Here is a 51,641-nt window from a genome sequence, read left to right as displayed (position 1 = left end):
GAGCAGAGCCCGCCATCAGCCGCTCTCCGCTGCGATGGTCGACATCAGAGTCCTCCGGAGAGTGCACAGCTGAACGCCTGCAGCGGGATTCGGACGAAGCCGCCGATCGCGACGTCGGCGTGCGCCTTCACGCAGACGAGGTCTCCGGATGAGCTGCTCGACATTCCGGCGCCAGGAACCGCGGTCGACACTGCATGTGAGGCCCGGCCCGCGTCCTCCCCTCGGCCGAGGAGGCGCGCGGCGTCGGCCGATGCGTCCTGGAGCGCGACCTGACGAGCGGCCGCGCCCAGCGCACCGGCCCCGAGCAGAAGAGTGAGGACCACCGCGGGCAGCGCGAGTGCGAGCTCGGCGGCCACCGACCCCCGCTCGCCGTCACGACCGGCGCTCATCACGACACCGTGAGCGCCCGACGCACCAGGTCGGTGAGGATGCCGCGCACCTCATCCGACCTCATGATGACGACGAGCAGCCCGGCGAAGGCCACAGCGGCCATCGTCGTGATCGCGTACTCGGCGGTGGCGGCGCCGCTGTCGTCTCCGAACAGCGTCGCGGAACGGCGCCGAGTGAGCGGAGGGAGTGTGTTCATGGGTTCCTTCTTTCTGTGTGCGGATGCGCGTGCATCCTGTGGTCGGCGGCCGTCAGAGCGGCAGCGGGGTCGAGAGGAGCACGCTCAGCAGCAGCGGGGCGACTCCCAGCAGAAGAAATGCCGGCAGCGTGCAGACTCCGAGCGGGATCAGCAGCGTCGTCGAGAGCTTCGCCGCGCGGAGGCGGCCGTCGATGCGGGATGCGTGCCGCTCCTGCCCGGCGGAGGCGCGGAGGAGTTCGCCGGCCGGCACCCCCGCGGCGTGCGACAGCTCGAGCACCGCGCGGACTCGCGCGTCATCTCCGCGATGAGACGCGGGACTCTCCGCGACGAGGCGCAGGGCCCGATCGATGGAGGCGCCGCCGGAGAGAGCGACGGCGATGAGCTCCGCCTGCATCCCCGGAGTGCCCGGCTCGGGTCGCGCGTTCCGAAGCAGTCGGTTCGTCCAGCCTCGGGCAGCGAGCACGAGGAGAAGCCCGGCCACGACGCAGGCCGCTCCCGCAGGCGTCCCGAAGATGACACCGAGAGTGTCGAAGCCGAGGGCGAAACCGAGCAGCAGACCGGCGAACGGCATCCACAGGAGCAGCCGCGCGGTTCCCGCCGGTTCAGCGAGAGCGATGCGCACATCATCGGCGGCGGACGCGGCGTCGCGAAGCGTCTCCGCGATCATGCGCAGCACATCGGCCAGAGGCGCCCCGACGGTGGTCGCCACCTCCCACGCCGCAGCGAGGTCTCGCCACGGGCCGCCCTCGGCCTCGATCGCGGCGATGAGCGAGACGCCGCCGTCGACTCGCTCCACAACCGATGCGGCGTGCGCGTCGCCGATCGAGGCGAGGTGCCTCCAGGCGACCAACGGCACCGCTCCGGCCTGCAGCAGCACGGCGAGCGTCTGCACCGCGGTCGCCGCGTCTGTTCCGGCGTCGGGGGCGCTTCTCCGTCGAGCGCTCACCACGGTCGCACCTCCTCGATGCCCAGCCGGCCTCCAGTGAGCGCGAGCACCCCCGCCTGCGCGATGCGTCGCCGCCCTCCGGGCGCCCTGTCGAGGTGCAGAACGATCGTGAACGCGCTCACCGCCTGGCGCGCGAGCGCCGTGGCGTCCATGGATGCGAGCGCGCCGAGTGCCTCGAGCCGGGCCGGCACATCGCTCAGACCGCTCGCGTGGAGGGTTCCGGCGCCGCCATCGTGTCCGGTGTTCAGAGCTGTCAGCAGCTCCCTCACCTCCTCGCCTCGGCACTCACCGACCACGAGACGGTCGGGGCGCATGCGCAGCGACTCGCGGACCAGCCGTGCGAGACTGATGCCGCCGGCGCCCTCGAGGTTCGGCTGTCGCGCCTCGAGAGCGACATGGTGGGGGTGCTGCGGGCGCAGCTCGGCGACGTCCTCGATCGTGACGATGCGCTCGGAGGTCGGCGCGGCCGACAGCAGCGCCGACAGCAGAGTCGTCTTGCCTGTGCCGGTGCCGCCGGTGATGAGGATGTTGGCGCGCTCAGCCACCAGACCGAGGAGCCAGCTGTGCTGCCTGGCGTCGAAGGCGCCGAGCTCCGCCAACGCATCGAGATCCGCGGCGCGCACTCTGGGCACACGGATCGATAGAGCCGTCCCCGAGGTCGAGATGGGCGCGAGGATGGCATGCACCCGGATGCCGGACTCGAGCCTCACATCGACGCACGGTGCCTGATCGTCGAGATGGCGACCGCCGAGACCGACGAGCGCGACCGCGAGATCGCGAACCTCCCGCTCGGACGCGCTCCACCCGTGCACCGCCTCGGCGCCGCGCCCCCGGTCGATGAACAGCCCTGAGGCGCCGTTGACGAAGATGTCGGTGACCTCGTCGTCAGCGCAGTGCTCTGCGAGCGGACCGAAGACGGGATCGACCTGCAGCGGCGTGCGACCACCCCGTTCGGCGCCGTCGACGAGAGGCGACGTGCCGCGCGGCTGGATGACGAAGGGATCGGGCATCCCCCGAAGCTAGGCGCCGCGCTCAGCGCGCGACCCCCGCGTCGAGCGGCTCGGACGGCGTCTGTGGGCAACCCCGCCCGGGCGTTCAGCGTGCAGAGCAGGTCGCGAAGACGGACATGAGGAGTGAGCCCGACGTGGGAGCGCTCCCGAAAAAGAGAGGGCGGCATCTCACGGGGGGAATGAGATGCCGCCCACGGCGTCCCTCATGGGGGAATCGGGCACGCCAAGGCCAGAATGATAATTCGGCTGTCGTCGAGTGTACGCAAGGCGACCGTCCTGACAAAACCGGCCGGACTACCTACTTTCGGCAGTATGCGATGTCCCTGCCCGAGGCTAGATTCGCCCTGACCTGATCGCGTGCAGACGCGTTCATGCCCGCACGACCTGCCACGCCGCAAAGGAGCGCCCGCCGATGAGCAGCCAGATCGATCATCTTCTCGATGAGACCCGCCAGTTCCCGCCCTCCGAGGAGTTCGTCGCGCAGTCGGTCTCGTCCCCTGCGCTGTACGAGAGCGCTGCTGCAGACCGCGAGGCCTTCTGGGCCGCGCAGTCCGCCGAACTGCTCGAATGGCACAAGCCGTTCACCCGTGTGCTCGACTGGTCGACCCCTCCGTTCGCGAAGTGGTTCGACGACGGCGAGCTGAACGTGGCCTACAACTGCCTCGACCGCCATGTCGAAGCGGGCAACGGCGATCGCGTCGCCCTGCACTGGGAAGGCGAACCGGGCGACTCACGCACCATCACCTACGCAGAGCTCACCGACGAGGTCAAGCGCGTCGCCAACGTGCTCGAGGGCCTCGGCGTCGGCCACGGAGACCGCGTCGCGATCTACCTGCCGATGATCCCCGAGGCGGTCGCGTCGATGCTCGCCGTCGCTCGCGTCGGAGCCATCCACTCGGTCGTGTTCGGCGGTTTCAGCGCCGACAGCCTGCGGTCGCGCATCGACGACGCGGGCGCCAAGCTCGTCATCACCGCCGACGGCGGATACCGCAAGGGCCGCGTCTCGGCGCTGAAGCCGGCCGTCGACCAGGCCCTCGCGGACCGCGGAGACGGCGAGCAGCAGACCGTCGAGCACGTGCTCGTCGTCAAGCGCGGCGAGAACGAGGTCGACTGGCAGGACGGCCGCGACCTCTGGTGGCACGAGGTTGTTCCTGCCGCGTCGCCCGAGCACACCGCCGAGGCCTTCCCCGCCGAGAACCCGCTGTTCATCCTCTACACCTCGGGTACGACGGGAAAGCCCAAGGGCATCCTGCACACGTCGGGCGGATACCTCACCCAGGCCGCGTACTCGCACAAATACGTGTTCGACCTGCACCCCGAGACCGACGTCTACTGGTGCACGGCCGACATCGGATGGATCACCGGGCACAGCTACGTCACCTACGGCCCGCTCGCGAACGGCGCGACCCAGGTGATATACGAGGGCACACCCGACGCCCCGCACCCCGGCCGCTGGTGGGAGATCATCGAGAAGTACAAGGTCTCGATCTTCTACACGGCACCGACCGCGATCCGCTCGTTCATGAAGATCGGCCGCAGCGTCCCCGCGAAGTTCGACCTGTCGTCGCTGCGTCTGCTCGGCTCGGTCGGCGAGCCCATCAACCCCGAGGCCTGGATCTGGTACCGCGACGTGATCGGTGCGGGCACGACCCCCATCGTCGACACCTGGTGGCAGACCGAGACGGGCGCGATCATGGTCTCGGCGCTCCCCGGCGTCACCGCGACCAAGCCGGGCTCCGCGCAGGTTCCGCTGCCCGGCATCTCGATCGACGTCGTCGATGAGACCGGCGCCGAGGTGGGCAACGGCAACGGCGGCCTCCTGGTGGTCACCGAACCGTGGCCGAGCATGCTGCGCGGCATCTGGGGCGACCCGGAGCGCTACAAGGAGACGTATTGGGAGAAGTTCGAGGAGCAGGGCTACTACTTCGCGGGCGACGGCGCTCGCCTCGACGATGACGGCGACCTGTGGCTGCTCGGGCGGGTGGACGACGTGATGAACGTCTCGGGCCACCGCCTCTCGACGGCCGAGATCGAGTCGTCGCTCGTCGCTCACGAGGCGACGGCAGAGGCCGCCGTCGTGGGCGCCGCCGACGAGACCACGGGCCAGGCGGTCGTCGCATTCGTGATCATCAAGGAGAGCTACCTCTCGGCCCATGACCCTGCCGGTCTCGCTCAGCAGCTGCGCCTCTGGGTCGGCGAGCAGATCGGTGCGATCGCACGCCCCCGCGACGTGTACATCGTCGGCGAGCTGCCGAAGACCCGCTCGGGCAAGATCATGCGGCGCCTGCTGCGCGACGTCGCTGAGGGCCGCGAAGTCGGCGACACCACGACCCTCGCAGACACCGCCGTGATGAGCATCATCTCGGCTCAGGTCAAATAGGGCGGATGCAGAAACGCCCCCTCCCGATCCGGGAGGGGGCGTTCTTCATATTCGGGTCAGGCGAGGATGAACGTGACCTCGACCTCGACCGGGCTGTCGAGCGGCAGCACCGGCACGCCGACAGCCGCGCGCGCATGACGACCGGCGTCGCCGAAGATCTCGCCGAGCACGAGGCTCGCACCGTTGATGACGCCGGGCTGGCCGGTGAAGTCGGGCGTGGACGCCACGAACCCGCCGAGCCGCAGCACTCCGCCGATCCTGTCGACCCCGCCGGCGGCGTCGGCGGCCGCAGCGAGGGCGTTCAGCGCGCAGGTGCGGGCGTAGTCGTTCGCGTCTTCAGCGCTGACCTCGGCGCCGACCTTGCCCGTCGCAGGAAGCTGACCTGCGGTGAACGGCAGCTGACCGGAGGTGTAGACGAGCCCGGCATGGACGACCGCCGGAACGTAGGCGGCGACGGGTGCCGCCACCGCCGGAAGCTCGATGCCGAGCTCGGTCAGACGCTGAGAGAGGCTCACGCGGCGCCCCCTTCGAACTGGCGCGACGCCTCGGCAGCGGCCGCGAGACCGGCGTTGCCTGCGGCATCCGCCGACACCGGACGCTTGAAGTAGGCCACGAGCCCGCCCTCGGGCCCCTGGATGACCTGCACGAGCTCCCAGCCCTGCTTGCCCCAGTTGTTGAGGATCGCAGCGGTGTTGTGGATCAGCAGCGGGGTGGTGAGGTACTCCCACGTGGTCATGGCTCTCCTGTCTGGCGGCATCCGCGATGGCGGCTGCGTCAAAGGCGGTATTCAGGGAACTCCCCTACGATCTAGCGTATGCCTCAAAAGAATCGCACGGTGAAAGGTGCGCTCGGCGGAGTCCTCGGACTCGTCGGGCTGAGCACCGTCGCCGGTCTCCTCGTCGCGGCCAGCGTCACCCCTGTGCTCGCCATGACCGGTATCGCCGGGTCGCAGGCCCTCACCATCTTCGAGGACCTCCCCGAGAACCTCCAGGTCGGCGCTCCGATGCAGCAGTCCACCATCTACGCGACCGGTCTCGACGGCAACCCCGTCGCTCTGGCGTCGTTCTACGAGCAGAAGCGCATCCCGGTCGCCTACGACCAGGTGGCACCCGTGATGTACGACGCGATCCTCTCGAGCGAGGACAAGAACTTCTACACGCACGGCGGGATCAACCTCGGCGCGACGATCAAGGCCGCAGTCGGGAACGTCGCGGGCACGACCGATCGAGGCGCCTCCACGATCACGCAGCAGTACGTGAAGAACGTCCAGGTTCAGGAGTGCGAACAGGACGTCGACCCCGGAGCCGAGGACTACTCGACGCAGATCGAGCAGTGCTTCCTCGATGCGGCAGTCGCGAAGGGCGGCGAGGGCGTCGAGCGCAAGCTGCAGGAGATGCGCTACGCGTTGAAGATCGAGAAGGAGTACTCGAAGAACGAGATCCTTCTCGGCTACCTCAACATCGCCAACTTCGGCGGCACCATCTACGGCATCGAAGCCGCAGCGAACCGCTACTTCTCGACCACGGCGGCGAACCTCACCCTCGCTCAGGCGGCCACGATCGCCGGCATGGTCCAGGAGCCCAACAGGTTCCGCATCGACCGCCCGGGCGGGATCTGGACCGATGACGCCGGAGTGGCGCACAACGGAGATGCCGACGGCTACAAGGACACGAAGGACCGCAGGGACTACGTCCTCGACCGGATGCTGCTCGACGCCAAGATCACGCAGGCCGCGCATGACGAGGCTGTGGCCACGCCGATCACCCCGGTGCTCAGCGAGCCCCAGCAGGGTTGCGGGGCCGCAGGCGACAACGCCTACTTCTGCCAGTACGTGAAGGCCGTCATCGAGAACGACGAGGCCTTCGGCGCCACCGCGGAGGAGCGTCGCGCGAACCTGCGTCGCGGAGGCATGGAGATCTACACCTCGCTCGACATGCGCGTGCAGCAGACCGCGATCGACGCGGTGAGGTCGCAGGTCCCGCAGGCGATGCCCGGGATCCTGGTCGGCGGCACCGGAGTGTCGGTCGAAGCATCCACCGGTCGCATCCTCGCGATGGCCCAGAACACCGTCTTCAACGAGACGACCGAAGCCAACCTCGCCGCCGGCGAGACCTCGCAGGTCTTCGCTGCCGACAAGGCGCACGGCGGCTCGACCTACGGGTTCGAGACCGGATCGACGTACAAGCTCTTCACCCTTCTGAGCTGGCTCGAGTCAGGACACTCGGTGAACCAGGTGCTCGACGGCCGCCTCAAGACCTTCAGCCCCTTCACGAAGTGCGGCGACAGGGTCACGAACAGCGCCAAGATTAACAACTTCGGGAACTCAGGCGGGTCGGTGGGCAGCGTTCGGCAGTTCACTGCGCAGTCGCTGAACACCGGCTTCCTCGCGATGGCGCAGCAGCTCGACCTCTGCGACATCAACGAGGTCGCCAAGAGGCTCGGCGTCCACTACGGCAACGGCGATGACATCACGGTCGGTGGAACCACCTCCAACACCGCCCCGAACGATCCGTTCCCGACGGTCCTCGGCTCGAAGAGCGTGGCCCCGCTGCAGATGGCAGGCGCCTACGCGACTGTCGCCAACAACGGCGTCTACTGCGAGCCGCGCGTGATCGACCGGGTCATCGGTGAGAACGGAGCGGAGATCACGCCTCCTGCGCAGAACTGCTCCCAGCAGCTCACTCCCGAGGTGGCAGCCACCGCGGCGTTCGCGCTGCGCGGCGTGATGGAGGGGAACGGCACGGGAACGCGGGCGAACCCGTTCGACGGCACCCAGCTGATCGGCAAGACCGGTACCGCCGAGAAGGAGCACACGATGCTCGTCGAGTCGAGCACCAAGGTCACCACTGCGGTGTGGGTGGGAAACATCGACGGCCGCGTGCCGCTGAACGACTTCCGCAACGGCGATGGCACCCGACTCGGCGACATCCGCTACGGTCTCGCCAGGGCGATCCAGGGAGCCGCGAATGCCGTCTACCCCGCTGACCAGTTCCCCCGGCCCGACGACAAGCTCGTTCGTCAGGTGCTGACGGACGTTCCCGATGTCGTGGGCAAGTCGGTCGGCGAGGCGAGCTCGCTCATCGAGGCAGCGGGCTTCACCGCAGCCGTCGGCCCGGCCGTCGACGGCCCCGCAGGTGACGTGATCATGGCTCAGGACCCGTCCGGACAGGCCCCCAGCGGCGCGACCATCACGATCTCGCCCAGCAATGGCCAGGGTGCGACCGTGCCGGACATCACCGGGCAGTCGAAGTCCGAAGCGCAGAGCGCGCTGTTCGGCGCAGGGTTCTCGTCGATCGATTTCGACGGATCGTGCAACGGACAGAACGCCTCCGTGACCTCGACAGACCCGGCAGCGAACACCGCGACCACCAAGAGCACCTCCATCAAGGTCAGCTGCAAGTGACGTCGCGCCATGCGGCACACCCGGCCCTCATCGCGCTCGGCGCGGTGGGGGCCGCTGGTGCTGCGGCCGCCGTCTGGGGCATCGGCATCGAGCGCTACCTGTTCACGGTGCGCGAGGCGACGGCATCCGCTCTCGCGCCCGGCTCAGCCCCGCTGCGCGTGCTGCACATCTCGGATGCACACATGGCTCCGTGGCAGCATCGCAAGCAGGACTGGCTCGCCTCGCTCGCGCAGTTGAAGCCCGATCTCATCATCAACACGGGCGACAACCTGGGGCATCGCGATGGCCTCACGGGGATTCGCCGAGCCTTCGAGCCCCTCGCCGGCATCCCCGGCGTCTTCGTGCACGGCTCGAACGACGTGATCGGCCCGTCGCCGCGCAATCCGATCCGGTACTTCGCGGGCCCGTCGGAGCGACCGCGAGAGCTGAACTTCCTCGACACCGATGCGATGGACGCCTACTTCACCGACGAGCTCGGATGGACGAGTCTGAACAACGCCGCTGCGCGGCTCACGGTCGCCGGCAACCCGCTCGACCTCTTCGGCGTGAGCGACGCGCACTGCGACTGGGATCGCCTCGAGGATCTGCCGGGGGCGATCGACTCCCTCGGACCGCGACCCTCCGACACGACCGTGCTCGGGGTCACCCACGCGCCGTATCAGCGCGTACTGAACGGCTTCGTCGACCTCGGTGCCGATGCGGTCTTCGGCGGTCACACGCACGGCGGCCAGGTCTGTCTGCCGGGATTCGGTGCTCTCGTCGCGAACTGCGACATCCCTCTGAAGCAGGCGAAGGGCCTCAGCACGTGGACGCAGGGCGACCGCACGGTTCCGCTCAACGTCAGCGCCGGCTGCGGGCACTCGATCTACGCACCGGTGCGATTCGCATGCCGCCCGGAGGCGACGCTGCTCACGCTGACGGCGCGCGGTTGACGCCTCGATTCGGTGCTGAGAGCTTTTCGCTGTAGACTCGGAGGGTTGCAAAACGGGGTGTGGCGCAGCTTGGTAGCGCGCTTCGTTCGGGACGAAGAGGTCGCAGGTTCAAATCCTGTCACCCCGACCAGTAACACCGGAAGGCCGTCCTCACGGGCGGCCTTCTCTGTATCCGTCCCGAGGTGAAAGGCACCGTGTGAGTCGTCTGCTCCCTCCCCCGCGCCGGCTCACCCGCGGTATCGCGCTCGCTCTCGGCATCCCGTTCTTCGTCGGTCTGGCGCTGCTCACACTCACGCCCGAGCGCGTCGAGAAGTCGATGCCGAACCTGCTCGATCTCGTGCTGTCGGCCGCGCACCGCCTCGGGTGGGAGTCTCTCGATTTCACGCGCCTGGAGATCATCGCCAACGTGCTGGTGTTCGTGCCCATCGGCATCCTCGCCTTCCTCCTCGTGCCGCGCCGCTTGTGGCCTCTGGCGATCGTGCTCGGCCCCGCGCTGTCGCTCTCGATCGAAGTTCTCCAGCGCCTCGTTCTGCCTAATCGTGCAGCCACTCTCACCGATGTGGTCGCGAACTCCGGCGGCGCCCTGATCGGGGTCGCCATCGCGATCGTCGGCACGCTGCTCTTCGCACCGCGTCTCTCTCAGCATCGCCCGTCTACGCTGGAGGCATCATGACCTCGCCTGCACTCGTCGCCTTCGACCTCGACGACACCCTCGCCCCGTCGAAAGAGCCCATCGACGCGAGGATGGTCTCGCTGCTGCTCGCGCTGCTGCAGAAGGTCGATGTCGCGATCATCTCGGGCGGCAACGAGGCGCAGTTCCGCGCACAGGTGGTCGCTCGGCTCGGAGCCATCGATGACGAGTCCGCCGCACGTCTGCATCTGCTGCCGACCTGCGGCACCCGATACCTGCGGCACGACGGCTCGGACTTCTCGCCTCTCTACGCCCACGACCTCACCGCCGAGCAGAAGTCCGACGCCTTCACCGCTCTGCGCGAAGAGGCGGAGCGCCTCGGACTCTGGGAGGCGCAGCCCTGGGGCGAGATCGTCGAAGACCGCGGATCGCAGATCACCTTCTCGGCGCTCGGGCAGAAGGCTCCCCGCGAGGCGAAGCACGACTGGGACCCATCGGGTGCGAAACGTGAGGCGCTTCGAGACGCCGTGGCCGCGCGACTCCCCGACCTCGAGGTGCGATCCGGCGGCTCGACCTCGATCGACATCACCCTCGCCGGCATCGACAAGGCGTTCGGCATGAAGCAGCTCGCCGAGCACACGAGCATCCCGCTCGGCTCGATGCTCTTCTACGGCGACCGGCTCGACGAGGGCGGCAACGACTACCCCGTGCTGGCGATCGGAGTGCCCTCCGTGGCCGTGGAGGGCTGGGAGGACACCGCCGACAAGCTCGACGAGCTTCTGCGGACTCTCTGATCCTCGACGTCAGCATCCGCGCACCCCGCGCGGAGGAGTTCTAGCATGTCGATATGGAACCGCTGCTGATCGTCGTCTGGACCGCAGCCGTCGCGAGCGCGGCATGCTGGCTGCTCTCGCTCGTCACCCGTGACACCTCCTGGGTGGACCGCGCGTGGTCGATCGTGCCCGTGGTCTACCTCTGGATCTTCGCGGGATCGGCCATCGCGAGCGGAGAGGATGCCGGTCGCCTGGTGCTGATGGCATCCCTCGTGACCGCGTGGGGTGTGCGGCTGACGTTCAACTTCGCCCGCAAGGGCGGGTACACGGGCATGGAGGACTACCGATGGGCGATCCTGCGGCGCCGGATGAAGCCCTGGCAGTTCCAGATCTTCAATCTGCTGTTCATCGTCGTCTACCAGATGACGCTGCTCGTGCTGATCACTCTTCCCGCCGAGATCGCGCTGCGGAACCCCGCCCCGCTGAACGCGTGGGACCTCGTCTTCGGCGCCCTCTTCCTCGCGCTGCTGGTCGGCGAGACGCTCGCCGACCGCGAGCAGTGGGAGTTCCACCGGCGAAAGAAGCAGGCCGGTGGCACACTGGCCCCTGGCTTCGCCACGGAGGGACTGTTCCGCTACAGCCGCCACCCCAACTTCTTCTTCGAGCAGAGCCAGTGGTGGGTGCTCTACGCGATCGGGGCGAGCGCCGCCGTGGCATCGGGTGCAGGCTTTCTCGGCGGCGCGATCAACTGGACGATCATCGGCCCGATCCTGCTCAGCGTCCTGTTCGTCGGGTCGACGATCTTCACCGAGTCCATCACTGCAGGAAAGTACCCGGCGTACGCCGACTATCGCCGCAGCACGTCGATGCTCATCCCCTGGCCGCCGCGGGCGCGGCCGGTCACCGAGCCCGCGGCCTGACTCCGAAGGACGTCAGCGCACCACCGCGTCGGAGGCCGTGCGCGTCACCGGCACGAGGCGGGTGAGCTGCGTGACGTGCGAGGGCTCGAGCTCGGCGAGCGAGGCGACGCCCAGAAGCCGCATGGTGCGCTCGATCTCGGTGCGCAGGATCTCGATCGTCCGATCGACACCCGCACGCCCACCCGCCATGAGGCCGTAGAGATAGGCGCGACCGATCAGGGTGAAGTCCGCGCCGAGCGCCACCGCCGCCACGATGTCCGCGCCGTTCATGATCCCGGTGTCGACCATGACGGTGAAGTCGTCGCCCACCGCCCTGCGGACCTCGGGAAGGAGGTGGAACGGGATGGGCGCGCGGTCGAGCTGGCGCCCGCCGTGGTTGGAGAGCACGATGCCGTCGACGCCGGCGTCACGCAGCCGCATCGAGTCCTCGACGTTCTGCACTCCCTTGATCACGATCTTGCCGGGCCAGATGTCGCGGATCACGGCGAGGTCGTCGTAGCTGATGGTCGGGTCCATGGCGGCGTCGAGAAGCTCGCCGACCGTGCCGCCGGTGGTGCTCAGCGAGGCGAACTCGAGCTTGGGCGTCGTGAGGAAGTCGTACCACCACCATGGCCGAGGGATCGCGTTGATGATCGTGCCGAGAGTCAGCTGCGGCGGGATGCTGAAGCCGTTGCGCTTGTCACGCAGCCGCGCGCCGGCGACAGGCGTGTCTACCGTGAACTGCAGGGTGTCGAAGCCCGCTACCGCTGCACGACGGGTGAGCTCGTAAGAGATCTCACGATCGCGCATGACGTAGAGCTGGAACCAGTTGCGGCCGTGCGGGTTGGCGGCCTTCACGCCCTCGATCGACGTCGTGCCGAGCGTCGACAGCGTGAACGGGATGCCGGCCGCCGCTGCGGCCCCCGCACCGGCGACCTCGCCCTCGGTCTGCATGAGACGCGTGAACCCGGTCGGGGCGATGCCGAACGGCAGAGCCGACGGGCCGCCGAGGATGTCGACCGAGGTATCCACCGACGGAGCCGGACGAAGGATGCCGGGGTGGAACTCCACGTCCTGGAACGCCTGCCGAGCACGCGTGAGCGACAGCTCGCCCTCGGCCGCGCCGTCGGTGTAGTCGAACGCCGCCTTCGGGGTGCGACGCTTCGCGATCGTGCGCAGGTCTTCGATCGTGAGCGCCGAGTCGAGACGGCGCTTCTTGCCGTTGAACTCGGGCTTCTTGAACTTCATCAGGTCGAGAAGCTCTGCGGGGTTGGGAACCTGGCGCTGGACCATGGCTTTCCTCTCAGTCAGTGGGTCGGGTGCTGCGGGTCAGCCCCGCCGCGGTGTAGTAGCCGGTGATGTGTGCGCGCACGAGGGACCGGGCCGTCGTGGCGTCGCCCGCTTCGATGGCGTCGATGATGGCCCGGTGCTCGGCGCGGAGGACGTCAGCCATGGCGCCCCAGTCGTCGATCGCGGCGGCGCCCTGCTGCACATACGACTCGATCGCCGTGCGCAGCCCCGCCATGATCGCCGCGACCACGGTGTTGCCGCTGGACTCGGCGAGTGCGAGGTGCAGCTGTGCGTCGAGCGCGAGGAACTCGGCGGGCGTGAGCGCGTGGGCGTCCATCGCCTCGAGCACTCGGTGCGCGCCGACGAGATCGGGGGCATCCTGACCTGCCAGCGCGGCGGCCACGGCGTCTTCGAGCAGCAGACGGGTCTGCACCACATCCGCGAGCGGGAATCCCTGTGCGGCGACCTGGAGACGCAGCAGCGTCGACATGCCGCCGGTCGGCGTGGCGATCACGATCGCACCGGACTGCGGCCCTGAGCCGGTGGACGTGCGGATCAGGCCCATCACCTCGAGCACGCGCAGAGCCTCGCGAACGCTGGAGCGGCCGACCCCGAGGTCGGCGGCGAGGTCGCGTTCGGAGGCGAGTCGATCGCCGGGGCCGATTCGCCCGTCGAGGAGATCTCGCTCGACGTGCTCGAGCACGAGGCGCCAGGCGCGAGCAGGCTGCTCCGGCATCCACTCTCCTCGTCGTTCGCGTTCGGTGGCGTCAGCAAGGCGCCCTGTGTGGTCTGACCACAGTAGCGCGTGTGGTCAGACCACGCAATCGCCGTCCACAATTCAGCAGGAACGCCGCGATCGCGGCCGCATCGGGCCGCGGCACGTGATTCCGCGAGAGCTCATGCTGAACTGTGGACGGCAGCCCGTCGTCACGGCACACAGAACCAGCGCACAGCGTCCACCGGACGCGCTGCGCCGAGTTGTCGAGCGGGCTCTCAGCCCAGGCGCCCGCCGGACTCCTCGAGGTAGCACGCACCGCACAGCGACTCGTACGTGGTGATCTCCGGCGCCGCCGACCCGTCGGCGCCCTCGTCGATGGCGACCTGATCGCCGTCGAAGACGAAGCGCCCGCCGACCACCCGGCCGTTGAAGACGGCCTTGCGCCCGCAGCGGCAGATGGTCTTCAGCTCTTCGAGAGAGTGCGCGATGGCGAGCAGCCGCGCGGAGCCGGGGAACGCGTGGGTGAGGAAGTCGTTGCGGATCCCGTAGGCGATCACCGGGATGCCGTCTTCGATCGCGATGCGGAAGAGATCGTCGACCTGCTCAGAGGTGAGGAACTGCGCCTCATCGATCAGAAGGCACGCGACGTCGAGCGCTCCACCTGTGAGGTGCTCACCTGCAGCCGCGCTGCGCACCGCCGTCCGATGCTCGGCGAACAGCGCACGGGCGTCGACATCGGGGGCGATGAGGAAGTCGACCTCTCGGGTGACGCCCAGACGGCTCGCGATCTCGGATGCGCCCTTGGTGTCGATCGCGGGCTTGGCGAGCAGCACGTGCTGACCGCGTTCCTCGTAGTTGTACGCGGCCTGGAGCAGCGAGGTGGACTTGCCCGAGTTCATCGCCCCGTAGCGGAAGTAGAGCTTCGCCACCGGGGAGCTACTCGTTGATACCGAGAGTGGCCGCTGTCGCCGCGGTGGACTTCGCCGCCAGCTCTGGATCCTTGTTCAGCTGCTCGCCGAACGTGGGGATGAGCTCACGCAGCTTGGACTCCCACCCGGGGTACTCGTCCGGGAAGCACTTCTTGAGCAGATCGAGCATGATCGGCACGGCAGTGGAGGCACCGGGCGACGCACCGAGCAGACCGGCGATCGAGCCGTCGGCAGCCGAGACGACCTCGGTGCCGAACTGCAGGATGCCGCCCTTCTTGGGATCCTTCTTCATGACCTGGGCGCGCTGACCTGCGTCGATGAGGGTCCAGTCCTCGTCCTTCGCGGTCGGCATGAACGTGCGCAGGCTGTCGACCTTCTTCGCATGGTTCTTGAGCAGCTCGCCGACCAGGTAGGTGATGAGGTCGGGGTTCGCGAAGGCGACCCGCAGCATCGGCCACAGGTTGTGCGTGCGCACCTGCGACACGATGTCGAGCATCGAGCCGTTCTTGAGGAACTTGGGGCTGAACGTCGCGAACGGCCCGAACATCAGCGAGGCCTCGCCGTCGACCACGCGCGTGTCGAGGTGCGGCACCGACATGGGCGGTGCTCCGACGGACGCCTGCGAGTAGACCTTGGCCTTGTGCTGGGCGACGATCTTCGGGTTCGAGGTCTTGAGGAACTGCCCGCCGATCGGGAACACGCCGTACCCCTTGATCTCGGGGATGCCCGACCGCTGCAGCAGCTTGAGAGCCCAGCCGCCCGCGCCGACGAACACGAAGCGCGCCTTGATCTGGTTCGGCGTGCGCCCGATGGTCGTGCGGTAGTTGATGAGCCAGGTGCCGTCCTTCTGCTTCTTCAGGCTCTTGACCTCGTGGTTGGTGCGCAGCGTCACACCCGATTCGGTGAGGTGATCGAACAGCTGGTGCGTCAGCGCGCCGAAGTCGACATCGGTGCCCGCGGGCACCCGAGTCGCGGCGAACGGCTCGCCCTTGCGGCGCTGCTGCATCAGCAGCGGTGCCCACTTGTTGATGACGCGCGAATCCTCGCTGTACTCGATGCCGTCGAACAGCGGCTGCTTCTTGAGGACCTCGTAGCGGTCCTTGAGGTACTTGACGTCCTTCTCACCGCGGACGAACGTCATGTGCGGGGTCGCGTTGATGAAGGTCGACGGCGCGTCGAGCACTCCCCTGTCGACCAGCGACGACCAGAACTGGCGGCTCTGCTGGAACTGCTCGTTGATCGAGACGGCCTTGGCCGGGTCGAGCGGAGCACCCTTCTGCTGCGGCATGTAGTTCAGCTCGCAGAGGGCCGCGTGGCCTGTGCCCGCGTTGTTCCAGGGGTTGGACGACTCCTGAGCCACATCGGAGAGTCGCTCGAAGGCGACGATCTTCCAATCCGGCTGCAATTCGTGCAGCAGGGTACCCAGGGTGGCGCTCATGATGCCACCACCGATCAAGACGACATCGACGGTTTCGGTCACCGGAACAGTCTAGTTCGAGGTCACGGCACTGCTGACCACGCGGGCCGGCCTGACCAGACCGGTTCCGCATGACGGAGATGCGGTCAGGCTATGACGGCCAGGCGCTCGGCGAGGATCTCGGCGATCTGCACGGCGTTCAGCGCCGCGCCCTTGCGCAGGTTGTCGTTGCTGATGAACAGCACGAGACCCTTGTTCTCGGGTGCGGACTGGTCGGCGCGGATGCGGCCCACGAAGCTCGGGTCCTTGCCCGCGGCCTGCAGCGGGGTGGGCACCTCTTCGAGGACGACGCCGGGCGCTGCGGACAGCACCTCGGTGGCGCGCTCGGGGGTGATGTCTCTCGCGAACTCGACGTTGATCGAGAGGGAGTGGCCCGTGAAGACCGGCACACGCACGCAGGTGCCGGCGACGCGCAGATCGGGAAGCTCGAGGATCTTGCGGCTCTCGTTGCGCAGCTTCTTCTCTTCGTCGGTCTCGTTCTGGCCGTCGTCGACGAGGTTGCCCGCGAACGGGATGACGTCGAAGGCGATCGGGGCGATGTACTTCTCGGGCTCGGGAAAGTCGATGGACGAGCCGTCGTGCACGAGACGCAGTGTGTCGCCCTGGGCGAGCACGCCCTCGACCTGGCCGAGGAGCTCCTGCGCACCGGCGAGACCGGAGCCGGAGACGGCCTGGTAGGTCGAGACGATGAGCCGCTCGAGGCCGGCTTCGGCATCCAAGGCCTTCAGCGCCGGCATCGCGGCCATCGTCGTGCAGTTCGGGTTCGCGATGATGCCGCGAGGGCGGTCGTCGATCGCATGCGGATTGACCTCGCTGACGACGAGCGGAACCTCGGGGTCGTTGCGCCAGGCGCTGGAGTTGTCGACGACGACGGCTCCGGCCTCGGCGAATCGCGGAGCGTACGCGCGGCTGGCGGTCGCACCGGCCGAGAAGAGGGCGATGTCGATGCCCCCGGCATCCGCGGTCTCGACGTCTTCGACGATGACCGTCGCTCCGCCGAACTCGATGGCCGTGCCCGCCGAGCGCGACGACGAGAACAGGCGCAGCTCGCGGATCGGGAAGGATCGCTCGATGAGAATCTCGCGCATCACGGTGCCCACCTGGCCGGTGGCGCCCACGATGGCGACGGAGAGTCCTGAGTCGGAGATGCGGGTCATGATGTTCCTTGGCGTCGTGCAGTGCTGCATGCGAGGCTTCGGGCGCGACGTCGGGGTGCGGATGCCGCGCCTGGCGCCGATGTCAGGGTTTCGGTGAGTCTATCGTGCCGTGCGCCGGTCGAGGACCGTCGAGGCCGCCGACCCGCTGGCCGGCGGCCGTACGACCGGCTGGCTGGCGCGGCACGACCGGCTGGATGATTCCCGCCCGGCGGTCAGTACCCGGGCGGAGCGTCAGCCCAGCGGGGAGATCCCCGCCGTCCGTGCTCGATCAGCGGCCGGTGCCGGCGTGGACGGTCGCCTCGGCGTCGCCGTCGAGTCCGTATGCGGTGTGCACGGTGCGGGCGGCCTCGGCCAGGTCTGTGTCTCGGAGCACGACCGAGATGCGGATCTCGGAGGTCGAGATCATCTCGATGTTGATGCCCCCGGCCGACAGCGCTTCGAACAGCACCGCCGAGACACCGGAGTGCGTGCGCATGCCGGCGCCCACGACCGACAGCTTGCCGATCTGGTCGTCGTGCACGAGGTTCTGGAAGCCGACCTCGGTCTGCTCTCCCGCGAGCGCCTTGAGCGCCGCGGCCGAGTCGGCCTTGGGAACCGTGAACGAGATGTCGGTGCGGCCGGTGGCCGACACGTTCTGCACGATCATGTCGACGTTCGCACCCGATCTGGCGACGATCTTGAAGATCTCCGCGGCCTTGCCCGGAACGTCGGGGACGCCCGCGACAGTGATCTTGGCCTGGCCGAAATCGGTGGCGACACCGGCGACGATCGGTTCTTCCATGGCTGCTGCTCCCTCGGCTTCGCGAGGGTTCTTCATGCCCTCGCCCAGAACGTATGTGCCCTCGGACGACGAGAACGTCGAACGGGCGTGAATCAGGACGCCGTGGCGGCGTGCGTACTCGACGGCGCGGATGTAGAGCACCTTGGCGCCGTTGGCGGCGAGTTCGAGCATCTCCTCGCTGCCGATGTGGTCGAGCTTCTGCGCCTTCGGGATGACGCGCGGGTCAGCCGTGAAGATTCCGTCGACGTCGCTGTAGATCTCGCAGACATCCGCATCGAGGGCCGCGGCCAAGGCGACGGCCGTCGTGTCGGAGCCGCCACGACCGAGCGTGGTGATGTCGCGGGTGTCGCGGTTGAAGCCCTGGAACCCGGCGACGATGACGATCGCCCCCTCGTCGAGGGCTTCGCGCAGGCGGACGGGCGTGACGTCGACGATGCGCGCCGCGCCGTGCTGCGAGTCGGTGATCATTCCGGCCTGGCTGCCGGTGAACGAACGCGCCTCGAAGCCCATCGAGTGGATGGCCATGGCGAGCAGCGCCATCGAGATGCGCTCACCGCTCGAGAGCAGCATGTCGAGCTCGCGCGGGGCGGGGATCGGCGCGACCTCGTTGGCGAGATCGAGCAGCTCGTCGGTCGTGTCGCCCATCGCGCTCACGGCGACGACGACGTCGTGCCCCGCTCGTCGCGTGTCCACGATGCGCTTGGCGACGCGCTTGATGCTCTCTGCGTCGGCGACTGAGGAGCCGCCGTACTTCTGCACGATGAGGGCCACGTTCACTCCCTGGGATGTCGGGCGGATCCGCCCACCCTCATTCTACGATCGGCGCATATGCGCTTCGTCGCATGTGACGCTGCGGGCGAAGTCAGGGGTGGGCCGGCACAGTTTCGGACCTCGTGACGTAGAGGTCGGCCTCTGGAGTCACGCCGCGGCGCGTAGGCCACGGCATCCGAAGGCGTGCTCGGCGGCGAAGAGGTCAGGGAGCCGGCGGAAGTGGTGTGGCGGCCAGAGCGGGGCCGGCGGATGCCTGCGGGCGGAGGCGTCCGCCCGTGGCGGCGAACCAGCAGCCCACGATGATGAGCGGGAATCCGAGGAGCAGTCCCGGGGTCAGGGGCTCGGCGAGGACGATCGCCCCGAGGACGATCGCCACGACCGGGTTGACGTAGGTGAACAGCGGCGCACGAACAGGGCCGACCTCACGAATGAGCGCGAAGAACGCCAGGAAGGCGACAGCGGTGCAGATGACGGCCAGCGCCAGGAGCGCGAAGATCGAGGGAAGCGTGGGCACCTCGTGCTGCGTGAGCAGACCGATGGGCAGATAGATCACGCCGATCATGAGCAGGGACAGCGTGATGGTGCCGAGCGAGGGGACGTCGTTCAGCTTGCGCGCGACGATGAAGGGCGCGATCGCATAGAGGATGGCGACCAGCAGCACCTCGCCGGCCGCGAGCAGACTGACCTCGCCGCCGAAGAGTCCTGGGCCGGCGACGACGATCGCGACGCCGATGAAGCCCACGAGAAGACCGATCCCGCGTGCCGGGCGCAGCACGCCCCGGTCTCCTCCGCCCAGGGCGATGAGGGCGGCGAACAGCGGCACGGTGGCGACGAGCAGACCGGTCATGCCGGAGGGCAGGGTCATCTCGGCGTGACCGAGCAGCACGAACGGGCCGGCCATCTCGACGAGCCCGAAGGCGAGCACCCAGGGCCAGTGCTTCCACGCCGCTCTCAGCGCACCGCCTCGGAGAGCGAACGGCAGCAGCAGCAGGGCCGCGATGAGAGTGCGCCCAGCGACGATGACGGGAGGCGAGAGCGACTCGACCGCGATGCTGATGAACAGGTAGGGCACACCCCACAGCAGCGCCATGGCCCCGAAGAGCAGCCAGCCGCGTCGTGTGAAGCCGCCCTGGGTGCTCACAGCACGCGCCGGCCCTCGAATGCGCGGCCGAGGGTGACCTCGTCGGCGTACTCGAGGTCGCCGCCGACCGGAAGGCCGGAAGCGAGGCGGGACACCGTGATCTGCATGGTGGTGAGCAGGCGGCTGAGATAGCTGGCCGTCGCCTCACCCTCGAGGTTGGGGTTGGTCGCGAGGATGACCTCTTGCACCGTGGCATCGGCGAGACGAGACATCAGCTGCGCGATGCGCAGGTCGTCCGGCCCGATGCCGGCGATCGGGCTGATCGCACCACCGAGCACGTGGTAGAGGCCACGGAACTCGCGGGTGCGTTCGATCGCGGCGACGTCCTTCGCGTCTTCGACCACGCAGATGAGGGCGGTATTGCGTCGGGGATCGCGGCAGATCGCACAGCGATCCTGCTCTGAGACGTTGCCGCAGATCTCGCAGAAACGCACCCGCACCCGCACCTCGACGAGAAGCTCGGCGAGCCGCGCGACGTCGAACGTCGGCGTCTGCAGGATGTGGAATGCGATGCGCTGCGCGGACTTGGGGCCGATTCCGGGGAGCCGGCCGAACTCGTCGATCAGCTCCTGGACGATTCCGTCATACATCAGGAGAACCTCGTCGGGGGCTCGTAGGGCTCTTCGCGAACGAACGTCGCGCCGAGCACCTGGCGGATCACGGCCTCACCGTAGCGCTGGACTCCCCCGGCGGGGGTGCGCTCGGTGATCACCGGGGCTGCTGCGGCCGAAGCCACTCTGCGCACCGGGGCTGCCTGCACGGGCGTCTGCCCCGCGGATGCGGAGGGAGACGCCGACTGCGCGCGGGCGGCCGCCGGTGCGGCCTGCGATGTGGGCGCAGGCTCGTAAGACGGGTCGTAGGGCGGCTCGTCGTCGAAATAGGGCGGCTCGTCGTCGAGGGGAGGCGGCGGCTCGTCTCCTCCGGAGGGCCGATCGTCGCCGGGGGTCGTCGGTGTCGCCATCGGCGCTGAGGCAGGAGCGGCCTGCGCGGTCGTCGCCGCGGCGGGTGCCGGAGCTGCCACCGGCACGGGCACTGCGACCTCGGATGCCGGGATCGACGCGACCGCCCATTCGGTCACCGGAGCGGCGGACGCACCGTGTGCCTGAGGTTGCGACGTCCGAGCAGCGGGCGTCTCAGCGCGCTGTACGTCAGCAGAAGAAGTCTGCGGAGGCGAGGGCTGAGCGCGCTGTGAACCCGCTGACGCAGGCTCCGATGCGGGCGCGTCATCTGTCGGGCGCGCCGCCGAGGGCGACGAGGGCTGGCGAGGCGCACCACCCGCGGGCATCGGCGCAGGCAGGTACTTGACGCGCACACCGAGTTCCTGCTCGATGGCTCCGCGCAGATGGTCGGACGGACCGGAACCCGGCGTCGTCCCCTTGAACTTCGCCACGTCGTGCTGGCTGGCGAAGCCGAGGGTGAGCACCTCGGTCTCTGTGACGAACGCGAGTGGCTGCACGGCGGTGGCCAGCAGCCACGACGTGCGGCTGACGCTCTCGAGTCGCTTGAGCACGGCCGGCCAGGCGGCGGTGATCTGCTCGAACGCGACAGGCCCCGACGGCGGGGCGGTCTCGGCGGTCGGTGCGGCCGGCGGCGTCGATGTCGCGTCACCCGATGCCGCGGGCTCGGCGTCCGCGTTCTCGACCACCGCGTTCTCGACCACCGCGGTCTCAGCCACGGCGTCCGACCCGACGTCAGCAGACCCGACGTCGGCCGACTCGGCGACGCGCTGGGTCCCGGCAGCGGGCGCACCGGCCGCAGCGGGCTGGACAGCCGCAGCACGGGGAGCGGCAGCGGGCTGAGTCCCCGCAGCAGGAGGAACCGTCGCGCGTGCCGGTGCCGCGGAGGCACTCTGCGCGGACGGGACGGCGGCGGCCGTCTCCGCTCCCCCTCCTGATGCCAGCACACGAGCGACCATCAGCTCGAGGTGCAGTCGGGGCGACGTGGCGCCCGACATGTCGTCGAGCGCGGCGCTGACGATGTCAGCCGTGCGCGACAGCCGCGCCGATCCGAAGGAGTCCGCCTGGGTGCGCATGCGAGCGAGCTCGTCGTCGGCGATGCCGCGAAGCACGGAGGATGCCCCGGCGCCGACCGCGGCAATCACGATGAGGTCACGCAGGCGTTCGAGCAGGTCGTCGACGAAACGACGCGGGTCCTGGCCGGTCTGCACCACGCGGTCGATGGCGGGGAACGCCGCGGCCGCGTCGGCGGCGGCGAGCGCGTCGACGATCTCGTCGAGCAGCGCCGCGTGCGTGTAGCCGAGGAGAGCGACCGCGCGCTCGTAGGCGACGGTCACCGTCTCGGAGCCCGCGGGCGAATCGGACCCGGCGATCAGCTGGTCGAGCAGCGAGAGCGTGTCTCGCGGGGAGCCGCCGCCTGCCCGAACCACCAGGGGCAGCACGCCGCGCTCAGCGACCACGCCCTCTTCACCGCACAGCTTCTCGACGTACTCGAGCATCGCGGCCGGCGGCACCAGACGGAACGGGTAGTGGTGCGTGCGCGAGCGGATGGTGCCGAGAACCTTCTCGGGCTCGGTCGTCGCGAAGATGAACTTGACGTGCTCCGGCGGCTCTTCGACGAGCTTCAGGAGAGCGTTGAACCCCTGCGGCGTCACCATGTGCGCCTCGTCGAGGATGAAGATCTTGTAACGGTCGCGGCTGGGAGCGAACGTCGCCCGCTCGCGCAGGTCGCGGGCATCGTCGACGCCGTTGTGGCTGGCCGCATCGATCTCGACGACGTCGAGTGATCCGCCGCCGGCGCGCGACAGCTCGACGCAGCTCGGGCAGGTGCCGCAGGGCACATCGGTCGGCCCCTCCGCGCAGTTGAGGCAGCGGGCGAGGATGCGCGCAGACGTCGTCTTTCCGCATCCACGGGGTCCGGAGAACAGGTACGCGTGGCCGACACGGTCGCCGCGGAGGGCGGTCATCAGAGGTTCGGTCACCTGGGACTGCCCGATCATCTCGCCGAACGACTCGGGGCGGTAGCGGCGGTAGAGGGCTGTGGTCACCAGAACAGCCTACGGCGTGCCACGGACGTTCCGGCAGCCGGGCGCCGACGATCGTGCGGGCGATCCCCGACGCGCCGCTCAGGCCGCCGACGAGCGGCGAGGAATCAGGAAGACACGGCCTCGAAGACGCCGCCGACGACTTCGACGACCCCACCTGTCGCGTCGACGAGCTCGCCGACCGCGCTCACGAGATGCACGACGCCGCCCACGAGCTCGATCACGTCGATCACGGCCCCCGCCACCTCCATGGCGCCATCGATCCCCTCGGCGACGCACAGCTCCCGCGACTCGGTCTGCAGCACAGCCGTCCACGATCGTTCGAGGCCGAAGAGCACCGCATAGGGCAGCAGTCGCTCGTTGAGCAGGAACCTCTGGAGTCGTGCGCTCGAGGCCTCAGCAGAGACATCCGCCCTCAGCTCTGCTCCCCCGGCGGATTGCGAGAACCGCAGCGGCTCCGCCTCGGCGAGGGCGATGTACTCGCGCATCCCGGCGAGATGCGCGCGCATCGGCTGCGCGGCCGGGCGGAATCGGCGCCACGGCCGCGGTGCGACCGCGATGGCGGCGATCGCGACGACCAGACCGGCGATCAGCACCACGTAGAGCGCGGCTCCCGGTTCGCTCACCGCCCAGGCGGCGACGAGCAGGAGCAGGCAGACCCCGATCACCAGCACGGCAGCGACGCGGATCAGGAACGTGGCCCACCCGCGTCGTCCCCGGGCGATGAGCCCCGCGGACGCGAGTCGCTTCTCCGTCTCGTCGAGGACTCCGCGCACTCGGCGGTGCAGCGCCCGAGCATCCGAGCTGAACCGTCGCACTCGCCCCGGAGTGTGATCCGGACCGAACAGCGCCTCGAGGACGCTGAGCTCCTCGGGCGTGAACGTCGCGCCGTCGACGATCTCCATGCCGACAGGCGCACGCTTTCGCGACCCGCCCGACTCCGCCGCATCTGCATCGACCAGCAGCCGCACCTTGCGGCGCACGGCCAGGTCGATCAGAGCGGCGGCGACCGCCTTCCGATCCGCATTCAGCAGCAGTGCGTCGTACAGCACGGTCGCGCCCTCTGCGGGCGTGAACCGCGCCCCGGGCGACGCCACGCGCTGCGCGGAGCGCGCACGCTCGACCACGGCGAGCACCAGCAGGAGCAGCGCGGGCGCCAGCCCGAACAGCGCTGCAGTGATCAGCACCCTCAGTCGATCGATTCGATGATGGGGATCGCGGTCGTGATCACCGGGACGGATGCCGACAGGCGCGTCCCGTCTTCACGGAGAGCGTCCGCGAACTGTCGCAGCGACGGGCGGCCGGGGATCAGCGGGCCCTGGTCCGCGAGCGGCACGACGACCTCGCGATCGGCCGTGGCGATGTATGCGACGTCGCGCACCGTGAACGACACCGGGTCTCCGCTGTCCACGCGGACACGCAGCTCGTCCGTCGTGAGCGTGATCTGCAATGCGGACCCCTGCCACTGCAGCGGGTACGACAGCGACGGCCAGTCGGCGGGCAGCCGCGGGTCGAAGCTGAGCTCGCCGGCGTAGTCGCGCATGCCGCCGAAGCCGCACACGAGAGCCGTCCACACGCCACCGGCGGAGGCGACGTGCACGCCGTCTGCCGCGTTGTGGTGCAGGTCGTGCAGGTCGACGAACAGCGACTGGCGGAAGTACTGCAGAGCGAGATCCTGGTAGCCGACCTCGGCGGCGAGGATCGACTGCACGACCGCCGACAGCGTCGAGTCACCGGTGGTCAGCGGGTCGTAGTAGTCGAAGTCCGCCTTCTTCTCCTCCGGCGTGAAGTGGTTGCCCTGCAGGAACAGTGCGAGCACGACATCCGCCTGCTTGAGCACCTGGAACCGGTAGATGACGAGCGGGTGGAAGTGCAGCAGCAGCGGGCGCTGCTCCTTCGGCGTGTGGGCCAGATCCCATACCTCGCGCTCGAGGAACAGCGAGTCCTGCGGGTGGATGCCGAGGCTCTCGCTGAACGGGATGAACATCGCGTCGGCGGCGCGCTCCCATCCCTCCGCCTCGCCCTCGGCGAGCCCGGTGCGCTCGACGACTCTGGCGAACTCCTCGCCGTCGACCTCCTGCGCCTCTCGCACGACCCTCGCCGCGTAGCGCAGGTTGTAGCGCGCCATGACGTTCGTGTAGAGGTTGTCGTTGACCACGGTCGTGTACTCGTCAGGCCCCGTCACGCCGTGGATGTGGAAGGTCTCGATGCCGTCGTCGTCCTTCGTGTCGGCGACGAGCCGCGAGGTGCGCCAGAAGCCGAGCGTGGCCCAGAGGCGAGCCGTCTCGATGGCGATGTCGATGCCCTCACGGCGCAGGAAGTCCTCGTCGCCGGTCGCACGCACGTACTTGCCGAGCGCGAAGCTGACGTCGGCGTTGATGTGGTACTGAGCGGTGCCGGCCGCGTAGTAGGCCGACGCCTCTTCGCCGTTGATCGTGCGCCAGGGGAACAGCGCGCCCGCCTCATTGAGCTGCGCGGCCCTTCGGCGGGCTGCAGGCAGCATGAGCACTCGCGCCCGAAGCGCGTTGCGCGCCCACTGCGGCGACGTGTAGGTGAGGAACGGGAGCACATAGATCTCGGTGTCCCAGAAGTAGTGGCCGCTGTATCCGGATCCCGAGACGCCCTTCGCAGGCACACCCGTTCCGTCGGCGCGCGCCGACGCCTGAGCGAGCTGCAGGAGGCACCAGCGGGTCGCCTGCTGGATGTCGTCGTGACCGCCGATCTGCACATCGCTGCGGCCCCAGAAGGCGGCGAGCCACTCGGCCTGCCGGTCGAACTGGGCCTGGACGCCCTCGACGGCGACGCGGTCAAGCGACCGACGGCAGCGATCGACGAGCTCGCGAGCCGGCACGCCCCGGGAGGTGTGGTAGCTGACGAGCTTGGTGACCGTGATGGGCACTCCGGCCTTCGCCTGCACGCGGAACACGTTCTTCGAGATGTCGGCCTCGATCAGCGTGCGCGACGTGTAGTCGTTCTCGGTCTCGATGATGTGATCGGCGACGACGGCGACCGTCATTCCGGAGTCGGCGACGCTGTACGACAGCGCCGAGCGCAATCCGTCCTGCCAGTACTCGCCGGGCTCGAGCACGCGCTCGGCGATCTTCTCGGCCTTGCGCGGATCGAATCCGCCCTTCGCCTGGTTGGGGGTGCCCGCGTAGACGCCGGCGCCGTCCTGGCGGTTGATCATCTGGCAGCTGACGGTGACGGGGGCGTCGGCGTTCTCGACGACGACCTCGAGACGGAGCACGGCGAGGTGACGCTCCTCGAAGCTGACGATGCGCTCATCGCGCATGCGCACGCGCTTGCCCGACGGCGTCTCCCACACCACGACGCGCTCGAGCACGCCGGTGCGCATGTCGAGCGTGCGGCGGTACTCGCGCACGTCGGCCTCGTCGAACGAGATCGGCTCGTCGTCGACGTACACGCGCATGACCTTGGCATCCGGTGCGTTGACGATCGTCTGCCCGACCTCGGCGAAGCCGTACGCCTGCTCGGCGTGCCGGATCGGCCAGGTCTCGTGCAGACCGTTGATGAAGGTGCCGTGCTCATGGGCACCACGACCCTCGATGTGGTTGCCCCTGAGCCCGAGGTAGCCGTTGCCGACGGCGAACAGGGTCTCGGCCACTCCGTCTTCGGAGTATCGCGTCTCGATGAGTCGCCAGGGGTCGACGGGGAAGCGGTCGCGGTCGATCATGCGGGGTCCTCGTTGTCGGAGCGGGTGTCCTGGTCGGCGGAGTCTGAATCGGAGCGCGCACCCTCGTCGGCGGCGGTGTCGACGAACACGTCGAGATCGCTGACGACGACGGTGGCACCGGCGGCGCGCAGCGCGTCGGCTCCGGTGCCGCGGTCGACGCCGACGACGACCCCGAACCCGGCTGCGGCCGCGGAGGCCGCTCCCGAGGTGGCATCCTCGACGGCGATGCTGCGGGCGGGATCCACGCCCAGCGCCGCGGCACCGGCGCTGAACATGTCGGCGGCGGGCTTCGAGGCGAGGTTGTCGCGTTCTGCGACGACACCGTCGACCACGACGCGGAAGAACGAGCGGAGGCCGGCGGCGGCGAGCACCTCTTCGGCGTTCTTGGAGCTGGAGACGACGCCGATCGGGATGCCGGCCGCGTGCAGCTTCTCGACGAGCGCCAGCGAGCCGGGGAACGGTGCGATGCCCTCGCCCCGCAGGGACTCGGCGAATGCGGCGTTCTTGCGATTGCCGATGCCGCAGATCGTCTCGGCCTCGGGCGGGTCGTCGACCGCTCCCCAGGGGATCTCGACGTTGCGGCTGCGCAGCAGGCTCGCCACGCCGTCATAGCGCTTCTTGCCGTCGACGTAGTCGAAGTAGTCAGCGTCCGAGTACGCCGGCGTGATCCCCCAGCGTTCGAACGCGTCGTCGAACACGACCTTCCACGCGCGCATGTGCACCTCGGCGGTCGGCGTCAGCACCCCGTCGAGGTCGAACAGGACGCCTTCGGCGCGGAGCGGATCGGGCAGAGCTTCGGGCACAGGAGCCTCCAGGAGAAGGACGAGGGGTTGTTCCGGCACCTCTCCGTGCCACTGTGCAAGCGTAGTGCGGCCCGGCGCCGGGCGGTAACCCCCGAGGCGTGTCGATCAGAGCATGCGAGAGGTCTGTCTCGCGATCTCGAGCTCCTCGTCGGTGGGCACGACGAGCACGGTGACCCGCGAGTCGTCGGTGGAGATCCGTCGGATGCCGCGCTGCCGCGCGGTGTTGCGCCCCTGATCGATCTCGACCCCGGCGAATCCGAGCGTGGCCATCGCCTCTGCGCGCACGACGGCCGCGTTCTCGCCGACCCCCGCGGTGAAGGAGATCACGTCGACCCCGCCGAGCTGGGCGATGTACGACCCCGCGTAGGCGCGCAGGCGGTGGATGTAGACGTCGAACGCGAGCGTCGACGCCGCGTCTCCGGCATCCCTGCCCGCGAGGATGTCGCGCATGTCGCTGTGCCCCGCGAGTCCCTTCAGGCCGCTGCGCGAGTTCAGGAGCACGTCGAGATCGTCGATCGAATATCCGGCTCTCCGCGACAGATGCACCAGCGCCGCGGGGTCGAGGTCTCCCGAGCGGGTTCCCATCACGAGCCCTTCGAGCGGCGTCAGCCCCATCGACGTCTCGACCGATCGTCCACCGTCGATCGCGGTCACCGATGCGCCGTTGCCGAGGTGGAAGACGATCTGCCGCAGTGTGCCGAGGTCGCGTTCGAGGAACGCGGCGGCCGATTCGCTCACGAACTGGTGGCTCGTGCCGTGGAATCCGTATCGACGCACCCGGTGCTCGGCGGCGAGCTCGGCGTCGATCGCGTACGTGTAGGCGGCCGGAGGGAGGGTCTGGTGGAAGGCCGTGTCGAACACGGCGACGTGCGGCACGCCGGAGAACACCGCCTTCGCCGCGACGATCCCGGCCAGGTTCGCCGGGTTGTGCAGCGGGGCGAGCACCGAGAGCTCCTCGATCTGCTCCTCGACGTTCTGAGTCACGAGCGTCGGCGCATAGAACCGCGCCCCGCCGTGCACCACGCGGTGACCGACCGCGACCGGAGGATGCTCGTCGAGCAGCGGACCATGCTCGGCGAACTGCTCGAGCATCACCGTGAAGGCCGCGCCGTGATCGGCGACGGGGCGCTCGGAGTCGTACGAGGCGTCGAGCATCGCCACGACCGCATCCGCAGTGGTGTCCGGACGGACCGTGTGCCGGACCGCGCTGAGGTCCTGACCTATCCGCTCGATGAGCCCTGCGGCGAGCTCGTTCTCGTTCTCGATGTCGATCAGGCTGTACTTGAGCGACGAGGACCCGCTGTTGATGACGAGGATCGCGCTCACGCCGTCGCTCCTTCGGACTGCGCCTGGATGGCGGTGATCGCCACGGTGTTGACGATGTCGTCGACCAGCGCACCGCGCGACAGGTCGTTGATCGGCTTGTTGAGCCCCTGCAGCACCGGGCCGATCGCGACGGCGCCCGCCGAGCGCTGCACGGCCTTGTAGGTGTTGTTGCCGGTGTTGAGGTCGGGGAAGACGAAGACGGTCGCGCGGCCGGCCACCGCGGAGTCGGGGAGCTTCGCCTTCGCCACCGCGGCGTCTGCGGCGGCGTCGTACTGGATCGGCCCCTCGACGAGCAGCTCCGGGGCGCGCTCGTGCACGAGGGCGGTGGCCGCGCGGACCTTGTCGACGTCGGCGCCCGATCCCGATTCCCCGGTCGAGTACGACAGCATCGCGATGCGGGGCTCGATGCCGAACTGCTGCGCGGTCGCCGCAGACGAGATCGCGATGTCGGCCAGCTGCTCGCTGGTCGGATCCGGGATCACCGCGCAGTCGCCGTACACGAGCACGCGGTCGGCGAGCGCCATGAGGAAGACGCTCGACACGACGGTGACTCCCGGCTTCGTCTTGATGATCTCGAACGACGGACGGATGGTGTGTGCTGTCGTGTGGGCGGCGCCCGAGACCATGCCGTCGGCGAGCCCGAGGTGCACCATCATCGTTCCGAAGTACGAGACGTCGGTGACGGTGTCGGCCGCCTGTGCCAGTGTGATGCCCTTGTGCGCGCGCAGCCGCGCATACTCCGTCGCGAAGCGCTCGACCATCTCGGGATCGGTCGGGCTGATCACCTGTGCCGCCGAGATGTCGACGCCGAGCTCGACGGCGCGCGCCCGGATCGCCGACTCGTCGCCGAGGATCGTGAGGTCCGCGACCTCGCGCGCCAGCAGAGTGGCGGCCGCGCGGAGGATGCGATCGTCATCGCCCTCCGGCAGCACGATGCGCCGACGGTCGGAGCGTGCGCGCTCGATGAGTCCGTACTCGAACATCAGCGGAGTCACGACGCGCGACTCGGCGAGCCCCAGCTGGGTGGTGAGCTCGGCGATGTCGACATGGGTCTGGAAGAGCCCCAGCGCGCGATCGTAGCGGCCGCGGGACTCGGGAGAGATGCGACCCCGCGCTCCCATCACGCGCACCGCGGTGTCGTAGGTGCCCAGGTCCGTCGCGATGATCGGCACGGTCGAGGTGAAGCCGTCGAGCAGCTGCACGATCGGCTCGGGAAGAGGGAAAGGGCCGTTGAGGATGATGCCCGCGACCCGCGGGAACGTGCCGGAGGCATCGGCGAGCAGCGTCGCCAGCAGCACCTCGGTGCGGTCGGCGGGGATCACCACCACCGACTCCTCCGTGAGCCGGGGAAGCACGTTGACCATCGACATGCCCGCGACCACGATCGTCAGGGCCTCGCGGCCGAGACGATCAGGGTCGCCCTTGATGAGCCGGCCGTCGACGGCCGCGAGGATGCCGTCGATCGACGGCGCCACCAGCGTGCGGTCCTCGGGGATCGCCCAGACGGGCGTGGTCTTCTGCGGACGCACCGCTGCGACCGCCTCCTCGATCCCGTCGAGCTGCTCGGGGTCGGCTCGATTCACGATCACCGCGAACAGCTCGGCGCGCTCGACCTCGAGTTCGGAGAGCGCGAGCGCCCCGATCTGCCCGACCGCGGCGGGAGTGCGGGCGGTGGTGGTTCCCAGCTGCTCGGCCTGACGCTGCTGATCGCGACCGCTCAGCACGAGCAGCACGGGCGCAGCCAGGTTCGCGGCGATCCGGGCGTTGTACCCGAGCTCTGCGGGGCTGGCGACATCGGTGTAGTCGCTGCCGATGATGACCACGGCGTCGCACTGCGCCTCGACGGCCTTGAACCGAGCGACGATCGTCGAGAGCGCCCGGTCGGGATCGTCACGCACATCGTCGTAGGTCACGCCGATGCAGTCCTCGTAGTCGAGGTGCACTCCGTCGTGCGCGAGCAGCAGCTCGAGCACGTCGTCGCGCTCGGTGACCGACCGCGCTATCGGACGGAAGACGCCGACCCGGGGCGTGACGCGCATGAGCGCATCGAGCACACCGAGGGCGATGGTCGACTTGCCTGTATGGCCTTCGGCCGAGGTGATGTATATGCTCTGCGCCACAGCTCCACCCTAGGTGCACGACCTCATGATCTCGCTGGGTTGACAGCCGTGCGAAAACGCTCAGCAGGGGCTGGAGAGAGCGTCGACCACAGCCGTGGCATCCGACGCGTAGCGCGTGTAGTAGGTGGGGTCGACGTTGATCTGCACCCGGTGGATCGCGAGGGACGGATCCATCGACTGCCAGTCGGGCACCCTCGCGAGACGTTCGTAGAACAGCGTCGCGGCGGTCGCCGGGTCCATGCGCTGCTCGGCCGACCCCCACCAGTGCTGCTGCTGGAAGAGTCCGATGCTCGTCGTTCGGCTGCCGTCGGGGTTGGTGAACCCGATCGTCTCCCAGTCTCCGTAATCGATGTTGTTCAGGCTGCTCTCCCCCATCGCCGTCATCACCCCGAGGATCTGACCGTCGCGACCGAAGCCGAGCGCGGTCGCCGTCTGCATGATGGTCGCGGCATTCTCGAGCTGCTCGCCCTGCCACCCCGCCACGCCAGACTCGGGGAACGTGGTCGGATCGGTGATGCAGATCGCCAGCGGTTTCTCGTGAGCGAGCCCCAGCGGGATCAGCACCGCGGCGAGCGCGACGACGATCACGGCCGCGACGGACAACGCGATGCGACGCAGCAGCTTCGCTCGGCGCATCCGCTGCTGCGCTCGACGACGCGGCGACGCACGACGCGTGTGCGAGCTCAGACGGGTCGGCGCCTTCCCTCTCGCCGACTTCCTGGCTGTCGGCTTTCTGCCGGCCGGCTTCCTTCCGGCCGGCTTCTTTCCGGCCGGCTTCTTGCGAGTCGCGGCTCCTCGGGTGCTCCTGGTCGTGCTCATGAGCCTCGGGTCGTGGTGCTGCCTCTGCCGACGAACGCGGCGAGGCCGCCGCCGATCGCGCCGAACAGATGCGCCTGCCACGAGATGCCCTCGCGCACGCCGACGACGCCCGCGAGCATGGATCCGCCGTAGAGGCCGATGACGATGAGCGCGACGATCGCGTAGAGAACGCGGTGTGCCACTCTTCCCGGCGCGAAGACCCGCATCACGGTGTATCCGAAGTATCCGAAGACGAGGCCCGACGCCCCGACCGTCAACGCCCCCGGGGAGTTCACGAGCCACGTGCCGAGGCCGCCGATCACGGCGGCGAACGCGGTGACGGTCCAGAACCGGCGTGCGCCCTCGACCGCGACGAGGCAGCCGAGCACGAGAAGCGGCACGGTGTTGCCGATCAGGTGCGCCCAATCCGCATGCAGAAGAGGACCGACGACGATGCCGCCGAGGCCCGAGAGATCCCACGACCGGAGCCCGAAGCCCGTGAAAGAGCCGGGGAGGACCGCGTCGACGAGCTGCACAGCCCACATCAGGGCGACGAGCAGAAGAGGCGCTGCGAAACGACCGAGAGCACTGGAGCGCGGGGAATCGGCGGTGCTGATCACATCTGGCCTTGTCACGTCACGATCCTGTCAGGACTGGCCCGGAGGACGCTGACAAAAAGAAAGTGACCCTCCGCGCACCCAGCAGAGCCCGGTTACCCTTGCTGCGTTTCCGCCCTGGGGGAATTGGCCTGGATGCCGCCACGCGGAGAGCCGTCGACAAGTCTAGCCGATGTCGGCACCCGCTCTTTGACAGACTGGGCAGGTCATGGATCCCGTCACCGCCACTCCCCTGTCGACGTGGCGCTTTCCGGGCACACTTCGCACCTACCAGGCCGAGGTCCTCGAGCGTCTCGCACCGGGAGGAGCGGGTCCGCTGCACATCGTCGCCCCGCCCGGCTCCGGGAAGACCCTGCTCGGCCTGCTGCTCGCCGCACGCGAAGGCCATCGCACCCTCGTGCTCTCGCCCACGGTGACGATCCGCCAGCAGTGGGTGCGCACCGCTGGGGCGCTGGCACCGCAGGCCGCGGCCGTCTCGCACGACCCCGCGCGGATCGGCGATCTGACGGCACTGACCTATCAGCTGCTCAGCGTCACCGGAGACGGCTCGCCGTTCGACGACCTCGCGCGCTCGGTGTGGGTGGAGGAGCTCACGGCGAGCGGGCGCATGGAGGCGGACGCGGCGACGTGGCTCGCCGAACTGGCGATCGACAATCCGGGGAGGTACCGCTCCGGCATCCGCACCCGCTCCCGGCGCCTGCGCTCGCACTTCGCGAGGCGACGGCCCGCCGACCTCGCCCGCGTGCTGCATCCGAACGCCCTCGCCCTGATCGATCGTCTCGTGGCCGCGGGTGTGCGCACGGTCGTGCTCGACGAATGCCATCACCTTCTCGATCACTGGGCCATCGTGGTCGCGTACCTCGCCGGTCGCATCCGCGAGAGCGGCGTCGAACCGCTGCTGATCGGCCTGACCGCGACCCTTCCCTCTCCCGACGACGAGACCGAGTTCGAGAACTACAGCCAGCTGCTCGGCGAGGTCGACTACGAGGTGCCGACCCCCGCCGTGGTGAAGGAGGGCCATCTGGCCCCCTATCGCGACCACGTGATGTTCACCGAGCCCACGCCCGCAGAGGCCGGATTCATCCGTCGTCACGAGGCCCTGCTGCACGAGATGATCACCCGGGTGCTGTCGACGCCCGACGCGGTGTCGTACCTGGAGCATCAGCTGCAACCGGCAGAGGACTCCGACGGCGAGGGAACGCCGCTCACACGCCTCGACCGTGCGTTCTCTGCAGACTTCCCCCTCACACGATCCTGCGCTGTCGTGCTGCGCGAGGTCGCGCCACAGCATCCGCTCGTCGCCGCGATCCCGCCGGTGCTGCTCGAGCGCTGCACCACCGACGACCTGCTCACGGTGCTCTCGCGCTTCGCCCAGGTGCGACTGCTGTCGGACCCCGCCGCCGCGCGACAGTGGGAGTACGTCCGACGCTCTCTGGCCGACTTCGGCTATTCCCTCACCGACCGCGGTATCCGTCGCGGCCGCAACCCGGTCGAGAGCACCCTGGCATTCTCGGCGGCGAAGGATCATGCGGCCGTCGAGATCCTCCGCCGAGAGCTCGACGGCGACGACGGCGACCGCGTCCGCGCAGTCGTCGTCACCGACTTCGTCGAGCACGGCAACAACCGAGGTCTGTCCGGCGACGCACCGGCCGGGGCACTGCGCACTTTCGATCTGCTCGCCGTCGACGACGCCACCGCGGCGCTCCGGCCCGTGCTGCTCACCTCCGGGCACCTGCGCGTCCGCGCCGACGATGCGGTCGACCTCGCCCGGGCGCTGGCCGAGCTGATCGGCGAACACGTCGAAGTCGCCGCGGGCATCGGGCCCGTGCGCGATCTCGAGGTGCGGGGCGTCGGAAGCGGACGTCTCGTCGGCGCGGTGTCGGAACTGATCCGCCGAGGCGACGTACGGCTGCTCGTCGGCACCCGCGGACTTCTGGGCGAAGGCTGGGACTGCCCGGCCGTCAACACCCTGATCGACCTCACGACCGTGGCCACCTCATCGGGCACACAGCAGCTTCGGGGCCGCACCCTGCGGCTGGATCCGGACTGGCCGGAGAAGGTCGCGCACAACTGGTCGGTCGTCTGCCTGATCCCCTCGGATGTCGACCTCGACGACTCGTCTGAACCGGCTCGACTGCGCCGCCGTCATTCGCACCTGTGGGGTCTGAGCGCCGACGGCGACGGTCGGATCGTGAGCGGACTCGGCCACGCGCTCCCCACCGCGGTCGCCGAGGCATGGGAGCGAGTACTCGACAAGGACACGTCCACCTCCATCGGCGATCTCGACGCACTGCTGCGCGAACAGTGGCCGACCCGGAGCAGCACCAGGAGCGAGTGGCGGATCGGCGAGCGATATGAACCGCGCGAACGTGAGGTCGTGGCGGTGCGTCGCGCCCCGCGCGCACCGCTGCTGCGCACTGCGCAGGCAGCGGGTGCCGGCGCGGTGGGATCCTTCGTCGCCGGAACGGCCGGAGTCGGCGGGCTCGTCGGCGTGCTCATCGCGTCGGGAGTCGATGTCGCCCCGCTGCTGTGGGCCGCGCTCGCGCTCGGCGGTGGCGCCGCCGCTGCCGCCGTCTCATCGCTGCGGATGCTCGCCCGGCTGCTGCGCGACCGTCGGCGGCCCGCCGGGATCTACCGGGCGGCAGCGATCGCCGTCGCCCGCACCCTGCACGACGCGGGCCGGATCGGCCCCGTTGACGACGCCATGATCGTGGCCCGACCGGACGACGCGGATTCGACCCGGATCCGCATCGAACTGGGAGGCTCAGCCCACGACGCGCGCGTGATCGCAGACGCCGTGGAGGAGCTGTTCGCGCCGGTGCGCACTCCGCGTTTCCTGCTGCGCATCGACGCCGCCGGCCTGCCACGGCTGCGGTTGCTCGAGCGGCTCGCCGATCGCCTCTCGCCCGGACGCACTCTGCTGGCGGCGCCTCGGCTGATCGCTCGCCGTCGCGGTGACGCCGAACGCTTCCGCGAGCACTGGCAGGCGCTGATCGGCACCTGCACGCTGCACGAGCTCACCGGAGTCCAGGGGCTCGCGCTGCTGCGGATCGCCCGCAGCGCCGACGATCGACTCGACGCCGCGGAGCCCCGCGCCCGCGTCTGGGGCTGACGGTCGCGTCGCGGACCGCACCGCGCCCCGGACCCGGAGCACGGTTCCCACCCCATCCGTAGACAGCCGGGTTACGATCAGATCACGCGCACCGCAGCGCCCACGCGAGAGGGAACGCATGCCAGAGAACCCGCCCCTGACCCCGGCCGTCGTCGATGCCGAGCAGTTCGCCGCGCAGACGTCTGCCATCGTCGAGTCTGTCGGACGGGTCATCGACGGAAAGCCGGATGCCGTGCGGAGCGCTCTCGTGTGCCTGCTCGCCGAGGGCCACCTGCTGATCGAAGACGTACCGGGAGTCGGCAAGACGGTGCTGGCGCGCGCGCTGGCCGCGAGCGTGGATGCCACCGTGCGCCGCATCCAGTTCACCCCCGACCTCCTCCCCGGTGATGTGACGGGCGTGAGCGTCTACAACCCCGTCGACCGGGAGTTCGAGTTCAAGCGCGGCGCGGTGTTCGCGCACATCGTGATCGCCGACGAGATCAACCGCTCTTCTCCGAAGACGCAGTCCGCGCTGCTCGAAGCCATGGAAGAGGGGCAGGTGACCGTCGACGGATCGACGCACATGCTTCCCAACCCCTTCCTGGTCGTGGCGACGCAGAATCCTCTCGAGATGGAGGGCACCTACGCGCTGCCCGAAGCTCAACGCGACCGCTTCATGATGCGCATCTCGATGGGCTACCCCGACGCGGCGGCCGAAGCCCTCATGCTCCGCCAGCGCGACACGGTGAACCCGCTCGCCGCGGTGCGAGCCGTCGCGAACGCGGGGTCGGTCTCGGGGCTGATCGCCTGGGCTCGCTCGGTGCACGTCGCCCCGGCACTCGAGGAGTACACGGTCGCTCTCGCCCAGGCGACCCGCGCCGACCCCAACCTGCACCTCGGCGCGAGTCCGAGGGCGACCCTGCAGCTGATCCGGGCCGCGAAGGTCTGGGCGGCGCTCGATGGACGCGACTTCGTGATCCCCGACGACGTGACGGCGCTGATCGTCCCTGTTCTCGCGCACCGTCTTCTTCCGGCCCGCGGGGCGCACCGTGCGGGCGCCCAGCCCGTGGAAGCGGCCCTGCGACAGATCGTCGAGCGCGTGCGGGTGCCCGTGACGGCGCGCTCCTGACCCTCAGCTCGCCATGCCACACCGTCGAACCCTCACCCTTCGGGGCACGGGTGCGCTCCTCTCCGGTCTCGGCTGCCTGATAGCGGCGAACATGGTCGGCGCGCCGATCCTGCTCTACATCGGCGTCCTCCTGCTCGCGCTCACCGCCTTCTCGGTGCTCGTCGTGCGGGTGCCGCGCCGTGCGGGCACGGTCACTCGTCAGATCTCGACCGACCTGCTGACGGTCTCGGAGACCTCTCGCGTCACGCTGCGCTTCACTCTGCGCGCCCTGCGCGTGCCGCGAGGTCTCTGGCGCGATGTGCTCCCGCCCGCGGTCACCGGCGATTCGGCCGGCGAGTACCCGTCGGAGACCGGCCAGCTGAGCTACCTGATCACCGGTGTGCGGCGCGGTGTATGGCCGATCGGTCCACTGGTGCTGCGAACGGTCGACCCGTTCGGCCTCGCCCAGCGCGAGCAGGCATTCGGCGAGACCCGCTCCGTGACGGTCGTGCCCGAGGTGTTCACACTCGCGCCGCTGACCGTCAAGGTCGGCGCCGCCGGCGGCACAGCGCACACCTCGTCGAGCCGACTCGGGCAGGGCAGCGACAATCTGTCGCCGCGCCGCTACATTCCCGGCGACTCGATGCGTCGCATCCATTGGAGGGCGACCGCGCACCGCGGGCAGCTGATGGTGCGCCAGGAAGAGGAGGAGTCGAGCCCCGACGCGCTCGTGATCCTTGACCGAAGCGCGGCGCGCTGGGCGCGCCCGGGTGACGACGAGGATCGAGCGTTCGAGACCGCCGTGTCGATGTGCGCCTCCGTCGCCGTGCACCTCGTGCAGGAGGGATACGGCGTCGACGTGATCGACAGCAGCGGCACGCTCCTGGGCACCCTGCGCGGTCACGAAGACGACCGCGACGGTCTGCTCGTCGCCCTCGCGCTGGTCGGCCCGCGCGGGGACGCACGCGACATCATGACCCTGGTCGGCGGCACCCCTCCCGGCCCGCTCGTCTACATCACAGGCGAGATCGACGAAGAGGATGCCGCCCTGCTGCGCCCCTCCGGCGCCGCGGCCCCGATGCTGTTCGCGACCGCGCCGCAGCGCGGTGCTGCAGCGGCAGCCGAGCAGCACGGCTGGCGTTTCGCGCGACTGGGCGACGATGTCGCAGAGGCGTGGGAAGACGTGCTGCCCGACCGCATCGGCGGCCCCGCCGAGCAGCGGGGAGCGACCGATGTCACGAGCTGAGCGAAAGGCCGAGCGCGGATCCCGCCTCTCGTGGCACCGCGAACACGAGCTGCCCGCCGGCACGGTCGTGCCGTCGGTGCTGGCCGCGGCCGCAGGGCTCGTCGCGATGTGGCCGTTCACGTCGGTCATCGAGCCCGGCACGTGGTCGTTCGCGGTCCTGGCGGTGGTCGTCGTCACCGCGCTGACCGGCATGGCGTCGCGCACTCTGATGCGCGGCCGTCCGACCTGGGCGCGCGACCTCGTCACCATCGCCGTGCAGATCGTGGCGGTGATGGGCACCGTGACCCTGCTCGTCGCCGGCGACACCGCGGTCTTCGGCCTCTTCCCCACCGACGCGACCTTCTTCACATTCCAGGCGCTCGCGGCCGCGGCGTGGGAGGAGATCACGTTCGGCTCTGCGCCGATCGCCGCCTCCCCCGGGCTCGAAGCCGTGATGGGCGTGGGCTTCGGCATCGTCGCCATCCTGCTCGACCAGTTGGTCGCGCAGCGCGGAGCGATCCTCGCCAGCCTTCTCACGGCCGTCGTCGGATCCGTGCCCATGATCGTCACCCTCGGCGGAGTCAACGTCGTCTGGTTCGTGATTCTCGGCATCCTGATCCTCGCCCTGCTGGGGTACACGGCGGCTCAGAACCCCGAATCGCCCCGACGCACATCGGTGGCGGTGGCCGCGGGCGTCGGCGTCGCGGCGCTCGCGGCGACCGTGATCGTCGCACCGGTCCTGCCGGTGTCGGCGAGCCTCGCGGGCACAGGCACGGGCGTCACGGTCGATGCGTCACTGCGGCTCGGCGATGACCTGCGCCAGCCGAACCCGGTCGAGGTGCTCACGTTGGCGACGACGGCGGACACGGCGCCCTACCTGCGACTCACGACGCTGTCGACGTTCAACGGACGTGTGTGGGAGCCGGATCGCGGCGACCTGCAGGCGCAGAGCGAGGGGTTCGGCCCCGCCGAGTGGACGGACGACATCGCGACCACCGACCAGAACACCTCCATCAGGGTGATCCGGATGTCGAGTTCCTGGCTTCCGGTGCCCTACCCCGCCACGAGCGTGCAGGGTCTCCCCTCGACCTGGAGGGTGAGCCCGGAGAACCGAACTCTGGCATCTCGCAGCGCGGATGCCGTGGGCAACGACTACACGGTGCGGTCGCTCGAGGTGTCGCCGACTCTCGAGCAGATTCGCGCGCTGCCCGCCGCTGCACCGATCGTCGATCCCGGCACGGAGCCCGTCGAGCTGCCTGAGGTCATCGGCGAGACGGCGGCAGGCGTCACCGCTGACGCCACGAACGACTACGACCGGCTGATCGCGTTGCAGTCGTGGTTCCGCAGTCAGTTCTCCTACTCCCTGGAGACCCCGGTCGATGAGGGTTTCGACGGCACCGGCGCGGACGCGGTCGCGCGGTTCCTCGATGTGAAGTCGGGGTACTGCATCCACTTCGCCGGCGCGTTCGCGCTCATGGCGGAGAGCCTCGACATGGAGGTGCGCATCGTCGTCGGCTACCTGCCCGGCGCCCTGACCGAGACCACGCGCGGCGACGAAGCCGTGTACTCGGTCTCCAGCGACCAGCTGCACTCGTGGCCCGAGGTCCTCTTCCCCGGCGTCGGATGGGTGCCCTTCGAGCCGACCGCCTCGCTCGGGGTGCCCACGTCCTTCTCCGCCGCGGCGACCGCAGGCGGCGGTTCGGGCGGTGCTGCCACACCGGCTCCGACCGCCGCCCCCAGCACCGAGCAGACGTCGGGGCCCGAGCTCGAGCGTGAAGACGCGGGCGACAACGCCGGGGCGACCGGAGAGCTCCGGCGACTGGACCCGACCCCTGTCGTGCTGACGACGCTCGGCGTGCTGGTGGTGCTGCTGCTGCCCGCATTCGCTCGTCTCGCACTGCGCATCGCCCGGCGTGGACGCGCACGAGGCGGTGACGCAGGGGCGGCCTGGACCGAACTCCGGGCGACCATGCAGGATCTCCGCCTGCCGCTGTCGGATGCCGAGACGCCGCGCATGCGCGGCGACGATCTCATCAGGGACAGCCGGGTGGATGCCGACACCATGCGGGTGCTCGTCGACGCGGTCGAGCACGCCAGCTACGCGCGCCCCTCGGCCAGCGCGACGCGAGATCTCGACGCGGCTCTCGTCGAGGTGACGGCTCAGCTGCGCCGCAGTGTCGACAGGTGGACGAGACTGCACGCGTTCCTGCTTCCGCGATCGCTCTTCGCGAGCCGACGCACCGACTTGCCGCTGCTCACCTGAGCTCGCGCGTCGCGGCCCGGCGAGGGTGCACGCGATGAGATCAGGCCGCGTGCAGGTCGCAGCGCACGGTGTCGCACGATTCGCAGACCACGAACTGGGTGCGGCACGCGAGATCGGGGCAGTTCGCCGTGCGCTTGGTCGCCGTGCCGCAGCCGGCGCACTCGCCGATGACGGCCGCGTGATCCGTGAAGTCGACGGATCCGCGCTTGTCGAACACGTAGAGCGAGCCCTCCCACAGGCCGTCGTCGCCGTACTGCTCGCCGTAGCGGACGATGCCGCCTTCGAGCTGGTACACCTCGCCGAATCCGCGCGCGGTCATCAGGCTGGAGAGCACCTCACAGCGGATGCCGCCTGTGCAGTAGGTGACGACCGGCTTGCCCTTGAGGTCGTCGAAAGCACCGGAGTCGAGCAGCTGCACGAAGTCGCGTGTGGTCTCCGTGTCGGGAACGACGGCTCCCCGGAAGCGGCCGATCTGCGCTTCGAGCGCGTTGCGGCCGTCGAAGAAGACGACGTCGTCGCCCCGCTCGCCCACCAGGTCGTGCAGTTCCTCAGGGGTGAGTCGGGTGCCGCCGCCGACGACGCCCTGCTCATCGACGCGCAGCTCGCCCGGCGCTCCGAACGACACGATCTCGTCGCGCACTTTGACGCTCAGCTTGGGAAAGTCGAGACTGCGACCATCGGCGTCGACGCCGGTGCCCTCGCTCCACTTGATGTCCGCGTCCGAGAACGGAGCGTAGGACCGGAACGAACGCGCCCATTTCTTGAGCGCCGGCAGGTCACCGCCGAGAGTGCCGTTGACTCCGTCCTTCGAGATCAGGAGCCGGCCACGCAGCCCGAGCGCTTCGCCGAGGTCGCGCTGCCACACCCGGATCGCGTCCGGATCGGCGAGCGGAGTGAAGACATAGAAGAGAACGATCTTGGGTGTTGCCACCCGGCGATTTTACGTCGGCCACCTGACCGCCCGCCCTCGCAGGGCGGCTCGAGACTGCTACTTCACATCGCGGTTCATGAACGACAGCCCCGCAGCGACCAGCGCCCCCAGCACCCAGGCGGCCGTGACCAGCCCAGCCGTCTGGCTGTCGATCCCCTCGTCCGGCAGGATGCCGAGCGCGGAGACATCGAACCGCAAGGCTTCGAGCATCGCGAGGAGAGGGAGGTAGACAGCGCCGGATCTCCAGAAGATCACCACGAGAACCGCCACGCTCATGGACATCGGAGCAACGAACAGCGCGACGAGATGAGCCTGCACGACGATTCCCACCCCCAGCCCCCAGAGTCCGGCCAGTGCGCCGAGACCCAGGGTCGATCCGAGCGAGGACCACTCCAGCGGGAGACCGCCCATGGCCACCCACAGCGCTGTGTGTCCGCCGACGGCTCCAGCGAGAGCCACGATCGCTCCGCCGACGGCGGAGGCAGGCACCCTGACGAGAAGAGTCGCCCACCGAGGCTGCAGCATCAGACGCTGAGCGACGACACCGTCTCTCCTGTCGACGGTGTATCGGAAAGAACCGTAGGCGGCCGCGAGAACTGCTCCATAGGTCGCGAGCACCGCTTCGTACGGCGCCGCGAAAGCGGCTCGGACGTCAGACGGTGCATCCGCGAGTTCCGGCGGGATGTTCGTCGCCACCGAAAGCGACAGCACGAGCCCTGCCACCGTCACCCAGAACAGCACGACATCGCGCGCGAAGCCGCGGGCGTGAGCTCGGAGGGCCTGGCCGATCACGCGACCTTCCTTCGCCCCATGCCCCATGCTGCGGCGACCAGCACGACAGCCCACGCGAGCGCGAGGCAGAGGGCGGGACCGAACTCGAGCAGTCGGTCCTGGTATCCGGGAACGCCCAGCGCGGCCAGAACCAGCCCGGGCGAGAACTTCGCCAGCTCCGGCGCAGTGCGCAGCAGGGCGAACTCCACGACCATGGGAAGGACGAGGATGATCGCTGCGGTCACGTAGTAGTTCCTGGTGATCCAGCCGATGGCCCCACCGATGGATGCGCCGAGAACCACCCCGACGAGCGCACCCGCGTAGATGCGCCACGCGCTGCCGGTGAGCGCGAGCGTCGATCCGTTCCGAGCCAGGAAGACGGAGACGCCCACCGTCCAGACCACGAAGATGCAGAGCGACAGCGCGACCGCGACGACGGCACCGGCGACGATCTTCCCCGAGAAGGCACGAGCGAACCCGACCCCGGTGAGCGTTCTGTCCATCGAGCCGTAGTAGCACTCGCGGGTGACGCCGTAGGCGCCGACGAACGCCGCGGAGATGGCCGACCAGGCGAGCGGCTCCAGAAGCAGGGCGGTGGCCGTCGCAGGAGCGAGGCCGGCGAGGTCGAAGCGCGAACCGTCCGAGAACAGCACGAAGACGGGCATCAGGACGGCCACCAGGTAGACCGCCAGGATGGACGACCCGCTCACCGAGCGCAGGGCTTCGCTTCGGACGGTGTCCTTCATGCGGATGCTCCTTCAACGAGATCGAAGTACTTGCTCTCGAGCGAGTCGGCGTCGCTCGTCACGAGGTCGCCGAGCCTCCCGGCGAAGAGCGCGCGCCGTTTGATGACGACGACCTCGTCGACGACCTGCTCGAGCTCAGCGAGCTGGTGGCTGGCGATCAGGACGGTGCCGCCGCGTTCCGAATAGCCGCGCAGGAATCTGCGGAGCCAGCGGATGCCGTCGGGATCGAGCCCGTTGGCCGGCTCGTCCAGGATGAGTGTCCGTGGCGCGCCGATGAGGGCAGCAGCCAGCCCGAGTCGCTGGGTCATCCCGGTCGAGAAGGTCTTCACGCGACGACGGGCATCTGCCGCGAGACCGACCTCCTCGAGCACCTCGTCGACTCGGCCATGAGGCGCCCCGGCCGCGAGCCGGCAGATCTCCAGATGCCGCCTGGCCGTGATGCCGCCCTCGAATCCGAAGCCGTCCATGTGGACGCCGACGTGAGACGCGGGGTTGTCGAGCTCCGAGAACGGCCTGCCGTCGATGAGGCTGTCGCCCATCGTCGGCTTCAGCAGGCCGACGATCGTTCGCAGCGTCGTCGATTTGCCTGCGCCATTCGGCCCCAGAAGACCCACGATCGACCCGTACGGCACGGCGAACGACAGCTCTTCGACTGCGGCCCGATCTCCGTACTTCTTCGTGAGTCCTCGAACCTCGATCGCGTGGTCGTTCATGCTCATTCCTTTCCCACCTCTCCGCTCTGAAGAGATGACAGCGGCATCTCCACACCGGTCACCCAGAGCGTCTGCCACAGACTTCTCACACCGAGTTCGACTCGCGCCTGCCCGGTCGCAGGCAGGGAGCGGCTCTCCTCGATCACGTCCACCCCGGCGATGATCACTGCGGCGACCGTCGCACCGTCCGCCGTGATCGGGAACAGCGCCTCGAGCGGCACCCTCGTCGGTTCCGGCTCCCGCGAAATGACAGTTCCTTCGCCGACCTGCTCATTCGCGAGGATGCCGTTGCTCATCAGGACCACACGCGCACCCTCAGGCACGTCTGTCTCGACTGCCGCTGCTGTGTCGCCGGCATGCAGAAGGATCACACGGTCGCCGTGTGCGACGAATCCGAACGTGGCTGTCACCGGCACCGGAATCACGGCCCCGGCGATCACGATGCCCGCGACCAGTGCGGTGACGACGGAACAGAAACGGAGCCGCGCGACACCCGACCGCAGCACGCGACGAAGGGCCTTGCTGAGAAGCACGACGCCGGCGAGCGCGACGACGGCCTCGAGCGCGACGACGAGCACGCCGAGGACCGGTCCACCGCCGGCAAGCGCTCGAGCTATGCGTGCGACGGCGAAGACCACCAGCACGACCGGGGTGACGAGACTCGCGAGACCGAACGGCACACTCCACCACGTGTTCAGGGTCTTGGTCATCCGCTGAGCTCCGAACAGCAGACCGGTCAGGAAGTTCGAGCCGTCGAGGATCGCGCGACCCCGGAGGTTCGGCTCGTCCAGAGCGCTCATGAGCGCGATGTACCCGTCGAATCGCACGAAGGGGATCAGATTCAGGAGAACGATGGCGCCGCAGGAGACGGCGAGGAGCAGCACAGCCTGGTGGATCAAGGGGTGGCGAAGCATCAGCGCCGCGAGAAGCGCGATCGCGCCGACGACAGCGTGCACTGCAGGCCCTGCCAGCGCGATCGCGACGCGCTGGCGGCGTTCGGGGAGCCGCCATCCGTCCGTCACGTCCACAAAGAACGCGGGACTCAGGTAGAAGAGCATGAAGCCCGCCCGGCGCGGTCTGCCCCCGAACCTCGTGAGCGTGAGTCCGTGGGCGCTCTCGTGGAGCAGGGTCATGAGAGAGAGCGCTCCGACGAGATACACCAGTGCGACGAGCGGCACCGGCGAGGTGAGGGCGCCCCACAGCTCCTCCGCCTGAGCAGCTGCGGCGAGAAGTCCCAGACAGATCAGCACCGCAGCGGACACCTGCATCGCTCGGCGTGGGAGCGGGACGATCAGTCGGTCCAGACGACCGAAGATGGCGGGTGCGCGAAGCGTCGCGATCTGCAGAGTGAATGGGGGCCGATAGACCAGGCGGCCGGGTGGGAGCTTCTCGCCGCCCTCGAGGAGCCCACAGGTGTGGAAGCGCTGGGCCAATTGCAGAAAGCGCTCCCACGACTCGGAAGGGGCGAAGCGCCGGTGCAGATCCTGCAGCGGCGTTTCGCCGTTCATCGCTCGCATCAGGTCGACGACCGCTCGAGAGACCCTCGATGACGGCACACCGTGGATCATCGCGATCCACGTCCCGTCTTCGGCCGCCTGTTCGAAGTCGACGCCGGAGGCGAGGCGAGGGCGCGCGTCGGCACTGAGCGCGTCTTCCACCGAGTGAGACTGTCGGCGTCGAGGGAGGCTACCGGGAGGCATCGTCATCCCTCGCCCCCGATTGTCCCGCGAATGTCGTGGTGAGCAGAACGATGTCCTCTCCACCGAGCGTCCGAACGGGAGAGACGGCCGGAACGGCGAACCCCGCGTGAACGAGCTCTCGCGAGAGGATCTCGTGGTCGAGCACTCTCAGGCGGCTCGTGAGAACTGTCACGTCGCCGCCCTCCACCAGGTCGGCGACGCGAACCCAGTTGACGATGCGCGCCGCGCCATCCTCTTCCACCTGCTGAGAGAACACATAGGTCTCCGCGCCGTCAGGACAGGGGACCTCGATCTCACAGTCTGTCGACACTGAGAAGCTCTCCGCGGAGGCGTCTCCGGCAACCGTGAAGGCGAAGACGCCGTGAGCTGTGAGGTGGCGTCGCACAGTGGCGTAGAGGAGGGACCTCCCCACACGATCGAGCAACGTGATGGAGGTCGCTCCGATGATCACGAGCCCGAACTGCTGCGGCAGCGAGAAGTCGCGCATGTCCGCGACGACGCACTCGAGCATCGCGTGGTCCGGCAGCGTTCGACGCAGACGGGAGAGCATTTCGTCGGAAAGATCGATCGCGGTCACCCGCTTGCCCGATCTGACCAGCGGGACGGTCAACCTCCCGCTCCCCGCCGCCACATCGAGGATCGGTCCTTCGGTTCCTCTCGCGAGCGCGAGCATCTCTCTGATCTCCGCACGGTCGGACCCGACCAGCCGGTCGTAGAAATCAGTGCCGGCACCCGAATACAGATCCTGCTCCTTGGGCACCGCTCCGACCGTGCGGAGCCTCGCCACTACGGCTTCAGTAAGAGAACTGGACATTCACGCATCACCTCTCAGCGGGGAAAACGGGGTGCGGGCGCGTCGAACCCACCCGCACCCCTTCGGTCAGGTCGCGATCGCTGCCGCACCGCCGATGATGGCGATGATGTAGCTCGCGTGCTCCCACCATTCGAGTGGTGCATCGATGTGGTCGAGCTCCACGAACTCGAGCGACTCCGTCTGCATCTACTACCTCCTCGGTATGCCTTGCGAAGGCGGTTTCTATGTCAGCGCGATGATTCCGATGATCACGCCGACGGCGAATCCGCGGGTCCAATCAAGGGCGTCATCCGGCGCCTCCATGGCCTCCAGTTCGGTGAACTCGAGGGTCGGCATTGCTGCGTGCATACTCACCTCCCTCCCCTTTCGTCTTGTCTGCTCGACCGGATCACGTCGCGGCGGCAGCGCCGATCCCGATCAGCACCAGCGCACTGATCGCGCCCTGATAGAAGCTCTCCCAACTGGGGGCATCCATTCCCTCCAGCTCTTGGAACTGCACACGCGTGTGCACGCTTTCGTTCATCTCATTCACCTCCTTCACTCCAGTAGGAATCACGGAGCAGATCGCAGAAGTCGTCCGCGAAGAGCCCCGCGAGCATCGGGTAGCGGTTTCCCCACGCCGTTTCCGCGGCGGCGGAAATGCGATGGATCGTCTGGGCGGTGGGCCGTGGCGGAGTCGGGATCCCCCAGCGGTCGATGAGCGCGGCGATACCCGCTGGGGGGTCGAGGGGCAGTGCCACCCGCCCGGCTACACCCGTCCAGAACTCTTCGAGGCTCTCGCGATCTCCCCACCGCGGGTCTCCCGAGCACACTCGACGCCAGACCGCCGCGATGACCGCAACCGTGGCGACCATCTTGCGAACCTCCAGAGCGAAGGCGACTTCGTTGGCCACATACCAGTGGCGGGCGCTGTAGGGATCCTGCCCTCTCAGCGCCCCGCTGCGCTGGGTCGCCGCGCTCAGACGGGCGAGGCGCAGGCGTGAGGCGGCGGCATTCACCTCGCCGGAGGCCGTTTCGAGAAGGGCGCCTCCGATCACGACCGCGTCGCGTCGCCCCCTGGCGCTTCGCCGTGAGCTCGTGGATGCGCCTGCGAGACGGAGGAACGCCTCGAGTGCGCCCTCCCTGACCGAGGCCGGCGTGAGGGTCATCAGATTGCAGGCATCGATGATGGCGTGTCGGGGTCTCAGGGAGCGCCCGACGATGAGCCGATAACCGCTTTCGTGCTTGAGGATGCCGACGCTGTTCGTCTCCGACGACGTACCGAGCGTCGTCGGCACAGCGACCAGCTCCACGGCCGGCGGGGCATCCGGCAGAAATGTCAACGCCGACCTCGACGCGCGTTCGACGGCGAAGTCGAAGATTCGCCCCGGGGCGAGCGAGAGCGATGCGATCTTGGTGGCATCGAGAATGCTCCCGCCGCCGACGGCCACGATCACGCTCGGGGGCCGACGAGCGATCTCCTGCGCTATCCCGACGACAACTGCGACGGTCATGGAGTGAGCGTCCACCTCGATGGTTCTGGCCGAACGGTCGACGACGTGTGTTGCGACCGACGAATCCGCGATCACGAGGGTCTCGCGATCGGCGGTGAGCCGCGTGGTCGTCTGCCGCGTGATGCCGCGCCCGTGCCAGAGCGTCGGAACCCGACCGGCGAACTCAGAGCTCACGCTGACGCTCCTGCACCTGCGCCTGCTCCTGCACCTGCGCGATGCCGGCGCGCACAGCCGAATCGATCTCGAGAAGTTCGGTCGTGCTGAACCCGTATGCCGGCATCAGTTCGATGGCGCTGGGGCCGGGCTGCACGAGCACATCGTGCTCCGCGATGGCGGTCACGACACGGAGAACCTCGGCGCCGGTGAGCTGACTCGCATCCTGGTTGCGAAGGGTCAGCCCCACGAAGCACCCCCGCCCTGTCACCTCAGCGACGACCCCGTCGGACTTCAGCCGAGTCGCCAGGCGCCACAGGTCGGACGCCAGCGCTCGCGTGGTCGACTCCACGTCGATACGGCGCAGCTCTTCGATCACCGCGACGATGGCAGCCGCACACGCCGGCGTCCCCGCCTGCGTCTCGCCATGGACGAAGGTCCAGCCGCCGCGCACGAACTCGGACGCCACGCGAGCGCCCACCAGCAGCGCAGCGGCGCCCGTTGCGCCGTTCGTCAGCGCTTTCGACAGAACGAGCACGTCTGGCGGGGCAGCCCACTCATCTGTGGCGAACATCGTGCCGGTGCGTCCGAAGCCCGTCGCGACCTCGTCCGCGACGATCAGGAAGCCGTATTCCTCTCGCAGGTCGAGGATCCGGGATATGAACGCGTCGGACAACGGGTGCGCGCCGCTGCCCAGGACGGGCTCCACGACCACTGACGCGATCCTGGAGCCTTCCCGCTTCAGCAGCGCCTCCAGCTCCTCTCCGTCATCGCTGTGAGACACATGCCGCACCGACCTCCGGTCGACGGAGTAGACGGATTGCAGGAGGTCGTCTCCGCTCAGTGCGTGGCTGCCGTACATCGTGCCGTGATAGCTGCCTTTCAGACCCACGACCAGCGACCGCGACGCGGCTCCTTGCTGCGCCCAGTACTGCCGTGCGAGTTTCATCGCGGAGTCGTTCGCTGCCCCGCCCGACGTGCAGAAGATGACACGGCTGTACCGGCTGGGGTCGGCGAGTTCGATCAGCGCTTCGGCCGCGACCTCGGCGTATCGATGCGGTGCGCGGAACAGGGTCAGGTACGAGGCGTCGTGCGTCGCTCTGCTGACGGCGTCAGCGACCGCACGATTTCCGAAACCGAGAGGAACGTTCCACAGTCCGCTCGTCGCGCTGAGGCGTGTGGATCCGTCCGCGAACTCGATGCGATTTCCGGCGGCCCTGACAGCGACCCGTTCTTGCGTGAAGGTGGCGTCTGCGGGGAGCATCGACGTCCACAACGCGTGCGGAACACTCATCGCTCGCCGCCCGAAGCCGTGTGGCGTGACGCGTGAGCCCGTGTGCCGAAATGGATGTTGAGTGCGGTGGCAGCGTCGCGGCACAGGACGTTCGCGTCAGACTCGGACAAGCCGCACTCCCGAGCCAATCGATCGACCGCGATCTCAGGTGTGCTCGAGGTCTGAGTGGCATCGACGACCTTGGCTGTCATCGGCGACAGCAGATGCCGACGCAAAGTCGTCACGTCGGCGAGCACGAAACCGTCTGAGGTCTCGAGCAGGAACGGATCCGAGGCCGACGGTTCGGCGTCTGCGCGGGCATCATCGACGAGCGACCACCCGAATCCCGAGATCTTCTCGACGCCGTTCGCCAAGCGGAGCATCTTGATGAGGTCCGTCGCGTGCAGATAGCGACCGATCCAGCCGCGGCCGGTCAGGCCCTCGATGAGTGCCTGTCTGGGCACCATGCCTCCTAGCGCCACAGCCCGAGGGAAGCGGGACTCGATCACGGTCGCCAGCTCGTCGACCTCGCCGATGACCTCGCCCTGCAGACCGACGCTGATCCGACCATCCGAGCCCACCCTGATCGCGCTCGGAGTCGCGAGTTCGCCCGGTGCCGCAAGTGCGCGGCGGTTCGCGAGCAGCACCCGCGGGTCGATCAATGACGACGGGAAGACTCCCGTGCGACGAGCGAGATCGGCGTCGTCGAGGAACGACTGCCAACCGGTCTCGTCGAAGAAGCCCACCGTTGTGGGTCCGATGATCTGCACGAACGCCGCAGCGACGTAGTCCTGGAGCTCGACGCCGCGTTCGCCGAAGAACAGCTCGTCACCGACCTCACTCAGCGCACCCGTGAAGCGAATGGCATCGGCCGGTCCGTCATAGGGGCCGCTCTGCGCGTGCAGCAGAACCGCGTCGTCTTCGCTGGCCACCGCGGCGACTGTCTCCGCTGAGGCGCCGCTCTCGACGAGGAACACCCGCGAGTACTGCTCCTGCTCACCGGTGATCCATTCACGGAGCGCCCGTGCCCCGACGAGCTCCGGTTCGTGGCTCTTCCGCGATGCCTCACTCGTGCTGATGTGCATTTCTCCCCAGAAATATCGGGATGCCTTTTTGGCATCGGCGCGTCCTCGTATGAGGCTATATATCCATCAAATGTGCTGCAATATTTTCCATTTAGGACGGGGAACTGCGAGGTCAGAGCTCGGTTTCCGCCGGCGGAGGCGATTCAGGCGGTGCTCGACGACGACCTTCGCCCCGGGGGAACCCTGGTGCCGAGAAGGCGCCCCACATGGCGATGAAGCGCGGGGACGAGATGCTCGTGCTCCCCTGCGTCGGCACGGGTCAGCAGCTTCGTCATCACGTACAGCTGCGACACGATGCCGCCTTCCGACTCCAGGTCGCGCCGGAAGCGTCGGGCGATCTGATCGGCGACGTGCGGCACTGCCAGCGAGTGGCCTAGCAGAAACGCGGCGTCGTAACCGCGCGGCGCGAGGCCCCACGCCTCCCAGTCGGCGATCGCGAACGGATCGCGGTGGATGTTGTTCCAGTGCAGGTCGCCGTGGCTCGGCACCCAATCGTCCGAGTCGATGTGCATCTCGATGCCGAAGAAGACGCTGATCCGCCGGCGCATGATCTCAGGGTCGAGCACCATCCGATCCGTCCTCGCATCCGACAGGGCTTCGAGGTTGCGCTCCAGCTCTCCCCACCACGACTCGTCAAGGGCAGGCGCTCCTGCGAGCACGGCGTCCGTCGCGCACGCTCGCCCGGGAAGCAGGGTCATGAGTTCGGCGCGATACACGAGTGGTCCTTCCTCCCACGCCCGCACCTCGAGCAGGCGCGGCTTCGCAACCCCGTCGATCTGCGAGGCGTCCCGATTGCCGGTCCACCAGGAACCACGCGCCCGATCTCTGGCAGACCAGACGACGCGCAGCCAATACCGCCCACCCGCGCGTTCGACCACCGAGCCGATCGACCGATCGCGCCACCCGAAGCGGGCGCGACCGATCGCATTGAGTCCGAGGTCTGCGAGCGACCGGGAGTGAGCAGTGCGCAGTGCCACGCGCAGAGCCGAGCCGGGCGCGGCCGTGGTTTCGACAGTCGTCATCTAGTACCTTCCGGGACAGTAGCGCCCGATCGACGCAGGAATGATTTCATATGACGACATTGCGTCCACTTTCGAGGCTAAGAAGGGCGTCGGTGCGAGCGCAAGACGAAGACACATCGCATATCGGTTCAACGGAATCCCGCGCGATGGCGGCAGCACCGGCATCCGAGACGCCTGGTCGGGGCCGTCCGCGCGATCGGATAGACTGTTCAGGTTGTTCCCTGGTGACGTGTCCGAGCGGCCGAAGGAGCACGCTTGGAAAGCGTGTGTTGTGCAAGCAACCGCGGGTTCGAATCCCGCCGTCACCGCCGAAAGCACGAAGGGTCCCCGCGCCAGCGGGGGCCCTTCGTGCTTTTCATCGAGCACCGGGGATTCGGGGAGGAGCGAGCGCAGCGAGCACGGGAGTCCCGCCGTCACCGGCATCCACCCCGAGATCCACACCCCCGTCAGGCGGAGTTCCTCCCCTCGGGCGGAAGCGCGCACAGCATGCGTCCGCCCATCTGCAGATCAGACGAAGCGCACTCCGAAGCTCTGTCCGCCCGGCTCTGCGGGCAGGGGCGTCATGCCGAGGCGCTCGTAGAAGGCGGCGGCACCGGTGTTGTTCGGGTCCATACCCAGGTGCAGCCCGCGCACTCCGCGGCGGGTCAACTCGGCGAACAGAATCTCGATGAGCTGTCGCCCCAGCCCCTGCCCCTGCGTCTCGGGCAGCAGGTCGATGTGCAGGTGGGCGGGGTACTCCGCGGCATTGCCGTTGCGTCCGGGCGCTTGCGCGTAGCCGTGCTCGATCATCCGCTCTTCGCGGGTCGTCGGCTCGACGGGCTGCGGATACCGGTCCTGCCGCGTCGGCCACCACTCGTCGCGGAACCAGGTCGCGAAGGCGTCCGTGTCGTCGGTCGCCACGATGTAGCCGATCACCCGCTCGTCGTCGGTCTCGACGACCCAGGCGAGGTCGGGATGCCTCTCCGCATAGGGCACCGCGAACAGGTCGCCCCAGAGCGAGTCATCGGAGAACAGGCCGGTCGCGTCCGCCCCGGCATCCGCTGTCCTCACGCACACCTCGTAGAGGGCAT

At 68.8% G+C, this 51,641-nt stretch carries 46 protein-coding genes, 2 tRNA genes and 1 other RNA gene (1 of these 49 cut by a window edge); 12 read left to right on the top strand and 37 right to left on the bottom strand.

Features of this window, described 5'->3' with window-relative positions; all coding sequences use genetic code 11:
• Positions 1-44 precede the first annotated feature (44 nt).
• From RU09_RS08855 to RU09_RS08840, 4 genes are read right to left on the bottom strand one after another with little or no spacing between them, the layout of a single operon-like run.
• The gene (locus RU09_RS08855) at positions 45-389 is read right to left on the bottom strand and encodes a TadE family type IV pilus minor pilin (protein ID WP_042539674.1); all 345 of its coding nucleotides are present in this window, start codon (positions 387-389) and stop codon (positions 45-47) included.
• Complete coding sequence (locus tag RU09_RS08850) at positions 389-586, bottom strand: DUF4244 domain-containing protein (protein ID WP_042539672.1); 198 nt, start codon at positions 584-586, stop codon at positions 389-391. Before RU09_RS08850 ends, RU09_RS08855 begins: the two co-directional genes overlap by 1 nt.
• 52 nt (positions 587-638) lie before the next feature.
• Positions 639-1,532 (bottom strand): type II secretion system F family protein, encoded by an 894-nt coding sequence (locus RU09_RS08845; RefSeq protein ID WP_042539698.1) that lies wholly within the window; start codon positions 1,530-1,532, stop codon positions 639-641.
• Complete coding sequence (locus tag RU09_RS08840) at positions 1,529-2,542, bottom strand: TadA family conjugal transfer-associated ATPase (RefSeq protein ID WP_042539670.1); 1,014 nt, start codon at positions 2,540-2,542, stop codon at positions 1,529-1,531. The genes RU09_RS08845 and RU09_RS08840 overlap by 4 nt, the downstream gene beginning before the upstream one ends.
• A 412-nt stretch (positions 2,543-2,954) precedes the next feature.
• Between RU09_RS08840 and acs the strand changes: the two genes are divergently transcribed.
• On the top strand, positions 2,955-4,922 hold the full coding sequence (acs, locus tag RU09_RS08835) for an acetate--CoA ligase (RefSeq protein ID WP_042539668.1): 1,968 nt from the start codon (positions 2,955-2,957) through the stop codon (positions 4,920-4,922).
• 56 nt (positions 4,923-4,978) lie between these two features.
• Here the strand turns inward: acs and RU09_RS08830 are convergent, their stop codons facing one another.
• Both RU09_RS08830 and RU09_RS08825 read right to left on the bottom strand, forming a co-directional pair.
• Positions 4,979-5,437, bottom strand: coding sequence for a RidA family protein (locus tag RU09_RS08830; RefSeq protein WP_042539666.1), 459 nt, complete (start codon positions 5,435-5,437; stop codon positions 4,979-4,981).
• A complete protein-coding gene (locus tag RU09_RS08825) occupies positions 5,434-5,658 on the bottom strand; it encodes a hypothetical protein (protein ID WP_042539664.1) in 225 nt (74 codons plus the stop codon). The genes RU09_RS08830 and RU09_RS08825 overlap by 4 nt, the downstream gene beginning before the upstream one ends.
• Positions 5,659-5,736: 78 nt before the next feature.
• Here RU09_RS08825 and RU09_RS08820 point away from each other — a divergent pair, with 78 nt between their 5' ends.
• The 6 genes from RU09_RS08820 to RU09_RS08795 all read left to right on the top strand — a co-directional run bounded on the left by RU09_RS08820 (position 5,737) and on the right by RU09_RS08795 (position 11,581).
• A complete protein-coding gene (locus tag RU09_RS08820; protein ID WP_042539662.1) occupies positions 5,737-8,325 on the top strand; it encodes a transglycosylase domain-containing protein in 2,589 nt (862 codons plus the stop codon).
• Positions 8,322-9,257 (top strand): metallophosphoesterase, encoded by a 936-nt coding sequence (locus RU09_RS08815; RefSeq protein WP_042539660.1) that lies wholly within the window; start codon positions 8,322-8,324, stop codon positions 9,255-9,257. Before RU09_RS08820 ends, RU09_RS08815 begins: the two co-directional genes overlap by 4 nt.
• A gap of 53 nt (positions 9,258-9,310) precedes the next feature.
• Positions 9,311-9,387, top strand: a tRNA-Pro gene (locus RU09_RS08810).
• 66 nt (positions 9,388-9,453) lie between these two features.
• Entirely contained in the window at positions 9,454-9,930 is a 477-nt protein-coding gene (locus RU09_RS08805; protein WP_052492912.1) for a VanZ family protein, read from the top strand.
• A complete protein-coding gene (locus tag RU09_RS08800; RefSeq protein ID WP_042539658.1) occupies positions 9,927-10,682 on the top strand; it encodes an HAD-IIB family hydrolase in 756 nt (251 codons plus the stop codon). The genes RU09_RS08805 and RU09_RS08800 overlap by 4 nt, the downstream gene beginning before the upstream one ends.
• A gap of 53 nt (positions 10,683-10,735) precedes the next feature.
• The gene (locus RU09_RS08795) at positions 10,736-11,581 is read left to right on the top strand and encodes a DUF1295 domain-containing protein (RefSeq protein ID WP_042539656.1); all 846 of its coding nucleotides are present in this window, start codon (positions 10,736-10,738) and stop codon (positions 11,579-11,581) included.
• A 12-nt stretch (positions 11,582-11,593) separates the two neighbouring features.
• Here the strand turns inward: RU09_RS08795 and RU09_RS08790 are convergent, their stop codons facing one another.
• From RU09_RS08790 to ffs, 17 genes are all read right to left on the bottom strand, one after another.
• On the bottom strand, positions 11,594-12,853 hold the full coding sequence (locus RU09_RS08790) for an alpha-hydroxy acid oxidase (RefSeq protein ID WP_042539654.1): 1,260 nt from the start codon (positions 12,851-12,853) through the stop codon (positions 11,594-11,596).
• A gap of 10 nt (positions 12,854-12,863) precedes the next feature.
• Positions 12,864-13,586 (bottom strand): FadR/GntR family transcriptional regulator, encoded by a 723-nt coding sequence (locus RU09_RS08785; protein WP_042539652.1) that lies wholly within the window; start codon positions 13,584-13,586, stop codon positions 12,864-12,866.
• A gap of 257 nt (positions 13,587-13,843) precedes the next feature.
• Positions 13,844-14,497 carry a thymidine kinase gene (locus RU09_RS08780; protein ID WP_042539650.1) on the bottom strand — a complete coding sequence of 218 codons (654 nt, stop codon included), beginning with the start codon at positions 14,495-14,497 and terminating at the stop codon, positions 13,844-13,846.
• Positions 14,498-14,504: 7 nt separating this feature from the next.
• Complete coding sequence (locus RU09_RS08775) at positions 14,505-15,977, bottom strand: malate:quinone oxidoreductase (RefSeq protein WP_042539648.1); 1,473 nt, start codon at positions 15,975-15,977, stop codon at positions 14,505-14,507.
• An 83-nt stretch (positions 15,978-16,060) separates the two neighbouring features.
• Positions 16,061-17,131: an aspartate-semialdehyde dehydrogenase gene (locus tag RU09_RS08770; protein WP_042539645.1), complete on the bottom strand. Its 1,071-nt coding sequence runs from the start codon at positions 17,129-17,131 to the stop codon at positions 16,061-16,063.
• Between the two features lie 268 nt (positions 17,132-17,399).
• Positions 17,400-18,683 carry an aspartate kinase gene (locus RU09_RS08765; RefSeq protein WP_042539694.1) on the bottom strand — a complete coding sequence of 428 codons (1,284 nt, stop codon included), beginning with the start codon at positions 18,681-18,683 and terminating at the stop codon, positions 17,400-17,402.
• Between the two features lie 202 nt (positions 18,684-18,885).
• Positions 18,886-19,824 (bottom strand): DMT family transporter, encoded by a 939-nt coding sequence (locus RU09_RS08760; RefSeq protein ID WP_052492911.1) that lies wholly within the window; start codon positions 19,822-19,824, stop codon positions 18,886-18,888.
• A complete protein-coding gene (gene recR / locus RU09_RS08755) occupies positions 19,821-20,414 on the bottom strand; it encodes a recombination mediator RecR (protein ID WP_042539643.1) in 594 nt (197 codons plus the stop codon). The genes RU09_RS08760 and recR overlap by 4 nt, the downstream gene beginning before the upstream one ends.
• Entirely contained in the window at positions 20,414-22,828 is a 2,415-nt protein-coding gene (locus tag RU09_RS08750) for a DNA polymerase III subunit gamma and tau (protein WP_197065987.1), read from the bottom strand. Before RU09_RS08750 ends, recR begins: the two co-directional genes overlap by 1 nt.
• Before the next feature lie 104 nt (positions 22,829-22,932).
• Positions 22,933-24,012 (bottom strand): DUF2207 family protein, encoded by a 1,080-nt coding sequence (locus tag RU09_RS08745; protein ID WP_042539639.1) that lies wholly within the window; start codon positions 24,010-24,012, stop codon positions 22,933-22,935.
• 2 nt (positions 24,013-24,014) lie between these two features.
• Positions 24,015-26,519, bottom strand: a complete 2,505-nt coding sequence (locus tag RU09_RS08740) for a glycoside hydrolase family 65 protein (RefSeq protein WP_042539637.1) — start codon at positions 26,517-26,519, stop codon at positions 24,015-24,017.
• A complete protein-coding gene (locus tag RU09_RS08735; RefSeq protein WP_042539634.1) occupies positions 26,516-27,322 on the bottom strand; it encodes an HAD family hydrolase in 807 nt (268 codons plus the stop codon). Before RU09_RS08735 ends, RU09_RS08740 begins: the two co-directional genes overlap by 4 nt.
• A 105-nt stretch (positions 27,323-27,427) precedes the next feature.
• A complete protein-coding gene (locus tag RU09_RS08730) occupies positions 27,428-28,648 on the bottom strand; it encodes an acetate/propionate family kinase (protein WP_042539632.1) in 1,221 nt (406 codons plus the stop codon).
• Complete coding sequence (gene pta / locus RU09_RS08725; protein WP_042539630.1) at positions 28,645-30,768, bottom strand: phosphate acetyltransferase; 2,124 nt, start codon at positions 30,766-30,768, stop codon at positions 28,645-28,647. Before pta ends, RU09_RS08730 begins: the two co-directional genes overlap by 4 nt.
• A 60-nt stretch (positions 30,769-30,828) precedes the next feature.
• Positions 30,829-31,587 carry a hypothetical protein gene (locus tag RU09_RS08720; protein ID WP_231567498.1) on the bottom strand — a complete coding sequence of 253 codons (759 nt, stop codon included), beginning with the start codon at positions 31,585-31,587 and terminating at the stop codon, positions 30,829-30,831.
• A complete protein-coding gene (locus tag RU09_RS08715; RefSeq protein ID WP_231567497.1) occupies positions 31,584-32,201 on the bottom strand; it encodes a rhomboid family intramembrane serine protease in 618 nt (205 codons plus the stop codon). Before RU09_RS08715 ends, RU09_RS08720 begins: the two co-directional genes overlap by 4 nt.
• Before the next feature lie 43 nt (positions 32,202-32,244).
• An RNA gene (gene ffs, locus RU09_RS18270) (signal recognition particle sRNA small type) lies at positions 32,245-32,341 on the bottom strand.
• A gap of 50 nt (positions 32,342-32,391) precedes the next feature.
• Between ffs and RU09_RS08710 the strand changes: the two genes are divergently transcribed.
• From RU09_RS08710 to RU09_RS08695, 4 genes are all read left to right on the top strand, one after another.
• Positions 32,392-35,295, top strand: coding sequence for a DEAD/DEAH box helicase family protein (locus RU09_RS08710; protein WP_042539624.1), 2,904 nt, complete (start codon positions 32,392-32,394; stop codon positions 35,293-35,295).
• 118 nt (positions 35,296-35,413) lie between these two features.
• Positions 35,414-36,403, top strand: a complete 990-nt coding sequence (locus tag RU09_RS08705) for an AAA family ATPase (RefSeq protein ID WP_042539622.1) — start codon at positions 35,414-35,416, stop codon at positions 36,401-36,403.
• Between the two features lie 13 nt (positions 36,404-36,416).
• Positions 36,417-37,628 (top strand): DUF58 domain-containing protein, encoded by a 1,212-nt coding sequence (locus tag RU09_RS08700; RefSeq protein WP_042539620.1) that lies wholly within the window; start codon positions 36,417-36,419, stop codon positions 37,626-37,628.
• On the top strand, positions 37,615-39,870 hold the full coding sequence (locus RU09_RS08695; RefSeq protein ID WP_042539618.1) for a transglutaminase family protein: 2,256 nt from the start codon (positions 37,615-37,617) through the stop codon (positions 39,868-39,870). Before RU09_RS08700 ends, RU09_RS08695 begins: the two co-directional genes overlap by 14 nt.
• Positions 39,871-39,910: 40 nt before the next feature.
• Here RU09_RS08695 and trhO read toward each other — a convergent pair whose 3' ends face one another.
• The 13 genes from trhO to RU09_RS08645 form a co-directional block, all read right to left on the bottom strand.
• Positions 39,911-40,801, bottom strand: a complete 891-nt coding sequence (trhO, locus tag RU09_RS08690) for an oxygen-dependent tRNA uridine(34) hydroxylase TrhO (RefSeq protein ID WP_042539616.1) — start codon at positions 40,799-40,801, stop codon at positions 39,911-39,913.
• Positions 40,802-40,858: 57 nt separating this feature from the next.
• Positions 40,859-41,593, bottom strand: coding sequence for a hypothetical protein (locus RU09_RS08685; protein ID WP_042539614.1), 735 nt, complete (start codon positions 41,591-41,593; stop codon positions 40,859-40,861).
• On the bottom strand, positions 41,590-42,318 hold the full coding sequence (locus RU09_RS08680; protein ID WP_042539611.1) for a hypothetical protein: 729 nt from the start codon (positions 42,316-42,318) through the stop codon (positions 41,590-41,592). Before RU09_RS08680 ends, RU09_RS08685 begins: the two co-directional genes overlap by 4 nt.
• Positions 42,315-43,031 (bottom strand): ATP-binding cassette domain-containing protein, encoded by a 717-nt coding sequence (locus RU09_RS08675; protein WP_042539609.1) that lies wholly within the window; start codon positions 43,029-43,031, stop codon positions 42,315-42,317. The genes RU09_RS08680 and RU09_RS08675 overlap by 4 nt, the downstream gene beginning before the upstream one ends.
• A gap of 2 nt (positions 43,032-43,033) precedes the next feature.
• Positions 43,034-44,689 (bottom strand): daptide biosynthesis intramembrane metalloprotease, encoded by a 1,656-nt coding sequence (mpaP, locus tag RU09_RS08670; RefSeq protein WP_042539607.1) that lies wholly within the window; start codon positions 44,687-44,689, stop codon positions 43,034-43,036.
• Between the two features lie 28 nt (positions 44,690-44,717).
• Positions 44,718-45,545 carry a daptide-type RiPP biosynthesis methyltransferase gene (mpaM, locus tag RU09_RS08665; protein WP_042539605.1) on the bottom strand — a complete coding sequence of 276 codons (828 nt, stop codon included), beginning with the start codon at positions 45,543-45,545 and terminating at the stop codon, positions 44,718-44,720.
• 66 nt (positions 45,546-45,611) lie between these two features.
• A complete protein-coding gene (gene mpaA3, locus RU09_RS19045; protein ID WP_309690458.1) occupies positions 45,612-45,731 on the bottom strand; it encodes an MpaA3 family daptide-type RiPP in 120 nt (39 codons plus the stop codon).
• A 36-nt stretch (positions 45,732-45,767) separates the two neighbouring features.
• Positions 45,768-45,893, bottom strand: coding sequence for an MpaA2 family daptide-type RiPP (gene mpaA2, locus RU09_RS19030; RefSeq protein WP_258184265.1), 126 nt, complete (start codon positions 45,891-45,893; stop codon positions 45,768-45,770).
• A 40-nt stretch (positions 45,894-45,933) separates the two neighbouring features.
• Positions 45,934-46,068: an MpaA1 family daptide-type RiPP gene (gene mpaA1 / locus RU09_RS19025; RefSeq protein ID WP_269430325.1), complete on the bottom strand. Its 135-nt coding sequence runs from the start codon at positions 46,066-46,068 to the stop codon at positions 45,934-45,936.
• A gap of 1 nt (position 46,069) precedes the next feature.
• Positions 46,070-47,212: a daptide-type RiPP biosynthesis dehydogenase gene (gene mpaC / locus RU09_RS08660; RefSeq protein WP_042539603.1), complete on the bottom strand. Its 1,143-nt coding sequence runs from the start codon at positions 47,210-47,212 to the stop codon at positions 46,070-46,072.
• A complete protein-coding gene (mpaD, locus tag RU09_RS08655; RefSeq protein ID WP_052492910.1) occupies positions 47,202-48,485 on the bottom strand; it encodes a daptide-type RiPP biosynthesis aminotransferase in 1,284 nt (427 codons plus the stop codon). The genes mpaC and mpaD overlap by 11 nt, the downstream gene beginning before the upstream one ends.
• Positions 48,482-49,549, bottom strand: a complete 1,068-nt coding sequence (gene mpaB / locus RU09_RS08650; RefSeq protein WP_042539600.1) for a daptide biosynthesis RiPP recognition protein — start codon at positions 49,547-49,549, stop codon at positions 48,482-48,484. Before mpaB ends, mpaD begins: the two co-directional genes overlap by 4 nt.
• 143 nt (positions 49,550-49,692) lie before the next feature.
• A complete protein-coding gene (locus tag RU09_RS08645; protein WP_052492909.1) occupies positions 49,693-50,571 on the bottom strand; it encodes a hypothetical protein in 879 nt (292 codons plus the stop codon).
• 223 nt (positions 50,572-50,794) lie between these two features.
• Here RU09_RS08645 and RU09_RS08640 point away from each other — a divergent pair.
• Positions 50,795-50,879, top strand: a tRNA-Ser gene (locus RU09_RS08640).
• A 199-nt stretch (positions 50,880-51,078) separates the two neighbouring features.
• On the opposite strand, the gene RU09_RS08635 is transcribed toward RU09_RS08640, so the two are convergent.
• Positions 51,079-51,641, bottom strand: the 3' portion of a protein-coding gene (locus RU09_RS08635) for a GNAT family N-acetyltransferase (RefSeq protein ID WP_042539598.1). The gene runs 37 nt beyond the window's last position; only the last 563 of its 600 coding nucleotides appear in the window; the start codon falls outside the window, past its right edge; it ends in the stop codon at positions 51,079-51,081.

This window comes from Microbacterium sp. MEJ108Y, from assembly GCF_000834175.1.
GTDB classification, from domain to species: domain Bacteria; phylum Actinomycetota; class Actinomycetes; order Actinomycetales; family Microbacteriaceae; genus Microbacterium; species Microbacterium forte.
This window is presented reverse-complemented; position numbering and strand designations above follow the sequence as displayed.

Excerpts from the sequence above, each read along its gene's own strand:
- RU09_RS08680 (WP_042539611.1), bottom strand. The coding sequence starts at position 42,318 with ATGAAGGACACCGTCCGAAGCGAAGCCCTGCGCTCGGTGAGCGGGTCG.
- RU09_RS08675 (WP_042539609.1), bottom strand. The coding sequence starts at position 43,031 with ATGAACGACCACGCGATCGAGGTTCGAGGACTCACGAAGAAGTACGGA.
- RU09_RS08800 (WP_042539658.1), top strand. The coding sequence starts at position 9,927 with ATGACCTCGCCTGCACTCGTCGCCTTCGACCTCGACGACACCCTCGCC.
- RU09_RS08825 (WP_042539664.1), bottom strand. The coding sequence starts at position 5,658 with ATGACCACGTGGGAGTACCTCACCACCCCGCTGCTGATCCACAACACC.
- recR (WP_042539643.1), bottom strand. The coding sequence starts at position 20,414 with ATGTATGACGGAATCGTCCAGGAGCTGATCGACGAGTTCGGCCGGCTC.
- mpaD (WP_052492910.1), bottom strand. The coding sequence starts at position 48,485 with ATGAGTGTTCCGCACGCGTTGTGGACGTCGATGCTCCCCGCAGACGCC.
- RU09_RS08645 (WP_052492909.1), bottom strand. The coding sequence starts at position 50,571 with ATGACGACTGTCGAAACCACGGCCGCGCCCGGCTCGGCTCTGCGCGTG.
- RU09_RS08740 (WP_042539637.1), bottom strand. The coding sequence starts at position 26,519 with ATGATCGACCGCGACCGCTTCCCCGTCGACCCCTGGCGACTCATCGAG.
- RU09_RS08790 (WP_042539654.1), bottom strand. The coding sequence starts at position 12,853 with ATGGTCCAGCGCCAGGTTCCCAACCCCGCAGAGCTTCTCGACCTGATG.
- mpaA1 (WP_269430325.1), bottom strand. The coding sequence starts at position 46,068 with ATGAACGAAAGCGTGCACACGCGTGTGCAGTTCCAAGAGCTGGAGGGA.
- RU09_RS08850 (WP_042539672.1), bottom strand. The coding sequence starts at position 586 with ATGAACACACTCCCTCCGCTCACTCGGCGCCGTTCCGCGACGCTGTTC.
- RU09_RS08720 (WP_231567498.1), bottom strand. The coding sequence starts at position 31,587 with ATGAGCACGACCAGGAGCACCCGAGGAGCCGCGACTCGCAAGAAGCCG.
- RU09_RS08770 (WP_042539645.1), bottom strand. The coding sequence starts at position 17,131 with ATGACCCGCATCTCCGACTCAGGACTCTCCGTCGCCATCGTGGGCGCC.
- RU09_RS08840 (WP_042539670.1), bottom strand. The coding sequence starts at position 2,542 with ATGCCCGATCCCTTCGTCATCCAGCCGCGCGGCACGTCGCCTCTCGTC.
- RU09_RS08700 (WP_042539620.1), top strand. The coding sequence starts at position 36,417 with ATGCCACACCGTCGAACCCTCACCCTTCGGGGCACGGGTGCGCTCCTC.
- mpaB (WP_042539600.1), bottom strand. The coding sequence starts at position 49,549 with ATGCACATCAGCACGAGTGAGGCATCGCGGAAGAGCCACGAACCGGAG.
- RU09_RS08855 (WP_042539674.1), bottom strand. The coding sequence starts at position 389 with ATGAGCGCCGGTCGTGACGGCGAGCGGGGGTCGGTGGCCGCCGAGCTC.
- acs (WP_042539668.1), top strand. The coding sequence starts at position 2,955 with ATGAGCAGCCAGATCGATCATCTTCTCGATGAGACCCGCCAGTTCCCG.
- RU09_RS08695 (WP_042539618.1), top strand. The coding sequence starts at position 37,615 with ATGTCACGAGCTGAGCGAAAGGCCGAGCGCGGATCCCGCCTCTCGTGG.
- RU09_RS08785 (WP_042539652.1), bottom strand. The coding sequence starts at position 13,586 with ATGCCGGAGCAGCCTGCTCGCGCCTGGCGCCTCGTGCTCGAGCACGTC.
- mpaA2 (WP_258184265.1), bottom strand. The coding sequence starts at position 45,893 with ATGCACGCAGCAATGCCGACCCTCGAGTTCACCGAACTGGAGGCCATG.
- RU09_RS08710 (WP_042539624.1), top strand. The coding sequence starts at position 32,392 with ATGGATCCCGTCACCGCCACTCCCCTGTCGACGTGGCGCTTTCCGGGC.
- RU09_RS08705 (WP_042539622.1), top strand. The coding sequence starts at position 35,414 with ATGCCAGAGAACCCGCCCCTGACCCCGGCCGTCGTCGATGCCGAGCAG.
- RU09_RS08795 (WP_042539656.1), top strand. The coding sequence starts at position 10,736 with ATGGAACCGCTGCTGATCGTCGTCTGGACCGCAGCCGTCGCGAGCGCG.
- mpaA3 (WP_309690458.1), bottom strand. The coding sequence starts at position 45,731 with ATGCAGACGGAGTCGCTCGAGTTCGTGGAGCTCGACCACATCGATGCA.
- RU09_RS08820 (WP_042539662.1), top strand. The coding sequence starts at position 5,737 with ATGCCTCAAAAGAATCGCACGGTGAAAGGTGCGCTCGGCGGAGTCCTC.
- mpaM (WP_042539605.1), bottom strand. The coding sequence starts at position 45,545 with ATGTCCAGTTCTCTTACTGAAGCCGTAGTGGCGAGGCTCCGCACGGTC.